At 60.5% G+C, this 56,634-nt stretch carries 53 protein-coding genes and 2 pseudogenes (1 of these 55 only partly in view); 26 read left to right on the forward strand and 29 right to left on the reverse strand.

Annotated elements, in window-relative coordinates; all coding sequences use genetic code 11:
* The 4 genes and pseudogenes from AD670_RS12520 to AD670_RS12530 all read right to left on the reverse strand — a co-directional run.
* Positions 1-425, reverse strand: a 425-nt coding sequence (locus tag AD670_RS12520; protein ID WP_172681469.1) for a transposase, incomplete at its 3' end; no start/stop codon positions are given.
* A gap of 92 nt (positions 426-517) precedes the next feature.
* Positions 518-733 (reverse strand): hypothetical protein, encoded by a 216-nt coding sequence (locus AD670_RS12525; protein WP_082340965.1) that lies wholly within the window; start codon positions 731-733, stop codon positions 518-520.
* A gap of 321 nt (positions 734-1,054) precedes the next feature.
* Positions 1,055-1,338 (reverse strand): annotated as a pseudogene (locus tag AD670_RS30865) (type II toxin-antitoxin system RelE/ParE family toxin).
* Positions 1,328-1,558, reverse strand: coding sequence for a CopG family ribbon-helix-helix protein (locus AD670_RS12530; RefSeq protein ID WP_053132329.1), 231 nt, complete (start codon positions 1,556-1,558; stop codon positions 1,328-1,330). The pseudogene AD670_RS30865 and the gene AD670_RS12530 overlap by 11 nt, the downstream one beginning before the upstream one ends.
* Before the next feature lie 656 nt (positions 1,559-2,214).
* On the opposite strand from AD670_RS12530, the gene AD670_RS12535 reads away from it, so the two are divergent.
* A complete protein-coding gene (locus AD670_RS12535) occupies positions 2,215-2,505 on the forward strand; it encodes a DUF6124 family protein (protein ID WP_053132332.1) in 291 nt (96 codons plus the stop codon).
* Positions 2,506-2,561: 56 nt separating this feature from the next.
* Here the strand turns inward: AD670_RS12535 and AD670_RS30870 are convergent, their stop codons facing one another.
* Entirely contained in the window at positions 2,562-2,702 is a 141-nt protein-coding gene (locus tag AD670_RS30870; protein WP_082340960.1) for a DUF2256 domain-containing protein, read from the reverse strand.
* A gap of 306 nt (positions 2,703-3,008) precedes the next feature.
* On the opposite strand from AD670_RS30870, the pseudogene AD670_RS32270 reads away from it, so the two are divergent.
* The 3 genes and pseudogenes from AD670_RS32270 to AD670_RS30875 form a co-directional block, all read left to right on the forward strand.
* Positions 3,009-3,518, forward strand: a pseudogene (locus tag AD670_RS32270) (MCP four helix bundle domain-containing protein); the annotation flags it as partial.
* Between the two features lie 423 nt (positions 3,519-3,941).
* The gene (locus AD670_RS32275) at positions 3,942-4,649 is read left to right on the forward strand and encodes a methyl-accepting chemotaxis protein (protein ID WP_371263182.1); all 708 of its coding nucleotides are present in this window, start codon (positions 3,942-3,944) and stop codon (positions 4,647-4,649) included.
* Between the two features lie 336 nt (positions 4,650-4,985).
* The gene (locus AD670_RS30875; protein ID WP_082340961.1) at positions 4,986-5,234 is read left to right on the forward strand and encodes a CsbD family protein; all 249 of its coding nucleotides are present in this window, start codon (positions 4,986-4,988) and stop codon (positions 5,232-5,234) included.
* A 162-nt stretch (positions 5,235-5,396) separates the two neighbouring features.
* On the opposite strand, the gene AD670_RS12545 is transcribed toward AD670_RS30875, so the two are convergent.
* Positions 5,397-6,158, reverse strand: coding sequence for a metallophosphoesterase (locus tag AD670_RS12545; protein WP_053132336.1), 762 nt, complete (start codon positions 6,156-6,158; stop codon positions 5,397-5,399).
* 196 nt (positions 6,159-6,354) lie between these two features.
* Between AD670_RS12545 and AD670_RS31960 the strand changes: the two genes are divergently transcribed.
* Positions 6,355-6,576: a hypothetical protein gene (locus tag AD670_RS31960; RefSeq protein WP_053132338.1), complete on the forward strand. Its 222-nt coding sequence runs from the start codon at positions 6,355-6,357 to the stop codon at positions 6,574-6,576.
* A 12-nt stretch (positions 6,577-6,588) separates the two neighbouring features.
* On the opposite strand, the gene AD670_RS12555 is transcribed toward AD670_RS31960, so the two are convergent.
* Complete coding sequence (locus AD670_RS12555) at positions 6,589-7,776, reverse strand: MFS transporter (RefSeq protein WP_053132341.1); 1,188 nt, start codon at positions 7,774-7,776, stop codon at positions 6,589-6,591.
* A gap of 155 nt (positions 7,777-7,931) precedes the next feature.
* Here AD670_RS12555 and AD670_RS12560 point away from each other — a divergent pair, with 155 nt between their 5' ends.
* The 4 genes from AD670_RS12560 to AD670_RS12575 all read left to right on the forward strand — a co-directional run bounded on the left by AD670_RS12560 (position 7,932) and on the right by AD670_RS12575 (position 15,628).
* The gene (locus tag AD670_RS12560; protein ID WP_053132344.1) at positions 7,932-10,748 is read left to right on the forward strand and encodes an ATP-binding protein; all 2,817 of its coding nucleotides are present in this window, start codon (positions 7,932-7,934) and stop codon (positions 10,746-10,748) included.
* A complete protein-coding gene (locus AD670_RS12565) occupies positions 10,745-11,944 on the forward strand; it encodes an EAL domain-containing protein (RefSeq protein ID WP_053132347.1) in 1,200 nt (399 codons plus the stop codon). The genes AD670_RS12560 and AD670_RS12565 overlap by 4 nt, the downstream gene beginning before the upstream one ends.
* Before the next feature lie 124 nt (positions 11,945-12,068).
* A complete protein-coding gene (locus AD670_RS12570) occupies positions 12,069-14,981 on the forward strand; it encodes an ATP-binding protein (protein ID WP_053132350.1) in 2,913 nt (970 codons plus the stop codon).
* Positions 14,981-15,628 carry a response regulator gene (locus AD670_RS12575; protein WP_053132352.1) on the forward strand — a complete coding sequence of 216 codons (648 nt, stop codon included), beginning with the start codon at positions 14,981-14,983 and terminating at the stop codon, positions 15,626-15,628. The genes AD670_RS12570 and AD670_RS12575 overlap by 1 nt, the downstream gene beginning before the upstream one ends.
* Here AD670_RS12575 and AD670_RS12580 read toward each other — a convergent pair whose 3' ends face one another.
* The 6 genes from AD670_RS12580 to AD670_RS12605 form a co-directional block, all read right to left on the reverse strand.
* Positions 15,629-16,117 carry a fimbrial protein gene (locus AD670_RS12580; RefSeq protein ID WP_053132356.1) on the reverse strand — a complete coding sequence of 163 codons (489 nt, stop codon included), beginning with the start codon at positions 16,115-16,117 and terminating at the stop codon, positions 15,629-15,631. It abuts the gene before it with no gap.
* A complete protein-coding gene (locus tag AD670_RS12585) occupies positions 16,114-16,581 on the reverse strand; it encodes a fimbrial protein (protein ID WP_053132358.1) in 468 nt (155 codons plus the stop codon). The genes AD670_RS12580 and AD670_RS12585 overlap by 4 nt, the downstream gene beginning before the upstream one ends.
* A 10-nt stretch (positions 16,582-16,591) precedes the next feature.
* Positions 16,592-17,494, reverse strand: coding sequence for a fimbrial protein (locus AD670_RS12590; protein ID WP_256243900.1), 903 nt, complete (start codon positions 17,492-17,494; stop codon positions 16,592-16,594).
* Positions 17,494-20,070, reverse strand: coding sequence for a fimbria/pilus outer membrane usher protein (locus AD670_RS12595; RefSeq protein ID WP_053132361.1), 2,577 nt, complete (start codon positions 20,068-20,070; stop codon positions 17,494-17,496). Before AD670_RS12595 ends, AD670_RS12590 begins: the two co-directional genes overlap by 1 nt.
* Positions 20,071-20,099: 29 nt before the next feature.
* Complete coding sequence (locus AD670_RS12600) at positions 20,100-20,798, reverse strand: molecular chaperone (protein ID WP_053132364.1); 699 nt, start codon at positions 20,796-20,798, stop codon at positions 20,100-20,102.
* Positions 20,799-20,863: 65 nt separating this feature from the next.
* A complete protein-coding gene (locus AD670_RS12605; protein ID WP_053132366.1) occupies positions 20,864-21,436 on the reverse strand; it encodes a fimbrial protein in 573 nt (190 codons plus the stop codon).
* Between the two features lie 437 nt (positions 21,437-21,873).
* Between AD670_RS12605 and mqo the strand changes: the two genes are divergently transcribed.
* On the forward strand, positions 21,874-23,520 hold the full coding sequence (gene mqo / locus AD670_RS12610) for a malate dehydrogenase (quinone) (RefSeq protein ID WP_053132370.1): 1,647 nt from the start codon (positions 21,874-21,876) through the stop codon (positions 23,518-23,520).
* 87 nt (positions 23,521-23,607) lie between these two features.
* Here the strand turns inward: mqo and AD670_RS12615 are convergent, their stop codons facing one another.
* The gene (locus tag AD670_RS12615; protein ID WP_053132374.1) at positions 23,608-24,273 is read right to left on the reverse strand and encodes an NADPH-dependent F420 reductase; all 666 of its coding nucleotides are present in this window, start codon (positions 24,271-24,273) and stop codon (positions 23,608-23,610) included.
* Between the two features lie 100 nt (positions 24,274-24,373).
* Between AD670_RS12615 and AD670_RS12620 the strand changes: the two genes are divergently transcribed.
* The gene (locus AD670_RS12620; RefSeq protein ID WP_053132377.1) at positions 24,374-25,270 is read left to right on the forward strand and encodes a LysR family transcriptional regulator; all 897 of its coding nucleotides are present in this window, start codon (positions 24,374-24,376) and stop codon (positions 25,268-25,270) included.
* Positions 25,271-25,401: 131 nt separating this feature from the next.
* Entirely contained in the window at positions 25,402-25,731 is a 330-nt protein-coding gene (locus AD670_RS12625) for a YXWGXW repeat-containing protein (protein ID WP_053132380.1), read from the forward strand.
* Between the two features lie 7 nt (positions 25,732-25,738).
* Here AD670_RS12625 and AD670_RS12630 read toward each other — a convergent pair whose 3' ends face one another.
* The 5 genes from AD670_RS12630 to AD670_RS12650 all read right to left on the reverse strand — a co-directional run bounded on the left by AD670_RS12630 (position 25,739) and on the right by AD670_RS12650 (position 29,385).
* Positions 25,739-26,110: a hypothetical protein gene (locus AD670_RS12630; RefSeq protein WP_053132382.1), complete on the reverse strand. Its 372-nt coding sequence runs from the start codon at positions 26,108-26,110 to the stop codon at positions 25,739-25,741.
* Positions 26,111-26,181: 71 nt separating this feature from the next.
* Positions 26,182-26,577: a PIN domain-containing protein gene (locus tag AD670_RS12635; protein WP_053132385.1), complete on the reverse strand. Its 396-nt coding sequence runs from the start codon at positions 26,575-26,577 to the stop codon at positions 26,182-26,184.
* Positions 26,574-26,831, reverse strand: coding sequence for an AbrB/MazE/SpoVT family DNA-binding domain-containing protein (locus AD670_RS12640; protein ID WP_082340966.1), 258 nt, complete (start codon positions 26,829-26,831; stop codon positions 26,574-26,576). Before AD670_RS12640 ends, AD670_RS12635 begins: the two co-directional genes overlap by 4 nt.
* A gap of 207 nt (positions 26,832-27,038) precedes the next feature.
* Complete coding sequence (ppnN, locus tag AD670_RS12645; protein ID WP_053132389.1) at positions 27,039-28,412, reverse strand: nucleotide 5'-monophosphate nucleosidase PpnN; 1,374 nt, start codon at positions 28,410-28,412, stop codon at positions 27,039-27,041.
* 148 nt (positions 28,413-28,560) lie between these two features.
* Positions 28,561-29,385 carry an aspartyl/asparaginyl beta-hydroxylase domain-containing protein gene (locus AD670_RS12650; protein WP_053132392.1) on the reverse strand — a complete coding sequence of 275 codons (825 nt, stop codon included), beginning with the start codon at positions 29,383-29,385 and terminating at the stop codon, positions 28,561-28,563.
* A 309-nt stretch (positions 29,386-29,694) separates the two neighbouring features.
* Here AD670_RS12650 and fabV point away from each other — a divergent pair, with 309 nt between their 5' ends.
* Positions 29,695-30,891 carry an enoyl-ACP reductase FabV gene (gene fabV / locus AD670_RS12655; RefSeq protein ID WP_053132395.1) on the forward strand — a complete coding sequence of 399 codons (1,197 nt, stop codon included), beginning with the start codon at positions 29,695-29,697 and terminating at the stop codon, positions 30,889-30,891.
* Between the two features lie 62 nt (positions 30,892-30,953).
* On the opposite strand, the gene AD670_RS12660 is transcribed toward fabV, so the two are convergent.
* Positions 30,954-32,123 carry an anthrax toxin-like adenylyl cyclase domain-containing protein gene (locus AD670_RS12660; RefSeq protein ID WP_082340962.1) on the reverse strand — a complete coding sequence of 390 codons (1,170 nt, stop codon included), beginning with the start codon at positions 32,121-32,123 and terminating at the stop codon, positions 30,954-30,956.
* Between the two features lie 303 nt (positions 32,124-32,426).
* Here AD670_RS12660 and AD670_RS12665 point away from each other — a divergent pair, with 303 nt between their 5' ends.
* Positions 32,427-33,050: an HAD family phosphatase gene (locus AD670_RS12665; protein WP_053132398.1), complete on the forward strand. Its 624-nt coding sequence runs from the start codon at positions 32,427-32,429 to the stop codon at positions 33,048-33,050.
* Here the strand turns inward: AD670_RS12665 and AD670_RS12670 are convergent.
* A complete protein-coding gene (locus AD670_RS12670) occupies positions 33,047-33,952 on the reverse strand; it encodes a LysR family transcriptional regulator (protein WP_053132400.1) in 906 nt (301 codons plus the stop codon). The genes AD670_RS12665 and AD670_RS12670 overlap by 4 nt on opposite strands.
* A gap of 104 nt (positions 33,953-34,056) precedes the next feature.
* Here AD670_RS12670 and AD670_RS12675 point away from each other — a divergent pair, with 104 nt between their 5' ends.
* Positions 34,057-35,226: an aspartate aminotransferase family protein gene (locus tag AD670_RS12675; RefSeq protein ID WP_053132403.1), complete on the forward strand. Its 1,170-nt coding sequence runs from the start codon at positions 34,057-34,059 to the stop codon at positions 35,224-35,226.
* Here the strand turns inward: AD670_RS12675 and punR are convergent.
* Positions 35,215-36,135, reverse strand: a complete 921-nt coding sequence (gene punR / locus AD670_RS12680; protein ID WP_053132406.1) for a DNA-binding transcriptional activator PunR — start codon at positions 36,133-36,135, stop codon at positions 35,215-35,217. The two genes, AD670_RS12675 and punR, sit on opposite strands and share 12 nt — an antisense overlap.
* 122 nt (positions 36,136-36,257) lie before the next feature.
* Here punR and punC point away from each other — a divergent pair, with 122 nt between their 5' ends.
* Positions 36,258-37,442 carry a purine nucleoside transporter PunC gene (gene punC / locus AD670_RS12685; protein ID WP_053132410.1) on the forward strand — a complete coding sequence of 395 codons (1,185 nt, stop codon included), beginning with the start codon at positions 36,258-36,260 and terminating at the stop codon, positions 37,440-37,442.
* On the opposite strand, the gene AD670_RS12690 is transcribed toward punC, so the two are convergent.
* Complete coding sequence (locus AD670_RS12690; protein ID WP_053132413.1) at positions 37,439-38,272, reverse strand: nucleoside-binding protein; 834 nt, start codon at positions 38,270-38,272, stop codon at positions 37,439-37,441. The genes punC and AD670_RS12690 overlap by 4 nt on opposite strands.
* 159 nt (positions 38,273-38,431) lie before the next feature.
* Between AD670_RS12690 and AD670_RS12695 the strand changes: the two genes are divergently transcribed.
* Positions 38,432-39,934 (forward strand): nucleobase:cation symporter-2 family protein, encoded by a 1,503-nt coding sequence (locus AD670_RS12695; protein WP_053132416.1) that lies wholly within the window; start codon positions 38,432-38,434, stop codon positions 39,932-39,934.
* A 53-nt stretch (positions 39,935-39,987) separates the two neighbouring features.
* Here AD670_RS12695 and AD670_RS12700 read toward each other — a convergent pair whose 3' ends face one another.
* Positions 39,988-40,920 carry a proline iminopeptidase-family hydrolase gene (locus tag AD670_RS12700; RefSeq protein WP_053132419.1) on the reverse strand — a complete coding sequence of 311 codons (933 nt, stop codon included), beginning with the start codon at positions 40,918-40,920 and terminating at the stop codon, positions 39,988-39,990.
* A gap of 92 nt (positions 40,921-41,012) precedes the next feature.
* Positions 41,013-41,777 (reverse strand): LuxR family transcriptional regulator, encoded by a 765-nt coding sequence (locus AD670_RS12705; protein ID WP_053132422.1) that lies wholly within the window; start codon positions 41,775-41,777, stop codon positions 41,013-41,015.
* A 183-nt stretch (positions 41,778-41,960) separates the two neighbouring features.
* Between AD670_RS12705 and AD670_RS12710 the strand changes: the two genes are divergently transcribed.
* From AD670_RS12710 to AD670_RS12735, 6 genes are read left to right on the forward strand one after another with little or no spacing between them, the layout of a single operon-like run.
* Positions 41,961-42,848: a proline iminopeptidase-family hydrolase gene (locus AD670_RS12710; RefSeq protein ID WP_053132425.1), complete on the forward strand. Its 888-nt coding sequence runs from the start codon at positions 41,961-41,963 to the stop codon at positions 42,846-42,848.
* A 3-nt stretch (positions 42,849-42,851) separates the two neighbouring features.
* Entirely contained in the window at positions 42,852-43,799 is a 948-nt protein-coding gene (locus AD670_RS12715; protein WP_053132428.1) for an ABC transporter permease, read from the forward strand.
* Positions 43,796-44,653 carry an ABC transporter permease gene (locus AD670_RS12720; RefSeq protein WP_053132431.1) on the forward strand — a complete coding sequence of 286 codons (858 nt, stop codon included), beginning with the start codon at positions 43,796-43,798 and terminating at the stop codon, positions 44,651-44,653. Before AD670_RS12715 ends, AD670_RS12720 begins: the two co-directional genes overlap by 4 nt.
* Complete coding sequence (locus AD670_RS12725; protein WP_053132434.1) at positions 44,650-45,606, forward strand: ABC transporter ATP-binding protein; 957 nt, start codon at positions 44,650-44,652, stop codon at positions 45,604-45,606. The genes AD670_RS12720 and AD670_RS12725 overlap by 4 nt, the downstream gene beginning before the upstream one ends.
* Positions 45,603-46,622, forward strand: coding sequence for an ABC transporter ATP-binding protein (locus AD670_RS12730; protein WP_053132436.1), 1,020 nt, complete (start codon positions 45,603-45,605; stop codon positions 46,620-46,622). Before AD670_RS12725 ends, AD670_RS12730 begins: the two co-directional genes overlap by 4 nt.
* Positions 46,604-48,118 (forward strand): ABC transporter substrate-binding protein, encoded by a 1,515-nt coding sequence (locus AD670_RS12735; RefSeq protein WP_053132438.1) that lies wholly within the window; start codon positions 46,604-46,606, stop codon positions 48,116-48,118. The genes AD670_RS12730 and AD670_RS12735 overlap by 19 nt, the downstream gene beginning before the upstream one ends.
* A gap of 76 nt (positions 48,119-48,194) precedes the next feature.
* Here the strand turns inward: AD670_RS12735 and AD670_RS12740 are convergent, their stop codons facing one another.
* The 4 genes from AD670_RS12740 to AD670_RS12755 all read right to left on the reverse strand — a co-directional run bounded on the left by AD670_RS12740 (position 48,195) and on the right by AD670_RS12755 (position 51,831).
* Positions 48,195-48,935 carry a YciK family oxidoreductase gene (locus tag AD670_RS12740; RefSeq protein ID WP_053132440.1) on the reverse strand — a complete coding sequence of 247 codons (741 nt, stop codon included), beginning with the start codon at positions 48,933-48,935 and terminating at the stop codon, positions 48,195-48,197.
* Positions 48,936-49,060: 125 nt separating this feature from the next.
* Positions 49,061-49,732, reverse strand: coding sequence for an N-acetylmuramic acid 6-phosphate phosphatase MupP (gene mupP / locus AD670_RS12745; protein WP_053132442.1), 672 nt, complete (start codon positions 49,730-49,732; stop codon positions 49,061-49,063).
* A gap of 4 nt (positions 49,733-49,736) precedes the next feature.
* A complete protein-coding gene (ubiG, locus tag AD670_RS12750; RefSeq protein ID WP_053132444.1) occupies positions 49,737-50,435 on the reverse strand; it encodes a bifunctional 2-polyprenyl-6-hydroxyphenol methylase/3-demethylubiquinol 3-O-methyltransferase UbiG in 699 nt (232 codons plus the stop codon).
* 64 nt (positions 50,436-50,499) lie between these two features.
* A complete protein-coding gene (locus tag AD670_RS12755) occupies positions 50,500-51,831 on the reverse strand; it encodes a TRZ/ATZ family hydrolase (protein ID WP_053132447.1) in 1,332 nt (443 codons plus the stop codon).
* 109 nt (positions 51,832-51,940) lie between these two features.
* Here AD670_RS12755 and mtnA point away from each other — a divergent pair, with 109 nt between their 5' ends.
* The 3 genes from mtnA to serC form a co-directional block, all read left to right on the forward strand.
* Positions 51,941-53,017 carry an S-methyl-5-thioribose-1-phosphate isomerase gene (gene mtnA, locus AD670_RS12760; protein WP_053132449.1) on the forward strand — a complete coding sequence of 359 codons (1,077 nt, stop codon included), beginning with the start codon at positions 51,941-51,943 and terminating at the stop codon, positions 53,015-53,017.
* 422 nt (positions 53,018-53,439) lie between these two features.
* Positions 53,440-56,094: a DNA gyrase subunit A gene (gyrA, locus tag AD670_RS12765; RefSeq protein WP_053132452.1), complete on the forward strand. Its 2,655-nt coding sequence runs from the start codon at positions 53,440-53,442 to the stop codon at positions 56,092-56,094.
* A 110-nt stretch (positions 56,095-56,204) separates the two neighbouring features.
* A protein-coding gene (gene serC, locus AD670_RS12770; protein WP_053132455.1) for a 3-phosphoserine/phosphohydroxythreonine transaminase crosses the window boundary here: on the forward strand, positions 56,205-56,634 show its beginning. 656 nt of this gene lie beyond the right edge of the window; the window shows 430 of its 1,086 coding nt (coding positions 1-430); its start codon is at positions 56,205-56,207; the stop codon falls past the right edge of the window.

Raw genomic sequence — 56,634 nt, forward strand, 5'->3', positions numbered from 1 at the left:
CCTTCACCTTTGACCAAGCCTTCGTCCATGCAACGACGCAGCMCTTCATTGAACAGCCAGCGAAAGAGCTCGCTGTCCCGAAAACGGCCGTGTCTATTTTTGGAAAAGGTCGAGTGATTGGGGACTTCATCTTCAAGGCTTAACCGGCAGAACCAGCGATACGCCAGGTTCAAATGGGTCTCTTCGCACAGCCGCCGCTCGGAGCGAATACCGTAGCAATAGCCCACGATCAGCATGCGGATCATCAACTCTGGGTCAATCGAAGGACGCCCAATTGGGCTGTAAAAATCGGCGAGGTGATGGCGCAGGTCGCTCAGATCGAGACACTGATCAATGCTGCGCAGAAGGTGATTGGAGGGGATGTGATCTTCAAGGTTGAACGAGTAAAACAGCCGCTCCTGCCCACTCGATAACTGTCCCATCATGCTGCGTGCTTCCCTGCTGGCCGATGCGGAGATTTTGCCGCAGGCCAGACAGGGGAGCTACTTTTTCAACAGAATCGGCCGATAGTTGACATTTAGGTGAGGTCTGCCCTTCCCAATCGAGCCAGGCCTTGTTTGATATGGCCCGCGTTTTCACCAATCGTGTGGAGTGCCCCCCGAACATTTTCACCCACTTCCAAAGCGCTTTGCTGCTCAGCCAAAAGAGTCAGCTCCATCACAGCCGCTTCCAGGGCCAGTTGATTTTGATAAAGCCGTTCCAGCACGTCCGTCAGTGAGTACTCGCTTGCCAGGGTTTTCGGCTCGTTTTGAAAGAAATCAAGCATAGCAGTGGTGACTCTCGGATTTGCGAAAGCCAGCGAAAAAAGGTAGGGGATAAGTACGTGGGAATAGTGCTGGTACGAAAGTGGTACAGGTTGGCGGCGAAGGCGCTGTAGTGCGCGTTCTGTAAGGTCTGTGGGATTAGTCGTTCCAGTCCTTCATCGGGGCGACAGAAAAGCGGCGGGAGAGGGGAGCGGTTTGTGGGGGCATTGGGAATCTGAGTCAACGAGGCGAATGGTGGGCAGTTTATCAGGGATGGATCCAGGGTGTGGGAGAGGCTTGTTTTGTGCCATTCACCACTTCGAGCGCGGACGTTGCCGTGTGTGGAACATGCCGAGGATTTGCAGACGATCTCCGCGAACCCGATACGGGATCAGGTAGGGCCAGTTGGGTACTGCCCATTCACGGGTGTGTTTGACCCGGCCTTCACGACCCATGGTAGGGAACAGAGCCAGTTTGTCGATGCTGGCGAAAATGGCATCGGAGAAGTCATCAGCGGCCTTTGGGTTTTAAGGGCAATGTAATTGGCTTCGTCTTCAAGATTTTTGAGTGCTTTTTCAAGCCGCTCAACCCGCATTCCTACTCCAGCGCCTAGCGCGCATGGCTGACACTTGGTCATCAGTGGCGAATTTGCCTTGGTCGGCTTCTTTTACTGCCAGCTCGATTTGAGCGGTCAGCATTTTTTCGTGTTCGATGTAGTCGCGAAGAACGTCCATAACCAGGTAGCTCGCCGTTTGGCCGTTGGTTTTGGCCAGGTCGGCTAGGTCTTCCGGCGGGTTTAGGGATATTCCAGTCATGGCGGCCTCGATGTGGAAGGTTGATCGTAGAGTGCGGGCTTGAATCGTCAGGTCGTCGGCGTAGCTGATTTGGGCTATTTGTTGACTCAGTCTGTAAAAGCCTTCGGTCTACTCGCCGATCTGGCAGGGGGGTAATGGAAATTAAATATAAATAAGTCCGTCCCCTTTGTGGTCGGAGACCTATTACCAGGTGCGCGGCTGGAAGGATGAACACGAATTCGCCCCTGGATCGATCTGCCACCTGCGCGAAGCCGTTATCAATCAGTAGATCTAGGGCACTGCGCTGAAGAACTCCAAATTGCCTGGCAACTTCCCAAATAGCGGGGTCAGACCACGATACCCTTCTCTCAGTCCACTATGCTTTCCGGGAAATTTCCCACACTTTTCTCGGCTTGCCCCTCAGACCTCCCCTAGCTAACCTCCTCAAGTCGCTGCCAACCCAGCGGCCGGATGTGGAAGTCCGTACCAAGCTAAGACGCAATCGCCCATAAACCGCTACCGGCGTTTTTTTACGCCTGTATTATGTGTTTCGGCGGCTGTGCGCGGGGCACTTCGGTGCGCCGGGTCCTTAGCCCTGGTCTTCCACACCTGCGTACAGCTGCCACCCTCATGTGGAAGTGAGTTTGGCAGTTCCTGAATAGTTAAGGAGCTTCGCCATGTACAAAGTCACACCTAACCCGCCTCACGCTTCAAACGCTGCACCAGTCGAACAATCCACTGCCAATGTCTTCCTCGTCAGCCCCAACGTCGACACCGAAACCCTACTAGCCAACGCCGCCGAAAACCTCGCATCCGCCAATCAAATGACGGCAACCCTGGCGTTCGACCTCGACGAATCCCAGCGCTCCATCGCTTTGGGCATTCAGCAACTGATCGAGTTGAGCTCTCTGCTTGTCGACCGAGCTCAAGAGCAAGTCGAAGCGACGTCCAGCACGGCCACAGCCTGACACCCGACCCTGCCGCCTTACCCCAAGAAGGCGGCAACCTGACCCCCCCTTTTGGCTCAGCAGTTAGCAGGCTTACTGCGTCGGCAGCGCTCAGAGCAATAACGAACCTCCTCCCAGCAGCGCGCCCATTTCTTCCTCCAAGTGAAGGGAAGGCCGCAGGTAAGGCAGGTTTTTACTGGAAGCTCACTCTTTTTCAAAACTGTTCACCTTCAACTGGCTTGCGGGAACCCACGTGGCGATCTAATGACCGGTGGCTTTGCGACCTCCCTCATTAGCGCCTACTGCCATAGCCGCGCAAAAACGCTCTAGGTAAATCGCGAGGCCCACTGCAGAACATACGCATCATGATGATAGCTATACGCTATCATGGCGGTGCGTATTGCTAACTGGAGGACCTTTCTGCGTCGACGTATCGTCAAGGCATCAAGCGTAATGGGCTGGTAGTACCGTTCGCGTCTTCCACATCAACAAAGGCCTGTACAGGTCATATTTTCGAGCTAGCCATGAAGAAAACGCTGTCGTTGGCCACACGCATAGGGCTTAGTTTCGCAGCCATCCTGGCGCTGCTCATGTTGATAACCGCCATCGGCATTCACCGCGTTGCGTTCATTGACTCCACCTTGGAAGACGTCAGCGAAAATGCCGCCAAGGTGCAGCGCTATGCAATCAATTTTCGAGGCAGTGTCCATAACCGAGCCATCGCTATTCGGGATGCTGTGCTGGTGACGACTGATACGGATTTGGCAAAACACTTATCGGAGGTCACAGCCTTGGAAAAGGCCTACTCCGACTCGGCGGCTCCAATGGATCAGTTGTTCAAGGGCGCAAGCGTAACAGGCGAGGAGGTTCGATTACTGAGCGCTATCAAGGACATCGAACAACAAACCCTTAACTCCACCAGGGCGGTAATCTCCCTGCGCCAAGCGGGTGACATACCTGGAGCTCAGGCGCTGCTGATGCGTCAAACGTCTTTGGATTACAGTGAGTGGCTGAAACGCGTCAATGCACTGATCGACTACGAGGAAGCATCAATCAAGGCAAAGCTGGGCGCAGTGCAGGCAACCGCCAGTCAGTTCAGTACGCTGATGCTTATTGCGACAGGTATTGCTTTGCTGCTGAGCATCACGTTGTCGGCTGTAATTATTCGCTTCGTTAAATCCACGCTGGGTGCTGAGCCCACAGACGTTGCATTGGCCATCGAGCGACTGGCAGCTGGTGATCTGAATCAGACGATTTCCACAGATTATCCCGGCAGTGTGATGGGCGTCCTGAAAGACGCGCTAGGCCATCTCGGAGAGACTATTCAGCAAGTACGTAAGGCGGCCCAAGAGGTCAATCACTCGTCCACCCAGTTGTCTGCCGCATCATCGGCTAACAATGAGCAGACCAGCTTACAAACCCGCGAAGCCGAGCAGGTGGCCGCAGCCATAATGCAAATGGCCGCGACGGTTAATGAAGTATCTGGATATGCCGCTCAGGCAGCTGACGCCTCCCGGTTGGCTGATACTGAAGTGGGAAGTGGGAACAAGCTGGTTGCAAGTACCACGCTTGCCATTGAACAGTTGGCAGTAACGCTTGAGCAAACCACTGCTACCGTGAACCAGGTGTCCAAACACAGTGAAAATATCGCGTCAGTGATCGACGTCATCAACGCTATCGCCTCGCAAACCAATTTGCTTGCCTTGAACGCTGCCATTGAGGCAGCGAGAGCTGGGGAGCACGGGCGTGGGTTTGCGGTGGTAGCTGACGAAGTACGTTCTTTGGCCAATCGTACACAGCAGTCGACCGAGGAAATTCGGGAGATGATCAGTACGCTGCAATCGGGTACCGAAACGGCATCCCAAACTATGCGCGATAGTTGCGAGCTAGCGAGCCAAACGGTCACACAAACCCGCAGTGCGCAGCATGCATTGGCAAGGATCAGCGAGCAGGTTGCCGCAATCAGTCATATGAACGCCCAGATCGCGAGCGCCTCCGTGCAGCAGAGTAGCGTGACCGATGAGGTCGCTGAAAATATCAACCGCATTCATGGTTCGACTGTTGAGTCTGCCAACGGCGCGCGCCAAGTGGCGGCAGCTAGCATCGAGCTATCAGGTTTGGCGGATCGTCTTACCGCTAAAGTGGCGTTCTTCTCTGCGGCTTAGTGGATTCAGGACAGCTTTTCACTGCCGCACTGACGTCTATGCGCGACTGCTGGGCTACTCAGAAGTTTAACTGGCCACGCAGGATTCTCGGTCGAAGTAAGACAGAACATGCCAACTTATCTTAATGGGGCTGCTACATGGAGTCTTGCTGAGGGCGTCTGCATGCCGTCAGCGGGGGCTGTTTCCTTCACGTTTTCGAGTGAATGATAGCTGGCTACCTGTGAGCCTCATCCACTTTGAACTAATCATTACCAGCGTCCCCCTAATGCCGTGAAGGTTGCCTCAAGCCCAGATTTATTCTGGGTTACTCAATCACACACGAAGGTTTGATTAATCATGAAGAGCGAACAGGTAGAAGGTGTTGTTGAAAAGGTTGCCGGCAAAGCGCAGAGCGCAGTTGGGAAACTGTTTGGTGATTCGAAGCTGGAAGCTGAAGGTGCTGGTCGGCAAGCCGCTGGACAGCTGACACAAACCTATGGCGACGCACTGGACAGCGTATCTACATTCGTTAAAGAAAAACCAGTTGCGGCAATCGCGATTGGTGCAGTTGCCCTGTTGGTTCTAGACCGTCTTTTTCGTCGCTGAGTGAGGGAGAAGGGACGTTCCGACAGGGGCGTTCCCTTTTGCGTTTATTCACCCCCGCCCCCTGGATTTTTCCATCAGTGGGCTTCTGGGGCGCGGGCAGGTATGCACGACTCAATTCCATCCGCGCACCGCGTCTGAATTACTACGAGGCTATTGGGCCACTTAGCTCGTGGAATGGACACTGGAGGGGCTGTCCCCCAGCAATGAATGCATGCTCACATGCGCAACCTCTCCACTTTCTATCTCTATCAAACTCAACGCACCGTCCGAAAAAGAACAACCCGTATCGATATAAACGACATTGCCCAATGCATGCACATGAGGGACTGTCGAGTGGCCCACATATAACCTATCCAAACCTATGATCGCTGCCTGGTTTTGCTGCTCTATCTTTTCCCTGGCATAGAGGGCGGTTTTCAACGCTTGTTGTTGGGCGGACTCTCCTCGCATTCCACTGATAGCGTCTTTGGCGTCTTGCCAACTATGGGTAGCACAGGAAAGAAACGCTTCAGCATGGACGATGCCGACTTTTCGACCATCCGCTAAGCCGATCTCAATCATTACTGGGAGCGTTTGCAGTGCGTTGTAAATCTCGCTCTGGACACTGGGCGACAGCGCGTAAAGCCACGCTCCGCCGTTTCGCGTGTGCCTGTTGATGTCGCCGCGACCGGAGAGGCAATCCATCAGCATCTGTTCGTGGTTGCCGCGTACGCCGTGAAACCAGGGTTCGCTGAGCCACTTCAATACGTCAATAGAGTCAGGGCCTCTATCAATAAGATCGCCCACACAAAACAGGCGATCCTGTTGGGTGTTGAAGTTTACTTTTTCCATGAGTGAAGCAAGTAGCTTGAAGTGCCCGTGAATATCACCCACTACAAAGTCGCGGCCCTTTGCGTTGGATTCAAATACTTCGATGGTGTACATGTTCAGGGCTTCGATGGGGTGGGCACGGGTGAACTATATCATTGCCAACGTCTGCGAAAACCTGGCATTACCCTCAAATCAGGCAACCTGAACCCTCCCTGTCACCCAGCAAAGTTTCATCATTCCCTTCGCCGTTGAGGTCTACGATCTTGCTCAAGAGAGGACCCTCGCGCCTCCAGTCCACAGGGAACTGCAAATGATCTCGAAACTCGTCAAAGTCGTGATGATTGCTGGCACGTTGCTGTTGGGCGCTTGTTCTTCGGGGGCGTCCGGTGTGAGCAGTGACCCTTGCTTTTCAGGCGGATGCCAGGCGTTTGGTGACCACAGCCCCAGCAAGGCCGCGAAGATGAATTTTGGCGGCAGTGGGCTGGGGAGCAGTTATGGGGAGTACGGGTCGGGGTTGTTGCATGATGATTGATTGGGGGGGCAGTCAGTGGCCGCCCTTCATCCGGCGGGCGATCAGGTAGATACCCAGGCCGACCAGCGCCGTGGCCGCGCCGATATAGCCGGTGCTGGTCCAGCCAAACCCCGCCGTAATCGCCATCCCGCCAAACCACGGCCCCAGCGCGTTGGCCAGGTTGAACGCGGCATGGTTGGACGCTGCTGCAAGGCTCGGTGCTTCGTGGGCGATGTCCATCAGGCGGATCTGCAGCGGCGCGGCCAACGATACCATGGTGCCGACCAGGCCCATGCTCAGCAGCACGCCCCATAGCGAGGACGCCGCGAGGGGGAAGAACAGCAACACGGCCATCGACCACACCAGAATCCAACCCACCGCGCGAAACTGCATGCGATCAAACAGCTTGCCGCCGGCGATGTTGCCGATGATCCCACCTACCCCAAACGCCGCCAGGCCGAAGGGAATCCACTGCGGCGACACCTTGGTCACTTCCAGCATGGTCGGCGCCAGGTAGCTGAACACGCAGAACATCCCGGCAAAGCCAATGGCACCAATCGACAGGGCCATCCACACCTGGGGTTTGGTAAACGCCCGCAGTTCCTTGCGCGGGTCGCTGCGTTGTTCGTCGTGGCGATGGGGCACGAATTGCCAGACCAGGGCGATGGTGCACAGGGCGATCACGCTCACCAGTGCAAACGCCGAGCGCCAACCCAGGTGCTGGCCGAGGAACGTGGCAATCGGATTGCCCAGCAACATGGCCAGGGTCAGCCCCATCATGACCCGCGCCACGGCGCCGGCGCGTTTGTCGTTGGGCACCATGCTGGAGGCGACGACGGCGGCAATGCCGAAGTAGGCGCCGTGGGGCAGGCCGCTGATAAAGCGGAACGCCACCAGTGAGCCGAAGGTCGGGGTGAACGCGGTGGCGAGGTTGCCCAGGGCGTACAGCCCCATCAGCAACAGCAGCATATGTTTGCGCAGCAGCTTGGCACCGAGGATGGCCAGCAGTGGGGCGCCGACCATCACGCCGAGGGCGTAGGCGCTGATGGCATGGCCAACTTGGGGTTCGCTTAAGCCCAGGTTTTGGGCGATGTCGGGCATCAAGCCCATGATGGCGAATTCGCCGGTACCGATAGCGAAAGCGCCCACGGCCATGGCCGCTTCCATTTTGGCGGCGCTGCGCGCGGGCAGCACATGCCCGGGAGTTTGCTGGATAGACATGGATCGCCCTGTTGGGAGGAATGGCACGAAGGACAGCCGCCGATGCTACGCACGCTGCGGCGAACCTGTCTAGAACAGCCGTTTACAGCAGAGTTCAATCGCCCTTTGAGATCCGTCTTATTCACCCGTGCCGTTTCGCCCTTTAGGCTGCGGCGATGAAACTCAAACACTTCCTGCAACCCCTCGACTCCACCTTCTCCACGCCCAAGGCCGCCCGCAAGCTGCTGCGTCTGTTCGCCCTGGCGCTGGTGCTGGGGGTGTATGCGGGCGCCTACAGCTACCTGCGTGCGGCGTTCAGCGAGGAGATCTCGTTGCGGCGCAGCTATATGAATGAGGCGATTTCCGACGCGCAGAGTTTTTTTGTCAGCCGCCAGACGCTGCTCAAAAGCCTCGGCCTGTCGACGGTGCGGCATGTGACGGCGCCCGTAGGCAACCTCAATAACGTGCCCGCCGAAGAGGTGCATATCACCCTCGGCGAAGCGGGCAATATCTGGAGCCTGTGGCTCACCCGACGCCTGCTCGATTACCTGGAGACGAACCAAGTCAACCTGATCTACGTGGCCCAGCGCGCCGAGCCGGCGGTGGAGCGCCTGTTTACCGTGCGCGCCGCGCCAGAGGCGGTGCCGGAGCCAGTATTGCAACGGCTGATGGCGGTGGATACCGGCAAGGTCTCGGTCAGCGATGAACTGTGGCTGACCGAGCAGAGTCGCCTGGATTCGCCGCTGTATATCTTCACGCGGCTGGACGACCGTAGCCCCGACTCGGGCTGGCTTGGCCTGGAAGTGGACGGGCCGGACCTGATCAATGCCCTGCAACATGAAAAGGCGGGCGACTTCATGTTGCTCGACGGCGCAGGGCAATTGATTTTCAGCAGTGCGCCCCATCAACCGACGGCGGCGCAAGTGTTACGCCAGTATCACTCTACGGCGAGCTTCGGTTGGGAGGGCAGCCGCTGGTTGCCGGACCGTCTGGCCATCCGCAAGCACCTGGGCTATTCGCAATGGCAGATCGTCTACAGCCTGGAGTTGCGTTCGCTGTTGCCCAGCCTGGCCATGCCACTGCTGGTGTGCCTGCTGGTGTGTGCGCTGGCGAGCGTGTTGATGCTGCGCCTGGTACGACGCATCGACCAGCGGCTGATTATCCCGGCGGCCAACCGCATTGAGGCGCTGGTGGAAAGCGAGGCGTTCAGCAGCGCCGTGATCCGCATCGCGCCGGTGGCCCTTTGCGTGCTGCGCCGCAGTGATGGCGGCGTGGTGCTGGAGAACCCCTTGTCACGCCAGTGGTTGGGCAACGGCCAGGAGCGTCAGCAGCTGTGCCACGATTGGATTCGCCGCGCCTTTGAGGAGGCCGAACAAATCAGCACCGATGAGCTGCAAATGGCCGATGGTCGCCACCTGTTCCTGAGTTTTGCGCCGACCCGGTATCAGCGTGAGGAGGTATTGATCTGCGCGTTCAGCGATATAAGCGAGCGCAAGCAGGTGGAACTGGCCTTGCAGCAGGCGCGCACCCTGGCGGACGCGGCCAATGAGGCCAAGACGCTGTTCCTGGCGACCATGAGCCATGAAATCCGCACGCCGCTGTACGGGGTGCTGGGCACCCTGGAATTGCTTGCCCGCACCGACCTCAACAGCCAGCAGCGCGGCTATCTGAATGCCATCGAAGGCTCCTCGGCGAACCTGCTGCAACTGATCTGCGACGTGCTGGATGTCTCGAAGATCGAGGCCGGGCAACTGTCTCTCGAACTCACGGTATTTTCGCCACTGGAGTTGGTGCAGGAGGTGATCCAAGGCTACGCGGGGGCTGCGCAGAGCAAGGGGCTGCAACTGTTCGCCTGCCTGGATCCGCAACTGCCGGACCGCGTGCGCGGTGATGTCACGCGCATTCGCCAGATCCTGAATAACCTGCTTAACAATGCGCTGAAGTTCACCGAGAGTGGGCGGATCGTGCTGCGCCTGCGCCTGGAAAGCCGCGAGGGCGAGCGCGCAATGCTGCAATGGCAAGTGGTCGATACCGGCAAGGGCATTGCGGCGCAAGACCAGCAGTACCTGTTCGAACCGTTCTTTCAGGCTAGTGGCAATGCCAATGTGGTGGCGGGCACCGGGCTGGGGCTGTCGATCTGCAAGCGCCTGGTGCATTTGATGAACGGTACGCTGCGGGTGGTCAGCGAGCCGGGCCTGGGCAGCAGTTTTACCTTTACCTTACCGCTGGAGCAGGTGAGTGAGCAGGCCCATGAGCCATGGGCGCTGCCGCTGCTGGGCGAACGGGTCTACGTGGTGTCGCCGGTGCGTGAGCTGGCCGAAAGCGTCGGCGGCTGGTTGCGCCGCTGGGGCGCGCGGGCGCAATTGGGCATGCCCGAATCCACCGACCCCGGCGCGGTGCTGGTGGAGCTCTACCCTGGCCCGACCGAACCCGATCAGCGGCCGCGATGGCCGGGCCCGCGCGTGACGGCGGCGGTCGATGAGCATGGTGGCTACCAAGCGCCGGGCGCCTGCTGGCAGATCGGCTTGAATAATCTGCACGCGCTCAACCGTGCGGTCAGTCGTGCACAGGGCATCGAAGAAAGCTTGTCGCCCAGCCTCGGTGAGGCGCCGGTCGCGTTCAACCTGAACCTGCGCCTGCTGGTGGCCGAAGACAACCTGATCAACCAACTGATCCTGCGCGACCAGTTGGAAGAGCTCGGTTGCACCGTCGTGCTGGCTGGCGATGGGATCGAAGCGTTGTCGCGGTGGGGGGAAAGTGCATTCGACATGATCCTCACCGACGTCAACATGCCCCGCATGAACGGCTACGAACTCACCGAGCAACTGCGCCGCCTGGGCTGCTCGCTGCCGATCATTGGGGCCACCGCCAACGCCATGCTCGATGAGGCCGAGCGCTGCCTCAGCGCTGGCATGGACCACTGCCTGGTCAAGCCCTTTACCCTGCGAGCCCTTTATCAGTGCCTTCAACGCTATCAGAGGAGCGTGCTTTGAGTGGTTATCGCGTGCTCATTGTGGAGGATCATCCTTTTCAACATGAGTACCTGATCAACGTCTTCCAGGGCATCGGCGGGTTTGACGTCGACGTGGTCTGGGACGGTGCCAGCGCGTTGCAACGCCTGGCCCGCCAGCGGTATGACCTGCTGCTCAGCGACTTGATGATGCCGGGCATGGACGGTGTGCAATTGATCCAGCAACTGGCGCGGCTGCCAGCGCCGCCGGCCCTGGCGCTGATGAGCGTGGCCTCCCGGCGCATGCTGGTGGGGGCCGGGCAGGTGGCGGGTAACCTGGGCCTTACGGTCGCCGGGCTGATTTCCAAGCCGGTGTGTGAGCCGCAGGTACGCACCCTGCGCGATTGCCTCGACAAACTGGCCGAGCAGGCTCGCGCACCTTGCTGTCGTCGCGGCATCAGCCTGGCGCGAGATAGCCTGGTGCGCGCCTTGGCCAATGGCGAAATCCAGGCCTGGTTCCAGCCCAAGAAGTCCCTGCATGACGGGCGCATCGTCGGCGCCGAAGCGCTGGCCCGCTGGGTTCACCCGGTGGAAGGGCTGTTGATGCCCGCCGAGTTCCTCGGTGAAATTGAGCGCCAAGGCCTGGAAACCCAACTGTTGACCAGCGTCCTCACACAGACGCTGGCCGCCCAGGCCCAGTGGGCGCAACTCGGTTACCGGTTGCCGGTGTCGATCAATTTGCCCACCCACTTGCTCGACCAAAGCGACCTGGTCGACCGCCTGCTCGCCCAAGTGCAGCACAACGACGCCGAGCCCCGGCAAATCACCTTCGAATTGATGGAAAGCTCCACCACACAGCTGGCCAGTAACTACTACGCTGGAGCATGCCGCTTGCGCATGATGGGCTTTGGCCTGGCGCAGGATGATTTTGGCAAGGGCTTCAGCTCCTACTTCAACCTGGTCTCCACGCCGTTCAATGAGGTGAAGATCGACCGCTCGCTGGTGCACGGCTGTGCGCAGAACGAGAACCTGGCGTCAGCGTTGCAAAGCATCGTCGAACTGGGTCGCAAGCTGGGGTTGACCACCGTTGCCGAAGGCGCCGAGAGCCAGGCAGAGCTGGCGGTACTGCGGCGTATCCGCTGTGACCAGGTGCAAGGCTTCCTGATTTCACAAGGGGTGGCGGCGGATAAATTCAGCGCGTTGTTGATAGAGGATGGCCCTGCGCCAGCACTTATCTGAGCGCCCAGGGTCACACAGTCAAGAAGCCCAGAGGAAGGGTCGCCCGGCCAGCCGGGTGTTATTGGCCAATGCCGGGATCATGCGTAGGCCCCACCTCCTGACTCAGGCTTCAGCGGTATTGACGATGAAACATGCAAGTCTGCGCCTGGACAAACTGGCGCAAAGTTCCCAGCGCCTGAACACAGCCCTGCTGCTACTGACAGGGTTGGCGTTGTTGCTGTCCAGCAGCTGCTACTGGGCGGTATCGCGGTTGCTCGATGCCGAACAGGAAAAAGTCGAGTTTCACTTCGCTCGTGTCGTGGAAATTATCCATGAACATGAGACGTTCCTGCGCAATGTGGTCACCGGTTACAGCCGCAGCAATGCGCCGCCGCTGCCGGCCGTGCAGTCGACCTCAGTGGTGGAGTTGCAGCGCGATGCCGGGCAGGTGGTGCTGCAGGCCAAGGGCTTTGCGTTGTCGTTGCCCTTCACCTTGTCCCACGACGCAGGGTTTTCGGCGGATGACACGCGCCGGGCGCTGGCCTTTGGGGTGCAGTTGACCGATTACTACGGCGGCTTCTGGTCCAGCTCGTTCTACGCCTCGCCGCAGCTGTTCGTGTTTACTCCCCATGACGTCGCCAGTCTGGCTGTGCCCGGCATTGGCGGTCTGCGCCAGCACCAGCCGTTGTTGCGCGAGCAGTACCGCGACGTGGTGACCCGCTTGCAGCAGTTGCAACAGAGCCAAAGCCAGTTGCTCAACGACACTCGCGTGCGCTGGATGCGCGCACCGTTGCAGCTGTATCAAAACAGCCGCAACGTGGTCGCGATGATCGGCCTCGATGCGCCCGCTGCCGTGCTCCCGGTCAATCAATCCCAGGGGCTGCTGACCTTGGCAGCCGTAGTGGATACCTCCCAGGTGGATGAATTCGAGCGGGTGCTGCAGCTGTCGGTGTACAACCAGTTCACCCTGATCTCGCCCCAGGGTGATGTGTTGCTCGGCAGTCTTGGTGATGAACACCTGGCCCCCCTGGGCCTGAGCTTCAACAGCCAAGGCTTGCGCTTCAAGCTGATCAGCGAGGGCGGCGAGCACTGGACCGGTTTGTATGCCATCAGCTATCAGGACTTCCTGCGCTACGCCAAGTGGCCGCTGCTCGGGCTGGGCCTGACGTTCCTCGCCGCCGTGCTGCTGGGCTGGTGGATCAACCACTGGTACAGGACCCGCATCGTCAGCCCCGCCCAGCGCGCCCAGGAGCGACTCTTCGAGAGCGAAGCGTTCAACCGCATCATGTTGCACAACGCCCCGGCGGGCTTGTGCGTGGTCCGCCGCCACGATCGCCAGTTGCTGCTGGAAAACCAGCGTGCCCTGCAACTGGGCGGTACCGCGCCCTTGTTGGAAGTCCTCAAGGCCAACGATGGCCCGGACACCCCTGGCGAGATGTGCCTGGCGGTGGAGGGGCGCTACCTGCAGGTCGTGCTGGTGGCGGCGCGCTACGAGGGCGAGGACGTGTTTCTCTGCGGCTGCAATGACATCACCCGGCACGTGGACGAAACCCTGCTGTTGAACCAGGCCCGCCGGGAAGCCACCGCTGCCAATGAGGCCAAGACCGTGTTCCTGGCAACCATGAGCCACGAGATCCGCACGCCGTTGTATGGCGTGCTCGGCAACCTGGAACTGATGGCCATGACCGCCATGAGCGAGCGCCAGCGCCAGTACCTGGAAATTATCCAAAGCTCCTCCACAGTGCTGTTCCAACTGATCAGCAACATTCTGGACGTGTCGAAAATCGAGTCCGGGCAAATGGCGGTGGAAGCTGCGCCGTTCAACCCCGGCCAACTGGTCGAGGAATCGGTGCTCGGCTTCAGCGCCACGGCGCGCAACAAGGGGTTGCAGATCGACGCGGAGATCGACCCGCAAGTGCCCCGGCAACTGCTCGGTGATGCAGGACGGATCCGTCAGATCCTGCATAACCTGCTGGGCAATGCGATCAAGTTCACCGAGTCGGGACGCGTGCGTCTGCGCCTGACCGTGCAGGAACTGCAGGAGGATCACGTTGCTTTGCAATGGCAGGTCACCGACACCGGCGTGGGCATTCCAGAAAAGGCCCTGGACCAGTTGTTCAAGCCGTTCTATCAAGTGGCCGGCGGTCAGGACGGCAATGGTGCAGGGCTGGGGTTGTCGATCTGTTCGCGCTTGAGCGAGTTGATGGGCGGCCACATGCGCGTAGTCAGTGAACCGGGGCTGGGCAGCAGTTTCTCGTTGTTCATCACCTTGCCGATCCTCAGCAATGCGCCTTCAACCGCTCACCCGGCCCTGGCCGAGCCGTGCCTGGATGCACCGTGCCTGAACGTGCGCGTGCTGGTGGCCGAAGACAACCCGGTCAGCCAGGCCGTGCTGCGCGAACAGCTCGAAGCCCTCGGCGCCCAGGCCACGGTGGCGCGGGACGGCGAGCACGCCCTGCAAATCTGGGGTTCGCAGCCCTTTGACCTGGTGATCACCGACATCAACATGCCGCGCCTCAACGGCTACGACCTCGCCCGCGCCCTGCGCGAACAGGGCGTGCAGGTGCCGATTATCGGCGTCACCGCCAATGCCTTGCGCGAGGAGGGCGAACGCTGCCTGGCGGTGGGCATGAACGCCTGGGTGGTCAAGCCGCTGAGCATGGGCATGCTGCGCCAGGCCTTGATGGCGCACTGTCGCCGCGCCACGGCCCTGGCGATACCGTCGGTGGATCGGGATCGTGAAGGCTGGATCGAATTGTCTGCATCCATGCGCCAATTGATGGGCGACACCTTGCTGGCCGACGTGCAGCACATCGAACAGGCCCTCGCCGCCGGCGATGCCGAGCGAGTGCGCCAGCGCCTGCACAGCCTTAACGGCGCATTGGCCAGTGTGCGTGCCGGGGCTTTATCCACGGCGTGTCAGACCTGGGAAAACACGTTGTACGACAGCCCCCTGGATAGCCGCGCCACCCAGCAGATCGGCGTGTTGTGTGCACGTTTGACGGCGGTGGCGCAGTGCCTGTTGGCAGAGTCAACCGCTCACAAGGAAGATAAATAATGCGAGAAATGAACGTCGTGATCGCCGATGACCACCCGATCGTGCTGGTGGGCGTGCGTGAGATTGTGCAGCGTGATTCACGTTATACGTTGGTGGGCGAGGCGGTTAGTTCCAGCGAACTGATCGAGCAGTTGCGCACCCATCGACCGCAAGTGTTGATCACCGATTTCAACATGCCCGGCGATGACACCTATGGCGATGGCTTGAAGCTCATCGAGTACATCCTGCGCCACTTCCCGCAGACCCAGGTGCTGGTGCTGACCATGATTTCCAACAGCTTGATCCTCACTCGCCTGCAGGAGCTGGGCGTCGCCGGGGTGATCCAGAAGAACCACCTGCACGGCGAGATCGAAAAGGCCCTGGGCGCGATCAGTGCCCAGCGCAGCTACCAGGCGCCGATGCCGGTGGCGACGTCCGTGGTGGGCAACGGGTTTCAGGTGCAGGAGCGGTTCCAGAGCTTGTCGCCGCGAGAGATGGAGGTGCTGCGTTTGTTTGTGACCGGGATGAGCGTCAGCGATATTGCGCGGCAGTTGAGCCGCAGCAACAAGACCGTCAGCGCGCAGAAGATCTCGGCCATGCGCAAGCTGGATGTCGACAGCGACCAGGCGTTGCTGACGTATTGCATCGAGGCGCGGCAGTTTCAGTAGTCAGCGATACGTCATCTGCATCAGCAGCGTGGCGTTATAGCTGCCCGCTTCGGGCAGTTCTCCCACGGACACGGGCTTGACGCGCAGGGTCAGTTGCAGTGACCCGTCTTCGACCGGCCAGGTGCCGGTTTCACCCAGGCTGACATCAGCCTTTGCGCCTTTATTCAGCAGACCCAGATGCAATCCCAGGGCTTTGCGGCTGGTGAGCAGGGTGTGGCTATCGACGCTGCCCAGGCCTGCCGAGAGGGTAAGGCTCACCTGGCTGTTGGCCTGGCAATCGAACACCAGCGGCACGTCGGTAACGCTGGCACTGTTATCGGCCAACTGGTTGATGTTGACGTTGCCCAACTCCACCTGTTGCGTAGTGGGAAAACGCGCCGCGCAAGGCGGGGCGATGAGCTTGCCGGTGACGTCGATCTGCGCTTCATCCGCCGATTGCGCAAGGGCGGTGCCGGCCACGGCCAGTAGCATCCAGATGAGCGTTTTCATAGGTAATTAATGGTCATGACCATGGCCGAGGTGAACGCGCCCGGTGTCAGCGCCCCGCGTGCCACCAGTTGCGCCTTGAGGCTGATATCCACGCTGCCGCTGAGGTTGCTGTAGGCCTTGGTCGTGCCGGTGAGGTTCGCCGCTGTATTGTCGGCCCATAGCAACGACACCCCGAGGTTGTCGGCGGTGGTCTTGGCCACGGTGCTGGTATAGGTGCCGTTGTTGGCGCTGAAGCTGACGTTCAGCGATGAGCCCGCCGGGCAGGTCATACGCACCGGCACCGCGACGGTTTCGGTGGTCGCCACCTGGTCGGTGCGCACATTGCCAAACGCCGCGGTGAGGGTGGTGCCGGTGCTCAGCACACAGGGTGGGCGGGTGAGCGTGCCGCTGACGGTGATATTCACCGTGTCGGCGGCTTGGGCGGTGGCGCTGAGCAGCACCAGGGCGAACAGCGAAGTTTTCATGGCAAGGGCCTCAGCGATAGTTGATGGTCAGGGTGTACTGGCTCTGGAAGGCGCCGGTGGGTGATTGGCCGGCCACCAGTTGCGGTTTGAAGCTGAGATTCACGTTGTTGCTGCCGGTCTTCAATTGCAGGTTGCGCACGCCGCTGAGGTCCACCGGGTTGGAGGAGTCGGTCCAGATCGCCTGCATGTTCAGGCCGGCCAGCGTGGTGCGCGACACCCCGGTCGTGGCGCTGACCACTGCCTGGCTCGCCCTGAGCGTGGCGGTGGCTTGCACGTTGGCAGCGCAGGTGACCGAGACCGTGGTGGATTGCACCTGGCGGCTGAGGTCGGCGTTGCTGATGTTGCCGAAGCGCAGGTTGACGGCACTGGGCGAACTCAACGTGCAGGCTGGTGTGTAGACGGTGTACGTAAAAGGCATATCCAGGAACCACTCGGCCCACGCCAGGTAGTTAAGGGAGGTCACGCCGATTCGTACCTGGACATTGCGCGTGCCGGTGGTTCTGGGCGCGGTGCCCACCAGGTTGTAGCGGTAGCGCAGCACGGTGTTGAGGGGCAATCGCTGGCATGGGCCGCCCAGGCAAATCCCACTGAACTGGCCAAGATCAAGGAGTGGCATGTAGGTCCAGCTGGAGGGGTCTACAAACTGCAGCGCAGCATGGTTGTAGCCGGTTCCGTAGGTGATGCTGGTGTTCACGCCTGCGGCATAGGGAAAGGCACGACGAATCGTGCACGTACCGCTGTACTCGACATTGATCGCTTCACCCGGCTGGAAGCGGTAGCCAAAGGTGGGGTAGCCCGGCGTTCCGCATTCGACGTTGCCGCCGATCAGTGCCTGTGCCTGAAACGACAGGCCGCAAAGCACGCCAGCCAACAACGCCAGCATCCGCCAGCTACGTAGGTTCAGAGCCATCATCACGAATCTCCGGCACCCGACCCACTGGCCGCGCGCTCACATTGAATAGTCAGTTGCGTAATCCCGCCCTCGGCAGGTCCGTCGTCTTGCAGGTTCAAATCGCGGCTGCACCACGGTTGCCCGTCCACGCTGATCAACAATCGCGCCTCGGGCGGCACGCCGGTCAGGAACGCGCGGCCTTTGTCCGCCACCAATGTGTTGCCGAGGGCGCGACCGTCCGGTGCGAACAGCTCGGCGCGGGCGGCAAAGGGGGCGGGTTCACCGCGTGTGTCGCTGATGCGAAACAGAATGCGTTTGCCGCGCCGGGTGTCGAAGTCGGCCAGGACGAAGGCCCCACGATTGGGCGTGACCTCCTGCACCGGTTCGGCGATGTCGACGTCGGCGGACATCGACTGGGTGTCCAGCGACACACGGTTCTTGCGGTAGGGCAGGGCCGACGGCACCACCGTGTAGCCGTTGGCATTGGTGCGCACCCCGCGCTTGTTGGTGATCGCCACATCGGCGGCACCCGGTGTGGCCACAATCACATTGGTTTCGCCCAACGGTTGGCTGAACATCAGGTTGCTGCCATACGCCACCACCGCGCCTTCCACGCCCACGTCCAGCTGGCGGTTGCCGGTGGACTCGTTATAGGCGCCGCGCACAATCGCGCTCGGGGCGTCGTACTGGGCGGCGAGGGTGCCGCCGCTTTGGCGTTGGTTGCCGTTGACCTGCTGCGACACCCCCGCGCTGTAGGCCAGGGTGTCGTCTTCAAACGCGTTGCCACTGAGGGTTGCCGTGCGTGACGCGGCGCCACGTGCACTCTGGTTCAGGTTGGCCGTGACACGCTGGTTGCGCGTACCGCCCAGGGGCATGCTGATGCTCAGGGACAGGCTGCGATCATCGGTATTGGCGCCTTTGTTCACGCTCAGCCCTAGGGAATAGGAAATGCTCCCGGAACTCACGGTGTAGCCCAGCTGGATCGAGGTGTCGGCCTTGCTCTTATTCCAGAAGTCGGTTTTCGACACGTTGGCGTAGACGCCGCCGTAGCCGCCCAGTTGCTGGGACACGTTGGCGATGAAGTTGCTTTTCATATGGCCACTGCGATACGTGTCCAGGGTCTGCTCGGCATTGCGGCTGTTGAGCGCTTCGTTGAACGAGTAGTAGCCGCCGGTGGAGTAGCGGTAGCCGATCAGGCTGAAGTTGGTGTCGGTGGCCGCCAGGGATTTGGAATAGCGAAAGCGAAACGACTGGCCGCTGGCGCGGGTCTGGTCATGGCCCATGGCCTCGCTGCGGGCGTGGGTCACGTCCACCGAAATCGCGCCAAAGCCGGCAAAGTCGTGGGCAAAACCCAGCAGCCCGGCGTTGTATTGATCGCTGAGCAGGCTACCGCCGAACAGCGTGGTGCTGCCGCTCAAGCCCCGCCGCAGAGACGCCTGGATAAAGGCCGGGGTGTCCTGCTGGAAGGCCGATTGCGCTGGGCGGTACTGGCCGGCGAACACCGAATAACTTTGCTGCCCCTCGCGCAGCATGTAGGGCACCGACGAGAACGACTGCGTATACACCTGGCGCTGGCCATCCGGGCCTTCGACCGTGACTTCGATATCGCCGTTGCTGGCGGTGGGGTACAGGTCGGTCAAGGCAAACGGCCCCGACGGCACCCACTGCTCATGGATCACGTAGCCGCGCTGGCGGATGATCACCCGCGAGCGGCCATTGGCAATGCCGCGAATCACCGGCGCAAATTCGCGGGCCTGGTCGGGCAACATATCCAGGTCCGAGGCGATGCCCAGCCCGCGATAGGGGATGGCGTCGAACAGGTCGCCTTCGGTGGTGGAATCGCCCACCGTGGCGATTGCCATCATGTTGCCCATGTCGCGCTGGGCGTAGGTTTCCAGGGATTCCCAGCGCCCGGTGTCGCCCGTGCCTTTCTGCCAGGTCGAGAAATTGCGCAGGCGCCAGGCCCCGGCATTGATGCCGCTGCGCAGGCTGCCGAACTGGTTCTGGCGGCGCCCGGTGTCCGACTCTGCACGACTGCCGGTAAAGCTGTAGTTGGTAAACGCCACGTGCTCGCCGTCGCTCCACTGGCGGCGGCGTACCTCAAACGGGATGCTGCCCAGGTAAGCCTGGGGGATTTCGATGGACAGCAACTGGCGGTTGAAGTCGTAGTCGTAGGTCAACCCGACCAGCCCCTGGTCGAATGCGATGCAGCTGGCATCGGCGTCACTGCGGTTGTGCAGGGCGCTGTCGGCCACCCCCTGGGCGCGGAAAAACTCGGCATCCAGGCAGGGGAACAGGCCGGTGGCCGAGCGATCCGCCGAGCCGTTGACGCGTACGAAGCGCACATCGCGCTGATCGACCGAGCGCTGGTTGATCAACACATCCACCCGGTAGATCCCCGGCAACTGGCCTTCGCTCATGGCGCTGACCTGTTGTTTCACCGCCGCCGAACTCTGCCCCCCGCCGATCTCAAGGAACGACGGATCGAACTCGTAGCCAGCCTGTGCGGGGGCGAGGTGCAAGGCCACGGCCGCCGCAAACGGGCAGCCGAAGGCCTTCACGGCGCGACGGCGCGCGAATGGTAGTGAACGAGGCATGGGCGTTCCTGAAGAGGTAGGCGCGGGTGTCAGTGAATGCGGATTACGGCGGCGTCCACGGTGCTGCCGTAGTCATCGATGTAGCTGAGCGACACGTCATCACCCGCTTTGGCCTGGATCGGCAGGTCGCGCTGTTCGCCCGGGCGCAGCACATCCGGTGCCTGGGTGATCGGCAGACCGTTGAGCTTCAGCTCGCTGACTACCACGTGGAGCTTGGAGGCATTGTTGAACTGCAAGGCGCCCGCGTTGGCCTTCCAGGTCACCTGCGCCACCGCGTCCTTGAGCGACCCCTTAACGCCGGCCGGGCGGTAGAACAGCTTGATGGTGGTCTTGAGCGCGATCTGCAATACATTCTTGCCTTTCTGCTCGTCGCTCATGGCCGGGATCGCCTTGACGTTCATCAGGAACAGGCTTTCGCGGTCCTGGGGCACATCGGCGCCACCGGTGAAGATGATGCGCAGGATGTTTTCCTTGTTGGCATCGAGCCTGAACAGGGGTGGGGTGACGATAAAGCTATCGACGCTTTCATCGTTGCCGCTGCCGAAACGGCTCACCCAGGACTGCACCAGGTAGGGCGAGGTGTCTTCGCGATTGCTCACGGTCAGGTTGGCTTCGTTGGACGCGCCGTCGTAGATCAGCCGCGTGGCGCCGACAGTGACGGCGGCATTCGCTGGCGCGCTATGCCAGAGCGGCAACAGGGCGAGGAAAAAGTACAGTTTCAAACGCATGACAGGGGACCTTTGGAATCCATGGGCCAGCGCACAGGCGCGTGGCCCACGGTGTTGACGAGCAATTACTTGTAGGTGACGTCGAAGCTGGCCAGCGCGTGCACCTGACCGGTACCGATACCGGACGTGGTCACGGCAGCGTCGCCTTCGCCGGTTGTCACGTCGGCAACGGTGCGAACGTAGGCGGCGGTGAAGTCGAAGGTGTTGGACTGTGGGCGCAGGTCGTAATCGGCGGTTGGCTCATTCAGCGCCAGCTTGTTACCGGTACGGGCGTCGGCGATCTGGATGGCGATGCCGCGCACCTGGTTTTCACCGGTCAGGCCCAGCAGCGTGGAGTCACTGGCGTCTTGTTGGCCGCTGAACGTGATCGCCGCGTTTTTGCGGGTGGCGGTGCTGCAGTTGTCCAGGCTGATGGAGAAAGCTTTGGCTTTGGCGGTGGAGCCCACGGTCGGCGCAAAGTCAGCGATACGTACAGGGTCCAGGGTCACGGACTTGTTCACGTCACCGGTGGTGATGGTGCAGGCGTTATCGGTCACGGAACCGGTGAATTCGATCTGCCCATCCGCCGCCTGTGCAGTCCCGGTCAGAAACCAGCAAGCGCCGCACGCGAGGGTGAGTTGGCTCAGTTTGTTCAGCATTGCAATGCCTCGTTAGAGAGATGGAAGGTTGTGTGCTCATCCCGTGGGGGAGCCAATCCATAGTGCATTGCGGCGATTTAGAGGCACATGAGACAGATCTTAAAAACTGGCGAACTGATGGCCGTCCGACTGGCGAGTCCATATCCGGCGCCGGGCATGATATTCTGCGCGCCATCTTGGTCTGGTCTCTCTCTGGTACGTACATCCGTATACGTCCCGGTGGGTCGCTGTCGCCCAGGTAGCTGAAGCCAATAATGATAAGAAGTCAGCGCAGAAGGGACATAAAAGTGAGGTCGATACGTCGGCCTTGTGTGCCCACCCTGCGGTCCCCGAGTGAATGTGCAAACCCCGCGGTGCGTTGCCTGGCGCAGCGTGATTGAGGGTTGCCCATGACCAGGGGCGGTGGGGCGGATGGCGTTTTATCATAGGTGCTACTGATGTTTAAAAAAGTAAACACTGCCCTGCTGGGGCTGGCTTTGTCGCTGGGGATCACGTCCGTTCACGCGGAAGAGGCAAAGAAAGTCGATGTGCTGCTGATCGGCGGCGGCATCATGAGTGCAACCCTGGGTGTCTGGCTTAACGAGCTGGAGCCGGGTTGGTCGATGGAAATGGTCGAGCGCCTCGACGGCGTCGCCGAAGAAAGCTCCAACGGCTGGAACAACGCCGGTACCGGTCACTCGGCCCTGGCTGAGCTGAACTACACCCCGGAAAACAAGGACGGTGTGGTTGAGATCCCGAAAGCGGTCGAAATCAACGAAGCCTTCCAGATTTCCCGTCAGTTCTGGTCCTGGCAGGTCCGCCAGGGCGTGCTGAAGAACCCACGTTCGTTCATCAACACCACACCGCACATGAGCTTCGTGTGGGGCGATGACAACATCAAGTTCCTCAAGAAGCGCTACGAAGCCTTGAAAGCGAGCCCACTGTTCGCTGGCATGCAGTACTCCGAAGATCCGGCGCAGATCGCCAAGTGGGTTCCGCTGATGATGGAAGGGCGTGACCCGAACCAGAAAATCGCGGCCACCTGGAGCCCGCTGGGGACCGACATGAACTTCGGCGAGATCACCCGCCAGTTCGTCGCTCACCTGCAAACCACACCTAAGTTCGACCTGAAACTGTCGAGCGAAGTGCAGGACATCACCAAGAACGCCGACGGTTCGTGGCGTGTCAGCTACAAAAACCTGAAAGACGGCACCAAGACTGAAACCGACGCCAAGTTCGTGTTCATCGGCGCTGGCGGCGGTGCACTGCACCTGCTGCAAAAGTCGGGCATTCCTGAAGCCAAGGAATACGCTGGCTTCCCGGTGGGCGGCTCGTTCCTGGTGACCGATAACCCAACCGTCGCCGAGCAGCACCTGGCCAAGGCTTACGGTAAGGCTTCGGTTGGCGCGCCACCGATGTCGGTTCCGCACCTGGACACCCGCGTGCTGGATGGCAAACGCGTGATTCTGTTTGGCCCATTCGCGACCTTCTCGACCAAGTTCCTGAAAGAAGGCTCGTACCTGGACCTGCTGACCAGCACCACCACTCACAACATCTGGCCAATGACCAAAGTCGGTATTCGTGAATACCCACTGGTCGAGTACCTCGCCGGCCAACTGATGCTGTCGGATGACGACCGCTTCAAGGCGCTGCAGGAGTACTTCCCGAACGCCAAGCAATCCGACTGGCGCCTGTGGCAAGCCGGTCAGCGCGTGCAGATCATCAAGCGTGACGAAGAGCAGGGCGGCGTCCTGAAACTCGGTACCGAAGTGGTCAGCTCCGCCGACAACACCATTGCAGGCCTGTTGGGTGCATCGCCAGGCGCTTCCACTGCGGCTCCGATCATGCTGACCGTGCTGCAGAAAGTGTTCAAGGACAAGGTTGCGACCCCTGAGTGGCAGGCAAAACTGCACCAGATCGTACCGAGCTACGGCACCAAGCTGAACGACAGTCCTGAGGCTGTTGCCAAGGAATGGGCCTACACCGCCAATATCCTGCAACTGCCTACACCGCCTGCGATTCCACAACAGGCTGCTCCTACCGCCACCGAGGCTGCCAAGCCTGCGGCTGAGCCGAGCAAGCCGGCGTCTGATCTGGCGCTGTAAACCGCTGGGGAGGTCCTGGGTCAGGACCTTGCCGGTAACAAAAAGCCCGCTGAACCGGTAACGGTCAGCGGGCTTTTTTGTGCGTGTCTAACGGCGGGTCCGTTCGACAGGCGGTAGTTCAACCGTACGCTCGGCGGCGGCCAGCGCTGCCTTCAAGCCATCCTGGTCCAGCGGGACACAATAGGCCGGCTTGCCGCGTTCCAGCCGCCAGCTGTCATCCAGGCTGCCGGCATCCACGGCGTCGAACCCCAGTTCGTCGAGTAGCGTGATGACGCGTGCCTTCGCTGCGGCGTCATCCGCTGCCACCGGCAACGCCCGGCGGTCGGGGGCACCGTGGGGGCGGGCATCCTGCGTCAGGTCGGGAGCGAAGATCGCGTTGAACACTTTGACTACATGTGAATGGGGCAAATGCTCGGCGAGCAACCGGCTGGTGGTGGTTTCGAAGCGATCCAGTACCGGTATATGGCCGTCGCGGTTCGGGTAGTAATTATTCGCGTCCATCACGGTCTTGCCCTCCAGCCATTGCGTCGGGACGCTGCGGTAATGCTCCAGGGGAATCGCCACGAGCACCACATCGCCGAATTTGGCGGCGTCGTCGGCACTGCCCACCTGCACGCCGAGTATGCCGCTCACGACGCTGCTCATGGTGTGGGGGCCACGGGAGTTGCTCAACATCACTTCATGCCCGGCCGCCAGTGCCAGTTGGGCCACGGCGCGCCCGATAAAGCCTGCTCCAATAACACCAATCTTCATGGTCTTGCTCCAATGCATGGGGGGGAGCGGTTATGATGATTGGCAACCAATTGGCGATAAATCGTCGTTTTGGTGTGGATGTTGTTACTGGGAGTAGGGAATGATGGATCGCCTGTCGAGCATGAATGCCTTTGTGATGGCTGCTGAGTTGGGCTCGTACGCGAGGGCTGCCGAGCGCTTGGGGATGTCGCCGCAGATGGTGGCCAAACATGTCACCGCGCTGGAGCAGCGCCTGGGCGCTCGCTTGCTTAACCGCACCACACGCAGGCAAAGCCTGACGGAGTTGGGGAGCGCGTACTACAAGCGTTGCAAACATATCCTGGTAGAAGCCGAGGCTGCTGATTCACTGGCGCAGATCATGAACGACACGCCGCGCGGCAAGCTGAAAATCACCGCGCCCGTCACCTTCGGCTCCTACAGCCTGATGCCGTTGATTACCGGGTTCCTGCGCGACAACCCGGATGTGGAAATCGACCTGCACCTGACCGACCGTTTCGTGGACCTGGTGGAGGAGGGCTATGAAGCCGCTTTTCGTATCGGCCCCCTGGCGATCACCGGCCTGACAGCCAGGCCACTGGCACTTTACCGCCTGGTGGTCTGCGCTTCGCCGGAGTACCTGGCGGCACGCGGTACCCCACAGGTCCCGGCGGACCTTGAGCGTCATGAATGCCTCGGCTACGCCTTCTGGTCGCGGCCGGCGGATCGCGAGTGGGTGTTCTACCAGGCTTCGACGCCTTATAAGGTGCAAGTTGCCAGTCGCTTGCAGATCAATGAAAGCAGGGCCTTGATGTCCGCCGCGCTGGATGGTTTTGGCATCGTGCTCGGTCCGGAAGACTTCTTGCGCCGGGCATTGGCCAGGGGCGAATTGGTGAGAGTGCTGCCGGACTTTGAAGCCCCGAGCCGGCCGATGCACCTTGTCTACACGGCGAACCGCCAGCGTACGGCCAAGCTGAGACGCTTCGTCGAAGCGGTGTTGGGACGCTTCGGTCACCCTTGATGCGTGCTGCTTCAGCAATCCGACAGACACAACCTGTTAAAAAAGTACCCAGGCCTGAGCAGGAGCACGGCTGAAACACGGGGGCATTTTTACCGGTGCAGGTGTTGGGCGATAACGCCCGAGGGGGTTGTATGTTGTTACGTTACGCGGCATTAGCGGCAGTTGTGGTCGCGGCGTCTGGGTGTGTGCAGGAGCGCGTGGTGCATGAGCGCCGGCCTGTACAACGTGAATATGTCGAGGTGGTCGCGCCACAACCGCCGCCGGCCCAGGTCATCGAAGTCGAGCCTGCCGTACGTGAAGGTTACATATGGTCACGTGGTTACTGGCGCTGGGAGGGCGGGCGCTACGTTGCCGTACACGGCCATTGGGAGCCGGTGCGCGAAGGCTATCGTTATGTGCATCCGCATTGGGTGCAGCGCAATGATGGTTACCACTGGCAGGTGGGTGGCTGGGTTCGTTGAACCCCGACTAGGACGGCTTCTTTGTACCCAGGAGCCGTACTTCCCGCAGCAGCGCGGCACCGAGTTGATCGGTGCCCAGTTCCTTGTATCCCACGGCCTTGACCTCTCCGTTCTCTTCGGCCTGGATGATGATCACCGGTGTCTCTTTGCCGCTGGCTTCGTCGATGTGAAAAGCGTATTGGGGAATATCCACCTTGATCGGCGTACCGGCGGCCTTGCCTTGCACATTGATCAGGAACGCTGCGCAGCCGTTGTCCACATCCACACTGGTGGCAGAACGCCCGCTGACGAAGCAGCTCTTTGGCAGGTCGGGCCAGATGATCTCGGCCAGGGCGAGGGACGGCGTCAGGGCCAGGGCAGCAAGAAGAAGCGTGCGCACGTGGGGCGTTCTCTCGATTAGGGATTGACGCGATTTTTACCAAAGCCTGCCCCTTGCCGCAATGTTGCCGCTCAGCCCAGACGCTTCATACCCGCTGCCTTGGCCGCACCGAGGTCAAAGGTAGCGGTGTATTCGCACCCGGCGGCGTGGGCGCAGCGCTCTATCAGGCAATCGGCAAAATCGGCGTTGTTGGCCGTGAACCGTCGAAGCGCCTGCCAGATGACCTCGGCATGTTCGACGGTCAATTCACGGGTGCGCAGCAGTGTTTCCAGAACGACGACAATGTCATTTTTGGCACATTGGTAGCAGCTCTGTAATACCCATACCAGCTCCACCACGGACACCAGGCTGACAAACCCTGGCGAAAGCGTGGTGAGGGATTCGATCAATTCGCAGGCCTTGGGGGATTGAACGGGATCATCCTGGGTGACGTAGCGCACCAGCACATTGGTATCCAGCCCGATCATCCAGCCTTGGCTCCCTGTGCTGCGATGGCGCGGTTCATGTCGTCAATGGACACGGCCCTGGCAGGCTTCCGGATCAGCCCCTTGAGATCATGGACAGTCTTGCTCGCTGCAATGATGGAAAACTTGCCATCTTCCGTTTCGACGAACTCGACGCGGTCGCCTGTTTCCAGGCCAAGTGCGGTCCTGACTTGGACGGGGATGGTGATTTGCCCTTTTGAGGTAAGTGTGGCGGTCGCCATGGTAAAGATCTCCAACATGATGCTCCTTACCTTAGGGTAAGGAATGGTGGAGGACAATATCCGTTGGTCCATAGGTCGCTCTTCAGGTGGAGGATGAGTCGGGGTCATGAAAACCTAGTCTGAACTCAGCCCTCCCGCACGCTTAACCATGCTGCAAAGAAATACAAACTATGACCGACCGCCAGTAAAGCCTGGCGGCTGTAAGCAAATTACCTGACGAGATCACTGTACTACGCGATAACACGGCACATACGCCGCGCCACCCGGCAACTTCATGCGATGCTGGGCAACGAACGCCTGCAACAGCTCATCCAGTGGCTTCATGATGGCCGGGTCGCCGTGGATCTCGTACGGGCCGTGTTCTTCGATCAGGCGAATGCCCTTGTCCTTGACGTTACCCGCCACGATCCCCGAGAACGCACGGCGCAGGTTGGCCGCCAGTTCATGGGGGGGCAGTGCGTGGCTCAGTTGCAGGCTGGCCATGTTGTCGTGGGTCGGGTCGAACGGGCGCTGGAAGCCTTCGTCGATCTTGAGCAGCCAGTTGAAGTGGAACGCGTCGTTGCGCTCGCGGCGGAACTGTTTCACCGCCTTGAGGCCGGCAGTCATCTGGCGGGCCACTTCGGCCGGGTCGTCGATGATGATCTGGTAGTGCGCCTGCGCGGCTTCGCCGAGGGTGGCGCCGACGAAGGCGTGCAGTTGTTGCAGGTACGGTGCGGCTTGTTTCGGCCCGGTGAGAATGACCGGGAAGGGCACGTCGCGGTTGTCCGGGTGCATCAGGATGCCCAGCAGGTATAGGAACTCTTCGGCCGTGCCGGCGCCGCCGGGGAAGATGATGATGCCGTGGCCGACACGCACGAAGGCTTCCAGGCGCTTTTCGATGTCCGGCAGGATCACCAGTTCGTTGACGATCGGGTTCGGCGCCTCGGCGGCGATGATGCCCGGCTCGGTCAGGCCCAGGTAGCGGCCGCCGGTGATGCGTTGCTTGGCGTGGGAAATGGTCGCGCCCTTCATCGGGCCTTTCATCACGCCCGGACCGCAACCGGTGCACACGTCGAGGCTGCGCAGGCCGAGTTCGTGGCCGACTTTCTTGGTGTATTTGTATTCTTCGGTATTAATCGAGTGCCCGCCCCAGCACACCACGATCTTCGGCTCGACACCCGGGCGCAGCGTGCGGGCGTTGCGCAGCAGGTGGAACACGTAGTCGGTGATGCCCTGGGAGTTGCTCAGGTCGATGCGCTGGCTGTCCAGCTCGTTCTCGGTGTAGACGATGTCGCGCAGGGCGCTGAACAGCATCTCACGGGTACTGGCGATCATTTCGCCATCCACGAACGCGTCGGCGGGCGCGTTCAGCAGTTCCAGGCGCACGCCACGGTCCTGCTGGTGGATGCGCACTTCAAAGTCTTTGTAGGCGTCGAGGATGGTCTTGGCGTTATCGATATGCGCGCCGGTGTTGAGGATCGCCAGGGCACATTGGCGGAACAGGGTGTAAATGCTGCCGGTACCGGCTTCGCTCAGTTGCTGGACTTCACGCTGGGACAGGGTTTCGAGGCTGCCCTTGGGGCTGACGGAGGCGTTGATGACTTGGCGTTGGGGCATTCTGATTCCTTGAAAGCACAGCCACCGCGCTGCTCAGGAGGCGATGGCTTGAGAAGGGTGGGCGCCGAATTCGGTCGCACGAGACGGATATTTACCTCAGGCGCAAGGCTGAGTGCAAACACCGCCCACCACCATCATGCCGCAGAACTTACTCAATCAGCTTCCAGTTTTTGTAGAAAACCCGACGCAGGGTAAAGACCAGCCCGGCAAAACCCGCGATCACGGCGTTAAGCACGGACGGCAGCGGCGTCGGCCTCACGATATCGATAAACAGGCAGTAGCGCTTGGCATCGTTCTTGTTGAAGGACGCGTGCATCAGCGTGTCATCAAAGATAAACAGCGGGTCGTCATGCCAGTAATGCTTGTGCTTGCCGACCTGGATGTACACGCCGTCGTGATGGGGCGCCGGGGCCATGTTGTAGAGCACGCGGAACATCATGCGCAGCGGGCCGAAGTGAAAGGACGTCGAGCGGTTTTCGTTGAATACCGACACGCCGATGGTCTTCACGAATGGCAGCTTTTTGCGCAGCTCAGGAATATCCAGGGTGGTTTCGATCGGCCGTCCGTACCATTGGAAAAACAACATGCCGCGTTTTTTCTCGGCCATGCGCACATCCAGGTAGCCGATGATTTCTTCCTTGTGGGCCATGGCATCGTCGATGACCTGTTGCAGGTCTTCGCGCCAGGCGGGTGGCAGGTCGCGCATCGTATAGATGTGGCGATTGCGCGAGCTCAACAGGTCGAACAGCGTGTTGAACGGCGCCAGCAGCCAGGTGTTGCGGCCACTGCCGATAAAGTATTTGCTCAGGGTCGGCCGGTCATACAGACCGTTACGCAGGAAGTCGTAGACGCCGCACACCCCTACCAGGCAGAGGAACACCAGCGTGGTTTCGGGGAACACATCGATTATCAGCAGTACGCCGAGCACCCAGGCGACCGATAACGCTTTCTTGCGCAAAGCAGACTTGTTCATGCACTCAGCTCCAGAAGGATGCCATTCGACAGGTCCGGATCCCTGGCTGCGAGTGGTGGGGTTTTGAAATATATAGAAACAACTCCGTCATAATAAGGCGTTCGCCGCCGAATAGGCGTTTTAAATACGGTGAAATCGTGAAGGCTCTACACGCTCGTCAACCCTGGCCGGGCGTGTGTGGATTGGATTTTGTAAACAGAAGATTTGCGACTATCGTGACGCTTCGGTTTTTCGGACGTCATAGACCGGTACGATTGAAGTTGAATGGCCACCACTGGCCTTCGGCACCTTGGAAGAGGCAGAAATTTTATGATCATCAAACCGCGGGTTCGTGGCTTTATCTGTGTGACCGCTCACCCTGTTGGCTGTGAAGCGAACGTCAAGGAACAGATCGACTACGTAACTGAGCACGGCGCCATTGCAGACGGCCCGAAGAAGGTGCTGGTCCTCGGCGCTTCCACCGGCTACGGCCTGGCCGCGCGCATCAGTGCAGCGTTTGGCTGCGGCGCCGACACCCTGGGCGTGTTTTTTGAGAAAGAAGGCGAAGAAGGCAAGCTGAGCTCCGCCGGCTGGTACAACAGCGCCGCGTTCGAGAAGTTTGCCGTCGAAAAAGGCCTGTACGCCAAGAGCATCAATGGCGACGCGTTCTCCGATGAGATCAAGCGGCTGACCATCGAAACCATCAAGAAAGACCTGGGCAAGATCGACCTGGTGGTCTACAGCCTGGCCGCGCCACGCCGTACCGATCCCAAGACCGGTGAAGTCTACAACTCCACCCTCAAGCCAATCGGCAAGGCCGTGACCCTGCGCGGTATCAATACCGACAAAGGCGTTGTGGTCGACACCACCCTCGAGCCTGCCACCCAGGAAGAAATCGACGGCACCGTGAATGTCATGGGGGGCGCCGACTGGCAGCTGTGGATCGATGCCCTGCGTGATGCGGACGTACTGGCCGAAGGCGCCAAGACCACCGCGTTCACCTACCTCGGCGAGAAGCTGACCCAGGATATCTACTGGAACGGTTCCATCGGCGAAGCCAAGAAAGACCTGGACAAGAAAGTCCTGACCCTGCGCGACAACCTCGCAGCACTCAAGGGTGATGCCCGCGTATCGGTGCTCAAGGCAGTGGTCACCCAGGCCAGCTCCGCGATCCCGATCATGCCGCTGTACTTGTCGTTGCTGTTCAAAGTGATGAAAGAGCAGGGTACCCACGAAGGCTGCATCGAGCAGGTCTACGGCCTGTTCAAGGACAGCCTGTACGGCAGCGAACCGAAGCTCGACGCCGACGGCCGCCTGCGTGCCGACCTGGCCGAACTGGAACCCAAGGTCCAGGACGCCGTGGCGGCCTTGTGGAACCAGGTCACTGACGAGAACGTCAACGAAATCAGCGATTTCGCCGGCTACAAGGCTGAGTTCCTGCGCTTGTTCGGCTTTGAAGTCGATGGCGTGGACTACGACGCTGACGTCAATCCGACCGTGAAGATCAATGGCTTGATCCAAGCGTAAGTGATGTGACTGATAGCGGCCTGATCATCGGGTTATCAGGCCGCTGTCTTCCCTGTCATGATTCAAGCAAGACTATTTTTTGCCAGAGTGAAGGCGGACCGCCTCACGTTGGTCACTTCTTTTTCCCACAAGGGATTCAACGGTACGTGATAACCGCAGTCCTTGGCGGTCTTGATGAGTTCTGCCATTTCCCTGTGGTCGTGGATGATGCTGATTTGATCGAATTGACCCAGTTTTGCCGGTAGGAAAAACGTCGCTGGGTAATTGGCGGCCACTTCCGTAGCCGGGCTGCCCGAGTCTGCATTGTGATGAACCACTCTCTCTCCCTCGCCGACCAATTTTTTATTGATCAGCCCTATCATCTGCTCTATCCGTGGTGTTGCGTTGCCAAGGTGGGCATCCTCTTTCCGGTAGAAGTGGGCGGGTCTGTCAAAGTCTGCGCGTAGCGCCTCAGGAACTTGCTTATAGCGTTCAACTCGACCCTTGAAGACACTGTGGGCTACGTCCGGTATGGGGAGTTTGTCCTGGGGGCCGAAGTCGCTGATGTGGGGCGCGATCAGGTGCAGGTCGTAATCGGCGGTCAACGGTTTGCCTTCTGCATGCTTGGCCAGCACTTCAAGGGGCTTGGCCTGATGGGTGATGAAGTAGCTGTCGCTTGAAGGTGACGTGCGATGGCCTTCAAATGTATAGGTTTGTTGACTGGGCCCGCGGGCGCTTAATTGCAATGTTCCGTCAGCGCCTTGAACGGCCAGTTGGGTTATGTGGCCGAGCTTGACCAATACATCAAGGCGTTGGCTCGACAGCTTCAGGGGAGTTGCAACTGCATGGCCTTCTTGGATGCACACCTGGATTTGCTCATTGGCCTTGGTCACTTTGGCCGGTGTTTTTTCGGCAACTTGTTCAAGTTTGCTGAACGCCTGGTCTATACAGATCAACCCTGCCTGAGGGCCCCAGTTGGCGCTCTTCCCTTTGATATGGAAGTCCTTGGTGGGGTGCCCGGCTTCTATAAGGCCTGTTGCGACGGTTTCGACCGGGCGTATGCCTATGATGGAATTGGTGGTCATTGCGATGTCTTGCAAGGCGGCAAGATGGCTTGGCACGATACCTGTTTCGTCCTTGACCCGGTCGACCAGCACGTCTGTGGGAATTTTTGCGCCCTGGGCAATATAGTTTTGCAGCGCAGCAAGGCTGTATGCGGAAGGGGAGGTCACTGAAGAGGTCATGCTGTTCATTGAAGTTCTCCAAGTCATATCAACAGCGAAGTTCGTTGATTCCCTCCAGACGCTGGCTCCCTGAGTTGTACGCCCGAGATTAAAGTGAGGGCGCCTTCAAAGGGGAAGAACAAATGTGACTATCAATGTGAGATAGAATCCGCGCATTAAAGCTAAAGGCCCGTATTAGCAAGGGAAGCGGCTGTTTCCCCGCGCACGCCTTGTTTGAATCCAAGAAAGATCCTACTCGTGCTTACTTGCTGCTAAGGGCCGGATACATGCCAAACTGTCCTGACTCTGGCGTTGCACCAACGGGAGGAACCCATGACGATCCGCGCAGTAGTGTTTGACTTTGGCGGTGTACTGTTCGACTGGAACCCGCAGCACCTGTACCGCAAGCTGATTGCCGACGATCAAGAGCGGCAGTGGTTCCTCGATAACATCTGTACCCAGGCCTGGAACACCGAGCAGGATGCGGGGCGGCCGCTGGCCGAAGCCACGCAAAGCCTGATCGATCAATACCCCCACCATGAACCCTTGATCGCGGCCTACTACGACCGCTGGCACGAAATGCTGCGTGGCGCTTTGCCCGAAGGCGTGGCGATTCTCAACGCGCTGCATCAGGCCGACATGCCACTGTTTGGGCTCACAAACTGGTCGGCGGAGACCTTTCCCTATGCGCTTGCCAATTACCCCTTCCTGCGGAAATTTCGCAACATCGTGGTGTCGGGCGAGTTGAAGTTGATCAAGCCCGACGCGGCGATCTACCACGCCAGCCTCAGCCAGATCCGGGTGTACCTGCCGGATATCCGGCCGGGGGAAGTGGTGTTTATCGATGATGTCGCCGGCAACGTCGAAGCGGCCATCGCCCTCGGCTGGCAAGGCATTCACCATGTGTCTGCCGAGCAGACGGCTGCGCGATTGCGCGAGTTGGGCGTGGGCTTCTAGCGCGCCCACTTTTCCATGGCGAAATCCACAAAGGCGCGCAGCTTCGGCAAGCGATAACGATCCTGGCCGTACAGCAAATGCATGGGCCGGCTGGGCAGTTGATAGGTGGTCAGCAAGGCCACCAGCTTGCCGGTTTGCAGGTCCGGCTGCACCAGGGCATCCGGCAGCATGACGATCCCCATGCCTTGCACGGCTGCCTGGCGCAAGGCCTGGGAGCTATTGATAGTCAGCGAGCCGGACACCGGAATTTCCACTTCGCCTTCTGCACCGCTCATGCGCCACAGCTTGTCGGCGTTGCGCCAGTCGTCGGTCGACGGATAGGCGAACGCCAGGCAGTCGTGCCGTTGCAGATCCTCGGGCGTTTGTGGCGTACCGCGTCGGGCCAGGTAATCCGGTGAGGCGCACAGGGTGATGGTGTAGTCCTGCATCGGTCGGGCGATCAGGCTTGAGGCTTCCAGTTCGCCCAGGCGGATAGCCACGTCAAAGCCGCTGTCGACCATGTCCACGCGCTGGTTGCTGAGCACCACGTACAGCTTGATCAGCGGGTAGCGTTGGGAAAACTCGCTCAAGGCCGGCGCCAGGCGTTCGGTGCCAAAGGCGGGTGGGGCGGTGATGCGCAGGGTGCCTTTGGGGATGTCACTGTGGGCCTGTTCGGCCCATTGCTCGGAGTCGGCCACCAGCCCCAGCACTTCCAGGCAGCGCTGGTAATACTGGCCGCCGAACTCCGTCAGGCTTTGCTTGCGGGTGGTGCGCTTGAGCAGGCTGACGCCCAGGCGCTGTTCGAGGGCGCGCAAGTGGTTGCCGACCATGGTGGTCGACATCCCGCAGGCTTGGGCTGCGGCGGTCATGCTGCCGGTCTCGACTACTTTTACGTACACCGACATCGCCTGGAATAAATCCATTATCAAGTCCTGATTTAAAGTCATTGCAGGAAAGTGCAGTTTATCCAGCTCTGGTGGCTAACGATACTTCAACCCATCACAACGATGCACTGGAGCCCGCCACTATGACCGCCGCCTGCCTGATGACCACCTATCAACCCTTGGCCTTGAGTTTTACCCGTGGCCTCGGCACACGCCTGTGGGATCAGCAGGGGCGCGAATACCTGGACGCGGTGGCGGGCGTGGCGGTGACCAATGTCGGGCATTCCCACCCGAAACTGGTGGCGGCGATCAGCGAGCAGGCTGGCCTGTTGTTGCATACTTCCAACCTCTACAGCATCGACTGGCAGCAACGCCTCGCCCAGCGCCTGACCCAGCTGTCCGGCCTGGACCGTGCCTTCTTCAACAATTCCGGCGCCGAAGCCAACGAGACGGCGCTGAAACTGGCGCGGTTGCATGGTTGGAAAAAAGGCATCGAGGAACCGTTGGTGGTGGTGATGGAGAATGCCTTTCACGGCCGCACGCTGGGCACCATGGCGGCGAGCGATGGCCCCTCGGTGCGCTTGGGGTTTCAACGCTTGCCGGGGGATTTTCTCAAGGTCAGGTTTGGTGATCTGGCGGCGATCGAGGCAATCACCCAAACGTTCGGCACGCGAATCGCGGCAGTTTTGCTGGAGCCCATCCAGGGCGAAAGTGGCGTACTGCCAGCGCCACCGGGTTATCTGCAAGCCCTGCGCGATCACTGCACACGCCATGGTTGGTTGATGATGCTGGATGAAATCCAGACCGGCATCGGCCGTACCGGCGCGTGGTTTGCCTTCCAGCATGAAGGCATCGTTCCCGATGTCATGACCCTGGCCAAAGGCCTTGGCAACGGCGTGCCCATCGGCGCCTGCCTGGCCCGTGCTGCGGTAGCCCAGTTGTTCACACCCGGCAGCCATGGCAGTACCTTCGGCGGCAACCCGCTGGCATGCCGGGTGGGCTGCACCGTGTTGGACATTATCGAAGAACAAGGCTTGTTGCAGAACGCTGCGCAACAGGGCGAACGCTTGCTGGCGCGGTTACGCATGGAGTTGGAAGAGCACCCGCAGGTGCTGGCGATTCGCGGGCAGGGCCTGATGATCGGTATTGAGTTGGCCAGCCCCTATCGCGATCTGGCCCAGCGCGCCGCCCAGGAACATGGGCTGCTGATCAACGTGACGCGGGGTAGGGTCATTCGCCTGTTGCCGCCGCTGACCCTGGAGACCAAGGAGGTCGAGATGATCGTGCGGGCCATCACTCGGCTATTGAGCTAGGTCTTTTCCGTTGAGCCACTCCTGGTTCATGGTTTCGGTATCCCCCAGGTATTCCAATAACCACGCCATGGCCGGCGACAGTTTGTTCTGTGCCCAGGCCACGCATGAGGGGCTGGCGGGGAAGGGGCGCGTCAGTTGCAGTGCCACCAATTCACCGCGTTCGATCCACGGCAATACCTGATGCGCCGGTGCCATGCCGACGCACAGGCCATCGCGCAGGCAATCGATGGCGGAGGCCCAGTTCGGCACCACCAGGCGCCGCTGGTTATCCAGGGTCCAGGTGTCGCGCTTGGGCAGGTTGCGCGAGGTGTCGGTCATGCACAGCGAGGCGAAGGGGCGCAGTTGGTCGTCATTGAGTAACCCTTCCACCGCCGCCAACGGGTGCCGGGCGCTGACCACGCACAGCCAATTCAATAAGCCCATGTCGCGAAAGGTGAAGTGACTGGCCACCGGCACGGCGCTGGTGGCACCGATGACTATATCGGTGCGCTCATCTGCCAAGGCATCCCACACACCGTTGTACACCTCGTATTCCAGCAGCAATTCCACTTCGGGAAACTGCCGATAGAAATCCAGCACCAACTGACGGCAGCGTTGGGGTTTGACGATGGAGTCCACGGCCACCTTCAACTGACCGCTCCAACCGTTCGCCACCTGCTGGCACAGGCGCCGTGTGCCGAGCATCTTTTTCATCACGCTGCGGGCTTCGTCTATAAATAGGCGACCAGCCGGGGTGAGCTCCACGTCGCGATGCCGACGCACAAACAGCGGCACCGCCAGCCACTCTTCGAGCTGGCGCACCGTATAGCTGACGGCCGACGGCACGCGGTGCAGTTCCTGGGCGGCGGCGCTGAAGCTGCCATGACGCGCTACCGCATCGACGACATCCAGGGAGTATTCGGACCACATGAGGGTTGCCTTCAAAATTATTGATAACAGTCGCCAATTATTATCGCTTCACACAGAAACTGTCAGCTTCATAATGGGCGGCAGTCAGCAAATAGTTTGATGGCAAGATTAACAAGGCTTCAATGAAAAATTCTTTTGGTTTCACTTGGTATCTGGCGGGGCTGAGCATGCTCGGTTATCTCGCCATGGACATGTATTTACCGGCGTTCGGCGCCATGGGCGAGCAGCTGCAGATTGGCGCGGGTGCGGTGGGCGCCAGCTTGAGTATCTTTCTCGCCGGTTTTGCCGTGGGGCAGTTGCTGTGGGGGCCGTTGTCCGACCGTCTGGGACGCAAGCCAATCCTGCTCGCAGGCTTGAGCCTGTTTGTCGTGGGGTGCGCGGGGATGTTTTGGGTCGAGACCGCGCCGCAGTTGCTGGCCTTGCGCTTTATGCAGGCGATTGGCGTGTGTTCCGCCGCTGTGAGCTGGCAGGCGCTGGTGATCGACCGCTACCCGGCCGATAAGGCCCACCGTGTGTTCGCCAGCATCATGCCGTTGATGTCGTTATCGCCGGCGCTGGCGCCGCTGCTGGGCGCGATGGTGCTCAACCACTTCGGTTGGCAAGCCATCTTCGGCGTATTGCTGGGCGTGTCGTTGCTGTTGTTGTTGCCGACGTTGTTCCTGCGCTCCGTGCCGAAACCTCAGACGCGGGAAGGCCAATCTTCGCGCCTTGGCTATTGGCAATTGCTCACCTCCCGGGTGTTTACCGGCAACGTGATGATCTTCGCCGCCTGCTCGGCCAGTTTCTTCGCCTGGCTGACCGCTTCGCCCTTCATCCTGGGCGACATGGGCTATAGCCCGAATGACATCGGCCTGAGCTACGTGCTGCCGACATTGGCGTTTCTGGTGGGGGGCTACAGTTGTCGCAGCGCCCTGCAGCGTTTCCAGGGCAAGACGCTGTTGCCGTGGTTACTGCTGGCCTATTGCATCAGCATGGTGGCGTTGTACCTGGTCGCGACCTTGAGCGTGCCGACGCTCACCACCTTGCTGATTCCGTTCTGCCTGATGGCATTGGTCAACGGCGCCAGTTACCCGATTGTGGTGGCGAATGCGCTGATGCCGTTTGCAGAAAATTCCGGCAAGGCGGCGGCACTGCAAAACACCCTGCAATTGGGCCTGTGCTTTCTCTGCAGCCTGCTGGTGTCATCGATGATCGAGCAGCCGTTGCTGATCACCGTGATCGTGATGCTGGCAACCGCGCCCTTGGCCGTGTTGGGCTATTGGCTGGCGCGGCGCAAGGCAGACGATTCGGAACTGGCCGCTGCCTAGAACGTCACTTCCACGTTCACCGTCGGCGTTGACGTGCGGCTGCCCCGGCCGCCGTCCACGCCGAACTTGTTATGCCAGTACTCGTAACCCACGCCGAGGTACAGGTTCGGCTTCACGCCCTTGCCCGGTCGCACCGCGACCATCAGCGCGCTGCGCATCAAGGCTTCCGGTGCCGTGTCACGGCCATGGTAGTCCTCGCCTTTTTCCCCGACGTAATTGATAAACCCCTGGAATTTCGCCGCATGGTTGCCGATCTCGAAAGGGCGCATCCACGTCAGGTTGAGCATGTAGGTGTCGTCAAACGTGTGGTTCGACTCGTGTGCGCCGGGGATCCCGGTGTGGTTGCGTTCCTTGTAGTACATCAGGCTCAGGTCCAGCACGCCCACGCTGTTTAACTTCAAGGTAGGGCCGATCACCAATGCGCGTTTTTTCGCCGAAGCGAAATTGTTGTTGCGGTTGGCATCAAAGCCCAGGGTCAGTGCGTAATCCTTGATCAGCCCGGTGCCCAGCGGCACATCCAGCACCCGTGACGCATACAGTTGATGCCGGTACACCGCGTACACCTCACTGCCGCCGTGGTCCGTGCCCTTGCGTGGGTCGCGGCTGTCGGAGAGGAACACATCCAGGTTGAGGAAGTTGCTGCCATATCGGTGGCCGCTGGCGTGGGTAAAGCTGTAGATGCGCTTGCTGAATTCGTCGGGGTTATTCGGATTGGTGAACTGCTGGCCGTAGCGAAAACCGACGCTGTTGTTCATCCATTCCACCGCGACGGCCTCCCCGCCGCCGAGGAGGGTAAGTGCGACGGTTGCTCCCTGTAATGCCTTTTTCATTGTTTTAGCTTCCTGTGGCGTCCTGGCTCATCACGGCCGAATTGTTTTTGTAACGCCGATGGAGGGTATCTTGTTCGATTGATTGTATACAACTCTATGGACATCCAGTCTAAAGATTGCATACAGTGACTGCACAACAAAAACAGAGACCCCCTCACCATGACTATCCCGAAGGCGTCACCGCAGCGGCCAGAAGATGAGAATCTCGGCGTCGCCGCCAACATGGCTTACGGCCTGCAGCATGTGCTCACCATGTACGGCGGCATTGTCGCGGTACCCTTGATCGTCGGCCAGGCGGCCGGGATGTCACCGGCAGATATCGGCCTGTTGATCGCCGCGTCGTTGTTTGCCGGTGGCCTCGCCACCCTGTTGCAAACCCTTGGCCTGCCGTTCTTTGGCTGTCAGTTGCCGCTGGTGCAGGGGGTGTCGTTTGCCGGTGTGGCAACCATGGTGGCGATTGTCGGCAGCGATGGCGCCGGTGGGGTGCCAGCGATTCTCGGAGCGGTGATGGCCGCTTCGTTAATCGGGCTGCTGATCACACCGGTGTTCTCGCGGATCACCCAGTTTTTCCCGCCGTTGGTGACCGGTATTGTGATCACCACCATCGGCCTGACCCTGATGCCCGTGGCAGCGCGCTGGGCCATGGGCGGTAACAGCCGCGCGGCGGATTTCGGCAGCATGCCCAATATCGGCCTCGCGGCGTTGACCCTGGTGCTGGTGCTGCTATTGAGCAAGATCGGCAGCGCGAGTATCTCGCGCCTGTCGATCCTGCTGGCGATGGTGATCGGCACGGTGATTGCGGTGTTCCTCGGTATGGCGGACTTTTCCGGCGTCACCCAAGGACCCATGTTCGGTTTCCCTGCGCCATTCCATTTCGGCATGCCAACTTTCCACATTGCGGCGATCATTTCCATGTGCATCGTGGTGATGGTGACCCTGGTGGAAACCTCAGCCGACATCCTGGCGGTGGGCGAAATCATCGACACCAAGGTCGACTCCAAGCGCCTGGGCAACGGCCTGCGCGCCGATATGCTGTCGAGCATGTTCGCGCCGATCTTCGGTTCGTTCACCCAGAGTGCCTTCGCCCAGAACGTTGGCCTGGTGGCGGTGACCGGGGTGAAGAGTCGCTTTGTGGTGGCAACGGGTGGGGTGTTCCTGGTGATCCTCGGCTTGCTGCCATTCATGGGGCGGGTGATTGCGGCGGTGCCGACGTCGGTGTTGGGCGGTGCCGGGATTGTGCTGTTTGGCACCGTGGCGGCCAGTGGTATTCGCACCTTGTCCAAGGTGGACTACCGCAACAACATGAACCTGATCATCGTCGCCACCTCCATCGGTTTTGGCATGATCCCGATTGCTGCGCCGAGTTTCTACGACCAATTCCCCGGCTGGTTCGCAACCATTTTTCACTCGGGTATCAGTTCGTCCGCGATCATGGCGATCCTGTTGAACCTGGCGTTCAACCATTTCACCGCGGGTAATTCGGACCAGCAATCGGTGTTTGTGGCGGGGACTGAGCGCAGTTTGTGTTTCCACGACGTAGCGGCGTTGCGTGATGGGGACTATTTCAGGGGTGGCAAGTTGTTTGATGCCGAGGGCAAGGAAATTCCATTGGTGGCGGAGGTGCCAAGGAAAGCTGCGCACGCTGAAACCACAGAGGTCTAAAAATGCGGGAGGGGCGGTGCGAATCGTCGCACCGCCCCTCCCACATTTGGAACTCAACCGGCCTTGCGGACGGGGTGCGGCACAGAACACGCCTCATCCAGAAACTTCACCACGGTGCCCATGCACGCCTGGCGCTCTTCGACGTGGGGCATGTGGCTGGAGTCTTCAAACAGCGCCCAGCGTACGTCCGCGATCTCATCCAGGAACGGCTTGACCACCAGTGGCGTGGCCTCATCATGCCGGCCGGAGATCACCAGGGTCGGCACCTTGATCGCCGACAGGCGGCCAATGGATTTCCAGTCCTTCAGGCTGCCGATCACGTGGAACTCGGTCGGGCCGCTCATGGCGTGGTACACCGTGGGGTCCGAGTCGACCTGGGCGAAGGTACGCGCCACTTCTTCCGGCCACGGGTTAACGCGGCACACGTGCTGGTCATAGAACACCCGCGAGGCGGCGAGGTATTCCGGGTCGTTATACGTGCCGGCGGCTTCATGTTTGAGCAGGGTTTCATGCACGCCTTGGGGCAGCAGTTTGCGCAGGCGGTTGGCCTCGCTGACCCAGGTGCGCATGCAGGTCGGCGAGTTCGCCGGGATAAACGCGCGCAGGCCTTTGGGTTGCAGGATCGCGTGTTCACTGCCGAGCATGCCGCCCCAGGACTGGCCGAGGATCGCGTAGTTTTGGCTGATCTGCAGGTGATCCAGCAGGTTATCCAGTTCTTTAAGGAACAGATCGACGGTCCAGAAGGACGGGTCTTTCTCAGGCAAGTGCGTGGAGCGGCCATTGCCCAGTTGGTCATAGTGGATGACGGCATGGCCGCTGGCCGCGACATCCTTGAAGGCGTCGACATAATCATGGGTGCAGCCGGGGCCTCCGTGGATGATCACCAGCGGCGTACGACCGCTTGCCAGGTCGCCAGTGACGCGGTACCAGGTCTGGTAGTCGCCAAACGCGGCATACCCTTCGCGGATTTTTTCGATGAAGTCCATTTCGTACCCTGCTTTGAAAAAAGGATCAGGGACACGATAGTCTGCGCGCGAAATTTAGGTAACTAGCAAAACAGCTAGGTTTTGCCGGGGGATCAGTCGTCCAGCAGGCGGTAATGGGTGGCGCGGACCACCGCTTGTACGCGGTTCTTGGCGCCCAGTTTGTGCATCGCCGAAGCCAGGTGCAGGGTGACAACTGCCAGTGAACGGCTCAATTGTGTGGCGATTTCGGCCGCAGTCAGGCCGTCGGCGGCCCATTTGAGGCATTCGCGTTCACGTTTGGTCAGGTGAATGTGCGGGTAGGTGCGCAGCTCCTTGCTGAATAGCGGGTAGGCCGCTTCCTGCAATGCATGGGAAATCAGGCTGAAGTCCGACAAGGTCTGCTGCGCATCCGGCAATACGGTGTGAGCTTTGCCGATTCGCAGGCCCGTCAGCGAAGCGAAACCGCCCCGGGGCAGGTGGATCGGTACGCTGACGCCACAGGTCAGTTGCTGGTCGTGCAGGTAGGACGACACGGGGGCGTGGCACGGGTCGATGATTTTTTGCAGGGGAGTGTTGGCCTTGGCTTCGTAGGACCAGACAAACGGTGACACCGTGCTCAGGGACAGGTGTTGCACCGGGTCTATCTGGTAAAACCCCTCGCTGCACCACAAGGCATGCCAATCGGGCGGCGTGTTGCGCAGTTCCAGCACCGAAGGGGTGATCAATGCGCCATCCTGGTCCATCGGCACCGGGGTGTAGTCGTACACCAGTGCATCGAAGCCCAACTGCTGGGCGAGGATGAATGTGTTGTCCATCTGCTCATCCAGGCTCCTGCCCGGCATCAGACGTTGATTGAAGGCAGTCAGCTTGGTCAGCATCCGTTCTGCTCCCGAATTCATTTGAATCTCGACTTGCTGCAAGTAGAATGCCACGCCCCGGCGAAGGACTGCCAGGCCAAACCTATAAGAAATACTAGGTTATGGACGCACGGCATCCTCGGTAGTGTTGGCCTGATAAGCGGCCGCTACCCGCCAGGCCGATACAACACAAGGAATGTATGCATGTGGCGTGAAATTGCCCCCGACCAGCAGTACAACGTGCAAGTCGACGGCTATAACCTCGTGGTCTACAGCTTTGGCGAAGGCGATGAGGTGCTGTTTTGCCTCAACGGCGGACCGGGCCTGCCGTGTGACTACTTGCGCGACGCCCATGGCTGGCTCAAGGACCATAACCTGCGAGTGGTTGCATTCGACCAGCTTGGCACGGGCGCATCAGCCAGACCGACCGATGTTTCCCTGTGGGAAATCCGCCGTTATGTCGAAGAAGTCGAAACCGTCCGCCAAGCCTTGGACCTCGGCCGCGTGCACCTGCTTGGGCATTCCTGGGGCGGCTGGCTGGGCATCGAATACGCCATCCATTACCCCGACACGCTGAAAAGCCTGATCCTGGAAAACACCGTCGGCGACATTCCGCACCTGTCCCAGGAGCTGCAACGCCTGCGCGGCGCCCTGGGCAGTGAAACCGTGGCCATGATGCAGCGTCATGAAGCCATGGGTACCCTCGACCACCCGCAGTACCAGGCCGCGATCACCTTGCTCAACTATCGTCACGTCTGCCGTCTGGACGAATGGCCCGAGCCGGTCAAGCGCTCCCTCGGCGACTGGAACATGGGCCCCTACGAAACCATGCAGGGCCCCAACGAATTCCTCTACATCGGCAATCTCAAGGACTGGAACCGCATCCCCGAGATGGGCGATTTCAAGATGCCGATCCTGATCACCACCGGCCAGCACGACGAACTCACCCCGGCCTGCGCCCTGCGCATGAAGATGGCCGCCAGACACGCCGAACTGCATGTATTTCCCAACAGCAGCCATATGCCGTTCTACGAGGAACCCCACGCGTATTTCCCGGTACTGTTGGACTTTCTCGCCCGCCACCGAGGCTGACAGATGAACTTGGCGCGCTACCGTTTTGTCCTGTCCCGGCCGCTGCAATTGCTGCCGGTACTGTTTGGCATCAGCCTGATCACGTTTGTGCTGGTGCGCTCGATTCCGGGCGATCCGGCGCGTGCCTTGCTGGGCTCGCGCAGCACCCCAGATGCCTTGCTGAAAATCCGCGCCCAGTACGGCCTCGACCAGCCTCTGTGGCAGCAGTATTTCTACTTCCTGAAGAACCTGCTCAAGGGCGACCTCGGCCAATCGCTGTTGTACAAAGTCGATGCCTTGAAGTTGATCGTCACTCGCATCGAGCCCACCCTGGTGCTGGTGCTCGGCAGCGTGGTGCTGGCGCTGCTGATTGCGGTGCCGCTGGCGACGTTGGCCGCGCGCAATAAAGGCGGGTGGGCGGACAACCTGATTCGCGTGTTCACCACCGTGGGCCTGGGCATGCCGGCGTTCTGGCTGGGCCTGATGCTGATCCTGCTGTTCAGTGTGCAATGGGGCTTGTTCCCGGTGTCCGGCTACGGCCGTACCTGGCTGGACAAGGCGCACCATATGGTCTTGCCGTGCCTGACCATCGCCCTGGCGCTGTCGGCGGTGCTGGTGCGCAACCTGCGGGCGAGCATGTTGATGGAACTGCAGGCCGACCACGTCACTGCCGCGCGGGCGCGTGGGCTGTCGGAAGCGGCGGTGTTCCGACGCCATGTGCTGCCCAATTCCCTGGTGCCGGCGGTCAACCTGCTGGCGGTGAATATCGGCTGGCTGATCAGCGGCACCGTCGTGATCGAAAGCCTGTTCGCCATTCCCGGCATCGGCCAATTGCTGGTGCGCGGTATTTTTACCCGCGATTACATGGTGGTGCAGGGCGTTGCCATGGTGCTGGCGTGCGCGACGGTGGTGGTCAACTTTATCGCGGACGTGGCCACGGTGGCCCTCGACCCACGGGTGAAGATGCAATGAGCAGCCGTCCACTGATTACCCCGTGGCGCCTGCGCCTGCGTTTTGGTTTTCGCAATGGCCGACTCACGGCCGCGTGGGGGCTGTTGATTCTGTCGGTGTGGTTGGTCCTGGCCGTGTTTGCGCCGTGGATCGCGCCCTATGACCCGATTGCGCAAAACACCGAGATGGCCTTGCTCGCCCCCGGACTGATCCATCCATTCGGTACCGATAACTACGGTCGAGACATCCTTTCGAGGGTGATCTGGGGCGCGCGCGTCGACCTGCAGCTTGCCGTCATCGGGGTGATTTTCCCGTTTATGATCGGCACGTTTATAGGCGCCGTTTCTGGTTATATCGGCGGGCGCTTCGACAGTTTCTGCATGCGCGTGATTGATGTGGTCCTGGCGTTCCCGTTCCTGGTGTTGATGCTGGCGATCATGGCCATCCTCGGTCCGGGCCTGAAGAGTTTCTATATCGCCATGGCGCTGGTCGGCTGGGTGTCGTATGCGCGGCTGATCCGCTCGCAAATCCTGGTGCTCAAGGAAAGCGACTTCGCCCTGGCCGCCAAGAGCCTGGGGTTTGGCCATGGGCGCATCCTGTTCCGGCATTTGCTGCCGAATGCGATGTTTGGCTCGATCGTGTTTTCCATGTCTGACGCGGTGCTGGTGCTGCTCAACGGTGCTGCCGTGAGCTACCTGGGCCTGGGGGTGCAACCGCCGACAGCGGAGTGGGGGACGATGATTGCCGAAGGGCAGGCGTTTATCACCACGGCCTGGTGGATCTGCACCTTTCCGGGGTTGGCCATCGTGACCCTGGCCATGGGCTTCAGCCTGCTGGCCGATGGCGTGGCGCAAGTGTTGGGGGATCGCTCATGAGCCTGTTGCAGGTGCAAGACCTCAGCGTGATCGCCAATAACGCCGGGCGCGATGTGACCTTGGTCGACCGCGTGTCCTTTGACCTGGCCGAAGGCGAAATCCTCGGCCTGGTGGGCGAAAGCGGCTCGGGCAAGACCATGGCCTGCCGTGGCCTGATGCGCCTGTTGCCGTCGCCCAATCTACGCGTTCAGGGCGGTGCGGTACGCCTGGCCGGCCAGGACCTGCTGCCACTGGATGACGCCGGCATGCGCGCGGTGCGTGGCGGGCAGTTGGGCATGATCTTCCAGAACCCCAGCAGCCACCTCGACCCCTTGATGCGCATCGGTGATCAGATCGCCGAAGGCATCCGCCTGCATCAGGGCGCGTCGAAAAAAGACGCGCGCCGACAAGCCATCGAGGTGTTGCGCCAGGTGGGCATTCCCGATCCCCAGGCACGGGTCGACAACTATCCCCATGAGTTTTCCGGTGGCATGCGCCAACGCGCGATGATCGCCGTGGCCCTGGGCTGCAACCCGAAAGTACTGATTGCCGACGAGCCGACCACGGCCCTCGATGTGACCGTGCAGGCGCAAATCCTGCGCCTGCTGCTGGACCTGCGTGACCAGCGCGGCCTGTCGATCATCATGATCACCCACGACCTCGGCGTGGTTGCGCAAACCTGTGATTCCATCGCCGTGATGTACGCCGGGCGCCTGTGCGAACACGGCAGCAAGTACGACTTGCTCGCCCATCCGCAACACCCGTACACCGCTGGCCTGATTGATTGCCAGCCGGCCCACAGCAGTGGCCATGCGTTGCTGCGCACCATCCCTGGCCAGCCGCCGTTGCTCGATACGTTACCCGACGGCTGCCGCTTCAACCCGCGTTGTCCGCAGGTTGGCGCGTTGTGCACCGAACTGTTGCCCGAAGGCGCGCGCGTGGCGTGTCACTACCCGTTGGGAGCACGCCCATGAGCCTGTTGCAGATCAAGGACCTGGAGGTGCGATTCGCCGCGTCCGGCACCGGTGTGTTCGGCCTGAACAAGCAGTGGGTGAGGGCGGTGAACGGTGTGTCGCTGAACCTGGCCGCCGGTGAAACCCTGGGGTTGGTGGGAGAGTCCGGCAGCGGCAAAAGCACATTGGGGCGGGCGATCCTGCACCTCAACCCGATCAGTGCCGGGCAGGTGCTGTTCGATGGCATCGACATGGCCCATGGCAGTGCCATCGACATCGCCCGCTTGCGCCACGAGACCGCGATGATCTTCCAGGACCCCTACGCCGCGTTGAACCCGCGCCACACCATCGGCGAAACCATCGCCGAGGTGCTGCGGGTGCAGCGCAAAGTCCCGGCAGAGCGTATCCCCGTTCGCGTCAACGAGCTGCTTGACCTGGTCGGCCTGCGCCCCGAACTGGCCAGTCGCAAACCCGGTTCACTCAGTGGCGGCCAGTGCCAGCGCGTGGGAATCGCCCGGGCGCTGGCGGTGGAGCCACGCCTGATCATCGCGGATGAATGCGTGGCGGCCTTGGATGTATCGATCCAGGGCCAGATCATCAACCTGTTGCTAGAACTGCAACAGCGCATGAACCTGGCGATCCTGTTTATCGCCCATGACCTGGCCATCGTGCGGCGCCTGTGTGACCGCGTCGCGGTGATGTACCTGGGCAAAATCGTCGAGGAAGGTCCGGTGGAAGCGGTCTTCACCTCGCCGCGCCATCCGTATACCGCGGCGTTGATCGAGGCGATTCCGGAGATTGATCCGCATCGGCCTTTGCCTGCAGAACCGTTGCCTGGCGAGCCGCCGAGCCCCCTGAATTTGCCTACGGGCTGTGCCTTCCACCCGCGTTGCCGGTATGCCCGGACGATGTGTTCCGTGGTATTGCCGCCTACCCATTTCCTGCACGAGCATCGGTACAGTTGCGTGCTTGAAGAACCGTTGACCCTTCCTGCCCATCATGAACAAGGAGTTATGACATGCAATCGCGCCACTTGAAGTTGCTCGCCGCTGCTACGTTAACCGCGTGGTCCCTCACTGCCGGGCTGGCACAAGCCGCCGGCGTCCTGACCATCGGCTGCCGTGAAGACAGCACCACGTTTGACCCGATCAAAAGCGCGCAGAACCGCGACACCTGGGTCTTCGCCAACGTCTACGACACCCTGGTCCGCGTGAATAACCTGGGCACCAAGATGGAGCCGGGCCTGGCAGAAAGCTGGGAGATTTCCAAGGACGGCCTGACCTACACCTTCAAACTGCGCGATGCGAAGTTCTCCGATGGTTCGGCGATCACCGCCGAGGATGCGGCGTTCAGCCTGTTGCGCATCCGTGATAACAAGGCCTCGCTGTGGGCTGACCCCTTCAACCTGATCAATACGGCCAAGGCGGCAGACGCGAAAACCCTGGTCGTCACGTTGAAGACCCCGGCGGTTGCCTTCCTTTCGCAACTGGCTTCGCCAACGGTCTCGATCCTGTCGGAAAAAGCCATGACCAAGATGGGCGAAGACGCCTACTCGGAAAATCCGGTGACCTCCGGTGCGTTTACCGTGGACGAATGGCGCAAGGGCGACCGGGTCATCCTGAAGAAGAACCCGAACTTCTGGCAGGCCAAGAACGTCAGCCTGGATGGCGTGGAGTGGGTCTCCGTGACCGACGACAACACGCGCATGCGCATGGTGCAGAACAACGAGTTGGACACGGCGATCTTCGTACCGTTTTCCCGGGTTGAAGAACTGAAGAAAGACCAGAACGTGGTGATCCACTCCGACCCGTCCACCCGTGAAGATCACCTGCTGATCAACCACGCCCACGGTCTGCTGGCCAAGCAGGAAGTGCGCGAGGCGCTGGACATGGCGATCGATAAACAGTCGCTGGTGAAAACCGCCACTTACGGTCAAGGCACGGTGGCCTATTCCTACATCCCGAAAGGCTCGTTGTTCCACTACGCCAACAACCTGCAACGTCCGTATGACCCGACCGCCGCCAAGAAGCTGTTGGAAAAGGCTGGTGCGAAGGACTTGAAGCTCAACTATGTGGTCAACGCCGGCAACGAAGCCGACGAGCAGATCGCGGTGATCATCAAGGACCAGTTGGCCAAGGTCGGTGTGACCGCCAACCTGCAGAAAGTCGACCCGACCCAAAGCTGGCAGATGCTGGTGGACGGTGAGTACGATATTTCGGTGATGTACTGGACCAACGACATCCTCGACCCGGACCAGAAGACCACCTTCGTGCTCGGCCACGACACCAACCAGAACTACATGACCCGCTACAAGAACGACAAGGTCAAGGAACTGGTGGCGGCGGCGCGCATCGAGGCTGACCCGGTCAAGCGTGAGCAGATGTATGTCGAGTTGCAGAAACTGGCGAAACAGGATGTGAACTGGATCGACCTGTACTACAGCCCGTACATCAACATCTCACGCAAGAATGTGAGCAACTTCCTGCAAAACCCGCTGGGGCGCTTCACCCTTGAGGAAGTGGTGAAGAACTAAGAGCCAGAGAACACCGCAATACAAATGTGGGAGGGTTCTACACCCCTCTCACATTTGGTTCCGGTTGGGTCAGTTGTTACTGGGCGTCAAACGCCTGCCCATTGATGCCGGTACTGTCCGGCCCCATCAGGTACAGGTACACCGGCATGATCTCTTCCGGTGCCGGCCTTTCCATCGGGTTCTCCCCTGGATACGCCTGGGCCCGCATGCTGGTGCGCGTACCGCCCGGGTTGATGCTGTTGGCTCTTACTGCAGCCACGTCTTCGAGCTCATCCGCCAGGGTCTGCATCAAGCCTTCAGTGGCAAATTTCGACACACCATAAGCCCCCCAATACGCCCGGCCCTTGCGCCCGACGCTACTGGAGGTGAACACCACCGACGCGTCCTGGGACAGCTTGAGCAGCGGCAACAACGTGCTGGTGAGCATGAACATCGCGTTGACGTTGATGTGCATCACCCGCATGAAGTTCTCGCCGGACAACTGCTCGATCGGCGTACGCGGGCCGATGATCGAGGCGTTGTGCAGCAGGCCGTCGAGGTGGCCGAATTCTTTTTCGATCATCGCGGCCAGCTCATCGTATTGATGGGGCAGGGCGGTCTCCAGGTTGAACGGGATCACCACCGGCTGCGGGTGGCCGGCCGCTTCGATTTCGTCATACACCTGGGCCAGGTTGGCTTCGGTCTTGCCCAACAACAGCACGGTCGCGCCATGAGCCGCGTAGGTTTTCGCCGCCGCCGCGCCAATGCCGCGACCGGCGCCGGTCACCAGGATGACCCGGTCTTTGAGCAGTTCTGGACGTGCAGAGTAATCAAACATAAAAAGCCTCGACAGAGTTCAGCGGGTTACAAACACCCATCTTGAGCGCAGTGGAGATCCAAATGTGGGGGGGGCAAGCCCACTCCCACATTGGATCCTCCTTAGTCAGTAGAGCGAGTGAGCCATCAGCAACTGCACAGCGCGTTATCCAACACCTTGCGCAGTTCCAGCGGGTGATCCACCACCACATCCGCGCCCCAGTGACGCGGGTTGTCGTCCGGGTGGATATAGCCGTAGGTCACCGCCGCCGTGCGGGTGCCGGCGTCGCGGCCAGACTCGATGTCACGCAGGTCGTCGCCCACGAACAGCACGCTGGCCGGGTCCAGGCCGAGCATCTTGCACGCCAGGATCATCGGCTCCGGGTCCGGCTTGCTGTTTTTCACGTGGTCCGGGCAGATCAGCAGGGCCGAACGCTCGGCCAGGCCCAACTGCTGCATGATCGGCTCGGCGAAGCGCAGTGGCTTGTTGGTGACCACGCCCCAGATCAGCTTGGCCTTCTCGATGTCTTCGAGAAGCTCGGCCATGCCGTCGAACAATTTGCTGTGGACGGCGCAACCCTTCAGGTAACGCTCGAGGAATTCCAGGCGCAGTGCTTCAAAGCCAGGCGTTTCCGGGTCCATCGAGAAGGTCACGGCGACCATCGCCCGTGCACCGCCGGAGATTTCATCGCGGATGTGCTGGGGATTGATCGGTGGCAGGCCACGGTCGGCACGCATGGCCTGGCAGATGGCGATAAAGTCCGGCGCGGTGTCCAGCAGGGTACCGTCCATGTCGAAGAGAACCGCTCGCAACTTCACAGGCTCATTCCTCGCGCAGGGTCTGGATCATGTAGTTGACGTCAACGTCGCTGGCCAGCTTGTAGTGCTTGGTCAGTGGGTTGTAGGTCAGGCCGATGATGTCCTTGACGGTCAGCCCGGCCTGGCGGCTCCACGCGCCCAGTTCGGACGGGCGGATGAATTTCTTGAAGTCATGGGTGCCGCGCGGCAGCAGCTTCATGATGTATTCGGCGCCGATGATCGCGAACAGATAGGCCTTGGGGTTGCGGTTGATGGTGGAGAAGAACACCTGGCCGCCCGGCTTGACCATGCGGAAGCAGGCGCGGATCACCGAGGAGGGGTCTGGCACGTGCTCCAGCATTTCCAGGCAGGTGACCACGTCGAACTGCTCCGGCATTTCTTCGGCCAGGGCCTCGGCGGTGATCTGGCGGTATTCCACGCTCACACCGGATTCCAACTGGTGCAGCCGGGCCACGGCCAGCGGCGCTTCGCCCATGTCGATTCCCATCACGGTGGCGCCGCGCTGGGCCATGGCTTCGCTGAGGATGCCGCCGCCGCAACCCACGTCGAGCACCTTTTTGCCGGCCAGGTTGACGCGTTCGTCAATCCAGTTGACCCGCAGCGGGTTGATGTCGTGCAGGGGTTTGAACTCGCTTTCGCGGTCCCACCAGCGGTGGGCCAGGGCTTCAAACTTGGCGATTTCGGCGTGGTCGACGTTGCTCATGGTGAATCCTCTAAATCTGATAAATCGGTTTGTCGGTGCCGAACACGCAGGCTCAGCACCTTCGTTATTCGCTGTGCCCGCTGATGCGTTGGCCCCAGGCAATGGCCGTGGCGGTCAACTGTTGTTCGTCCATGCGGGTGAGTTGCCGGTCGTCGAGCAACTGCTTGCCGGCGACCCAAAGGTGTTTCACGCAATCGCGTCCGGTGGCATATATAAGCTGTGAGACCGGATCGTAGATCGGTTGTTGCGCCAGCCCGGTCAGATCGAAAGCGACCATATCCGCCGCCTTGCCCACTTCCAGGGAGCCGATTTCGCTTTCCAGGCCCATGGCGCGCGCACCGTTGAGCGTAGCCATGCGCAGCGCACGGTGCGCGTCCAGGGCGGTGGCCGAACCGGCGACGGCCTTGGCCAGCATCGCTGCGGTACGGGTTTCGCCCAGCAGGTCCAGGTCGTTGTTGCTGGCGGCGCCGTCGGTGCCAATGGCCACATTCACCCCAGCCTGCCACAGGCGCTCCACCGGGCAAAAGCCGCTGGCCAGTTTCAGGTTGGATTCCGGGCAATGGATGACACTGGTGTTGCTTTCTACCAGCAAAGCCAGGTCGTCCTCGCTGATTTGGGTCATATGAACGGCCTGGAAGCGCGGGCCCAGCAGTCCGAGGCGACCCAGGCGTGCCAATGGCCGTTCACCGGTCTGTTCGACGGCCTGTTGTACCTCGAAGGCGGTTTCGTGCACATGCATATGGATCGCGGCGTCCAGCTCTTCGGCGATTACCCGGATTTTTTCCAGGTTGGCATCGCACACGGTGTAGGGCGCGTGGGGGCCGAAGGTGATCTTGATGCGCGGGTGGTGCTTGAGGTCGCCGAACAGCTCGATACCCTGGCGGATAGCCTCGTCAGCGGTGCTGGCGCCGGGAATCGGGAAGTCGAGGATCGGAATCGCGATCTGCGCACGCATGCCGCTGTTGTGTACGCAATCGCTGGCGACCTTGGGGTAGAAATACATGTCCGAGAAGCAGGTAATGCCGCCCTTGAGCTGCTCGGCAATGGCCAGGTCGGTGCCGTCACGTACGAAGGCCTCGTCGACCCACTTGGCTTCGGCAGGCCAGATGTGTTTTTCCAGCCAGGTCATCAAGGGCAGATCATCAGCCAGGCCGCGAAACAGGCTCATCGCTGCATGCCCGTGGGCGTTGATCAGGCCGGGACTGAGCAGCATGCCCGGCAGTTCGCGTACTTCAGTGGCGCAAAGCTTCAGCGCCGCAGCCCGTGGCCCGATAAAGGCAATCCGCCCATCGCGGATGCCCACGCCATGGTCCTTGAGTACCACGCCAGCAGGTTCGACAGGTACCAGCCAGGTTGGCAGTAGCAGTAAGTCGAGCGGGGCGGCAGTGGAGGTCATCGCAGGCTTCTTCCTGGGCAGCTATAAAAGAAGCGCGAAGTATACCCGAGCGTCCTGGCTGGCGGATCGCTATAATCGGCGGCTTTTGTTGATGAGTACGGGGTGAGGGATGCGCGATCGACTGTTGGCAGCGGAGAAAGTGAAGGCCATCGATTGGCGTGATGGCACGCTGCACCTGCTCGATCAACGTGCCTTGCCGTCCCAGGAAAACTGGGTGGCCTGTTCCACGGTGGATGAAGTGGCAGCGGCCATTCGCGCCATGGTGGTGCGTGGCGCGCCGGCCATCGGCATCAGCGCGGCCTATGGCCTGGTGCTCGCCGCTCGCGAACGTATCGCCGAGGGCGGTGACTGGCAGGCCGCATGGGAAGAGGACTATGCGCTACTGGCCGATACCCGTCCGACCGCCTCGAACCTGTTCTGGGCGCTCAAGCGCATGCGCGATCGCCTGGACCGCGTCAAGAAGCACGCCGATCCGCTGGCGGTGCTGGAGGCCGAAGCGATTGCGATCCATGAAAGCGACCGGGAAGCCAACCTCGTCATGGCCCAGTTGGGCGTTGAGCGGATTCGCAAGCATCAGGGCAACGCCCAGGCGATTTTGACCCATGGCAACGCCGGCGCCTTGGCGACGGGCGGTGTCGGCACGGCCCTTGGGGTGATTCGCGCCGCCTTCCTGGAAGGCTTGGTCGAGCACGTCTACGCCAATGAAACCCGTCCGTGGCTGCAAGGCTCGCGGCTGACCGCCTGGGAGCTGGCGGGCGAGGGTATCCCGGTCACAGTGAATGCCGACTCGGCGGGCGCACATATCCTCAAGACCAAGGGCATCACCTGGGTGATCGTCGGCGCTGATTGCATTGCCGCCAATGGCGATGTGATCGGCAAGATCGGCACCTATCAATTGGCGGTGTGCGCCATGCACCACGGCGTGCGTTTCATGGTGGTGGCGTCGAGTTCGACCCTGGACCTGATGATGGCCACCGGCGACGATGTTGCCTTGGAAGAGCGTGACGCCGACGAGTTGCTGGAAGTCTCCGGCCAACGCTTTGCCGCCGATGTGAGTGCGTTCAACCCTGTGTTCGATGTGACCCCGGCCGACCTGATCGATGTGATCGTGACTGAGAAGGGCGTGGTTGAGCGGCCGGATACGGCTAAATTGGCCAAGTTGATGTGCCGTAAGCGGCTGCATTGAGGGCTGTGGTAGGTGTGAAATGGCTATCGGGGCAAGCTCCCTCACACACTTGAATGGTGAACACCGTCAAACTGTGGGAGGGGCTTGCCCCCGATTGGCCCTTAAAGTCAATAAAACCCTCAGATCTACCCTCAAAAAAAAGCACCACCCCATCTCTGAGCCCCTCTCGTCGCCCTCAAGCCTGTCATCCGTCAAATTACTAGTCTCCATGCGCATCAGGGGGATAGGTGCGTGGCGGCGATTGTGATAACATCCGGCGGTTTCCAGGGCCGCCCCCAGGGGGTGCCCATAACGTGCAGATCCGTGTCATAACTCGTTGATTTGTCGTAAGTCGTTGTCAGGCGCTGTGCCGGCAGCGGCGAGCTTCGTTCGTCCCATATGGATGCGACGAGGTTTCACCCGAAAAAGGAATCAGGCTTCTCATGGGCGAACTGGCCAAAGAAATCCTCCCGGTCAATATCGAAGACGAGCTGAAACAGTCCTACCTCGACTACGCGATGAGCGTAATTGTCGGTCGGGCACTGCCTGATGCGCGCGACGGCTTGAAGCCCGTGCACCGGCGTGTGCTGTTCGCAATGAGCGAGCTGGGTAACGACTGGAACAAGCCGTACAAGAAATCTGCCCGTGTTGTCGGTGACGTGATCGGTAAGTATCACCCTCACGGCGACACTGCGGTGTACGACACCATCGTTCGGATGGCCCAGCCGTTTTCCCTGCGCTACCTGTTGGTAGACGGCCAGGGCAACTTCGGTTCGGTCGACGGCGACAACGCCGCGGCCATGCGATACACCGAAGTGCGCATGACCAAGCTGGCGCACGAGCTGCTGGCTGACCTGCACAAAGAAACCGTGGACTGGGTGCCGAACTACGACGGCACCGAAATGATCCCGGCTGTCATGCCTACCCGGATCCCCAACCTGCTGGTCAACGGTTCCAGCGGTATCGCCGTGGGCATGGCCACCAACATCCCGCCACACAACCTTGGTGAAGTCATCGACGGTTGCCTGGCGCTTATCGACAACCCTGAGCTGACCGTCGATGAGCTGATGCAATACATCCCCGGTCCGGACTTCCCGACCGCCGCGATCATCAACGGTCGCGCCGGCATCATCGAAGCCTACCGCACCGGTCGCGGCCGCATTTACATGCGCGCCCGCTCGATGATCGAAGACATCGACAAGGTCGGTGGTCGCCAGCAGATCGTCATCACCGAGCTCCCTTACCAGTTGAACAAGGCGCGTCTGATCGAGAAGATCGCCGAGCTGGTTAAAGAGAAGAAGCTCGAAGGCATCACCGAACTGCGCGACGAGTCCGACAAAGACGGTATGCGCGTGGTGATCGAGCTGCGTCGTGGCGAAGTGCCTGAGGTGATCCTCAACAACCTCTACGCCCAGACCCAGCTGCAAAGCGTGTTTGGTATCAACGTGGTTGCACTGATCGACGGCCGTCCGCGCATCCTGAACCTCAAGGATCTGCTGGAAGCCTTCGTACGTCACCGTCGCGAAGTCGTTACCCGCCGTACCGTGTTCGAATTGCGTAAGGCCCGCGAGCGCGGTCACATCCTGGAAGGCCAGGCTGTGGCGCTGTCGAACATCGACCCGGTCATCGCCCTGATCAAGGCTTCGCCGACGCCGTCGGAAGCCAAGGAAGCGCTGATCAAGATGCCATGGGAATCCAGCGCCGTCGTGGCGATGGTTGAACGTGCCGGCGCCGACTCGTGCCGCCCGGAGACACTGGACCCGCAATACGGTCTGCGTGACGGCAAGTACTTCCTGTCGCCGGAACAGGCCCAGGCTATCCTGGAACTGCGCCTGCACCGCCTGACCGGCCTGGAGCACGAGAAGCTGCTGGCCGAGTACCAGGAGATCCTCAACCAGATCGGCGAGCTGATCCGCATCCTCAACAGCGCCGTGCGCCTGATGGAAGTGATCCGCGAAGAACTGGAAGTTATCCGCGCCGAATACGGCGACGTGCGCCGTACCGAAATCCTCGATGCCCGCCTCGACCTGACCCTGGGTGACATGATCCCGGAAGAAGAGCGCGTGGTGACCATCTCCCACGGTGGCTATGCCAAGACCCAGCCATTGGCTGCTTACCAGGCCCAGCGTCGTGGCGGTAAAGGTAAATCGGCTACCGGCGTGAAGGATGAGGACTACATCGCTCACCTGCTGGTCGCCAACAGCCACACCACGCTGTTGCTGTTCTCCAGCAAGGGCAAGGTGTACTGGCTCAAGACCTACGAAATCCCGGAAGCCTCCCGTGCTGCCCGTGGTCGTCCGTTGGTCAACCTGCTGCCGCTGGACAGTGATGAATACATCACCACCATGCTGCCAGTCGATGAATACACCGAAGGTCACTTCATCTTCATGGCCACCGCCAAAGGCACCGTGAAGAAGACCCCGCTGGAATCCTTCAGTCGCCAACGCAGCGTGGGCCTGATCGCCCTGGAGCTGGACGAAGGCGACGTACTGATCAGTGCAGCCATTACCGATGGCGAGCGTGAAGTCATGCTGTTCTCCGACGGCGGCAAAGTGACACGCTTCAAGGAATCCGACGTTCGCGCCATGGGCCGTACCGCCCGCGGTGTGCGCGGCATGCGCCTGCCGGAAGGGCAGAAGCTGATTTCGATGCTGATCCCCGAAGAAGGCAGCCAGATCCTCACTGCTTCCGAGCGTGGCTATGGCAAGCGTACCGCCATCAGCGAGTTCCCGGAGTACAAGCGTGGCGGCCAAGGCGTTATCGCCATGGTCAGCAACGACCGCAATGGCCGTCTGGTCGGCGCGGTCCAGGTGCTCGATGGCGAGGAAATCATGCTGATTTCCGACCAGGGCACCCTGGTACGTACCCGTGTGGCTGAAGTGTCGAGCCTGGGCCGTAACACCCAGGGTGTGACCTTGATCAAGCTGGCCAAGGACGAAAAACTGGTCGGCCTGGAGCGTGTCCAGGAGCCGTCGGAAGTCGAAGGCGAAGAGCTGGAAGGTGAGGAGTTTGAAGGCGAGGTGATCGCAACAGGCGATGACAACGTCGACGAGCCAACCCTCGATGCTGCCGCAGACGAAGAAGAACCGCAGGAATAAGCGGACACACAGGGGGCGGATGAAGATTCGCCCCCTTGTTGTTTGTCCCCTTTGAAAGTATTGAAACCCGATTTATTGCACCACCCCACCAGATCAGAGTGAGATTGGATGTGAGCAAGAGAGCCTATAACTTCTGTGCCGGTCCCGCGGCGCTTCCTGAAGCAGTCCTGCAGCGTGCGCAGGGTGAACTCCTCGACTGGCATGGAAAAGGCCTCTCCGTGATGGAAATGAGCCATCGCAGCGATGAGTTCGTGTCCATTGCCACCAAGGCCGAGCAGGATCTGCGCGACTTGCTCGATATTCCATCCAATTACAAAGTGCTGTTCCTGCAGGGCGGTGCGAGCCAGCAGTTCGCCCAGATCCCGCTGAACCTGCTGCCGGAAGACGGCACTGCCGACTACATCGACACCGGTATCTGGGGGCAGAAGGCTATTGAAGAGGCCTCGCGCTACGGTCACGTCAACGTGGCCGGCACCGCCAAGCCCTACGACTACTTCGCCATTCCAGGTCAGAACGAATGGAAGCTGTCGAAGGATGCGG

The organism is Pseudomonas sp. MIACH, from assembly GCF_001269925.1.
Taxonomy (GTDB): domain Bacteria; phylum Pseudomonadota; class Gammaproteobacteria; order Pseudomonadales; family Pseudomonadaceae; genus Aquipseudomonas.

Bases quoted from the DNA above. Each gene is read 5' to 3' on its own strand.
- AD670_RS12530 (WP_053132329.1), bottom strand. From the start codon at position 1,558: ATGACTGGAATATCCCTAAACCCGCCGGAAGACCTAGCCGACCTGGCC.
- AD670_RS12535 (WP_053132332.1), top strand. From the start codon at position 2,215: ATGTACAAAGTCACACCTAACCCGCCTCACGCTTCAAACGCTGCACCA.
- AD670_RS32275 (WP_371263182.1), top strand. From the start codon at position 3,942: ATGGCCGCGACGGTTAATGAAGTATCTGGATATGCCGCTCAGGCAGCT.
- AD670_RS30875 (WP_082340961.1), top strand. From the start codon at position 4,986: ATGAAGAGCGAACAGGTAGAAGGTGTTGTTGAAAAGGTTGCCGGCAAA.
- AD670_RS12545 (WP_053132336.1), bottom strand. From the start codon at position 6,158: ATGTACACCATCGAAGTATTTGAATCCAACGCAAAGGGCCGCGACTTT.
- AD670_RS31960 (WP_053132338.1), top strand. From the start codon at position 6,355: ATGATCTCGAAACTCGTCAAAGTCGTGATGATTGCTGGCACGTTGCTG.
- AD670_RS12555 (WP_053132341.1), bottom strand. From the start codon at position 7,776: ATGTCTATCCAGCAAACTCCCGGGCATGTGCTGCCCGCGCGCAGCGCC.
- AD670_RS12560 (WP_053132344.1), top strand. From the start codon at position 7,932: ATGAAACTCAAACACTTCCTGCAACCCCTCGACTCCACCTTCTCCACG.
- AD670_RS12570 (WP_053132350.1), top strand. From the start codon at position 12,069: ATGAAACATGCAAGTCTGCGCCTGGACAAACTGGCGCAAAGTTCCCAG.
- AD670_RS12575 (WP_053132352.1), top strand. From the start codon at position 14,981: ATGCGAGAAATGAACGTCGTGATCGCCGATGACCACCCGATCGTGCTG.
- AD670_RS12580 (WP_053132356.1), bottom strand. From the start codon at position 16,117: ATGAAAACGCTCATCTGGATGCTACTGGCCGTGGCCGGCACCGCCCTT.
- AD670_RS12585 (WP_053132358.1), bottom strand. From the start codon at position 16,581: ATGAAAACTTCGCTGTTCGCCCTGGTGCTGCTCAGCGCCACCGCCCAA.
- AD670_RS12590 (WP_256243900.1), bottom strand. From the start codon at position 17,494: ATGATGGCTCTGAACCTACGTAGCTGGCGGATGCTGGCGTTGTTGGCT.
- AD670_RS12595 (WP_053132361.1), bottom strand. From the start codon at position 20,070: ATGCCTCGTTCACTACCATTCGCGCGCCGTCGCGCCGTGAAGGCCTTC.
- AD670_RS12600 (WP_053132364.1), bottom strand. From the start codon at position 20,798: ATGCGTTTGAAACTGTACTTTTTCCTCGCCCTGTTGCCGCTCTGGCAT.
- AD670_RS12605 (WP_053132366.1), bottom strand. From the start codon at position 21,436: ATGCTGAACAAACTGAGCCAACTCACCCTCGCGTGCGGCGCTTGCTGG.
- mqo (WP_053132370.1), top strand. From the start codon at position 21,874: ATGTTTAAAAAAGTAAACACTGCCCTGCTGGGGCTGGCTTTGTCGCTG.
- AD670_RS12615 (WP_053132374.1), bottom strand. From the start codon at position 24,273: ATGAAGATTGGTGTTATTGGAGCAGGCTTTATCGGGCGCGCCGTGGCC.
- AD670_RS12620 (WP_053132377.1), top strand. From the start codon at position 24,374: ATGATGGATCGCCTGTCGAGCATGAATGCCTTTGTGATGGCTGCTGAG.
- AD670_RS12625 (WP_053132380.1), top strand. From the start codon at position 25,402: ATGTTGTTACGTTACGCGGCATTAGCGGCAGTTGTGGTCGCGGCGTCT.
- AD670_RS12635 (WP_053132385.1), bottom strand. From the start codon at position 26,577: ATGATCGGGCTGGATACCAATGTGCTGGTGCGCTACGTCACCCAGGAT.
- ppnN (WP_053132389.1), bottom strand. From the start codon at position 28,412: ATGCCCCAACGCCAAGTCATCAACGCCTCCGTCAGCCCCAAGGGCAGC.
- AD670_RS12650 (WP_053132392.1), bottom strand. From the start codon at position 29,385: ATGAACAAGTCTGCTTTGCGCAAGAAAGCGTTATCGGTCGCCTGGGTG.
- fabV (WP_053132395.1), top strand. From the start codon at position 29,695: ATGATCATCAAACCGCGGGTTCGTGGCTTTATCTGTGTGACCGCTCAC.
- AD670_RS12660 (WP_082340962.1), bottom strand. From the start codon at position 32,123: ATGAACAGCATGACCTCTTCAGTGACCTCCCCTTCCGCATACAGCCTT.
- AD670_RS12665 (WP_053132398.1), top strand. From the start codon at position 32,427: ATGACGATCCGCGCAGTAGTGTTTGACTTTGGCGGTGTACTGTTCGAC.
- AD670_RS12670 (WP_053132400.1), bottom strand. From the start codon at position 33,952: ATGGATTTATTCCAGGCGATGTCGGTGTACGTAAAAGTAGTCGAGACC.
- AD670_RS12675 (WP_053132403.1), top strand. From the start codon at position 34,057: ATGACCGCCGCCTGCCTGATGACCACCTATCAACCCTTGGCCTTGAGT.
- punR (WP_053132406.1), bottom strand. From the start codon at position 36,135: ATGTGGTCCGAATACTCCCTGGATGTCGTCGATGCGGTAGCGCGTCAT.
- punC (WP_053132410.1), top strand. From the start codon at position 36,258: ATGAAAAATTCTTTTGGTTTCACTTGGTATCTGGCGGGGCTGAGCATG.
- AD670_RS12690 (WP_053132413.1), bottom strand. From the start codon at position 38,272: ATGAAAAAGGCATTACAGGGAGCAACCGTCGCACTTACCCTCCTCGGC.
- AD670_RS12695 (WP_053132416.1), top strand. From the start codon at position 38,432: ATGACTATCCCGAAGGCGTCACCGCAGCGGCCAGAAGATGAGAATCTC.
- AD670_RS12700 (WP_053132419.1), bottom strand. From the start codon at position 40,920: ATGGACTTCATCGAAAAAATCCGCGAAGGGTATGCCGCGTTTGGCGAC.
- AD670_RS12705 (WP_053132422.1), bottom strand. From the start codon at position 41,777: ATGCTGACCAAGCTGACTGCCTTCAATCAACGTCTGATGCCGGGCAGG.
- AD670_RS12710 (WP_053132425.1), top strand. From the start codon at position 41,961: ATGTGGCGTGAAATTGCCCCCGACCAGCAGTACAACGTGCAAGTCGAC.
- AD670_RS12715 (WP_053132428.1), top strand. From the start codon at position 42,852: ATGAACTTGGCGCGCTACCGTTTTGTCCTGTCCCGGCCGCTGCAATTG.
- AD670_RS12720 (WP_053132431.1), top strand. From the start codon at position 43,796: ATGAGCAGCCGTCCACTGATTACCCCGTGGCGCCTGCGCCTGCGTTTT.
- AD670_RS12725 (WP_053132434.1), top strand. From the start codon at position 44,650: ATGAGCCTGTTGCAGGTGCAAGACCTCAGCGTGATCGCCAATAACGCC.
- AD670_RS12730 (WP_053132436.1), top strand. From the start codon at position 45,603: ATGAGCCTGTTGCAGATCAAGGACCTGGAGGTGCGATTCGCCGCGTCC.
- AD670_RS12735 (WP_053132438.1), top strand. From the start codon at position 46,604: ATGCAATCGCGCCACTTGAAGTTGCTCGCCGCTGCTACGTTAACCGCG.
- AD670_RS12740 (WP_053132440.1), bottom strand. From the start codon at position 48,935: ATGTTTGATTACTCTGCACGTCCAGAACTGCTCAAAGACCGGGTCATC.
- ubiG (WP_053132444.1), bottom strand. From the start codon at position 50,435: ATGAGCAACGTCGACCACGCCGAAATCGCCAAGTTTGAAGCCCTGGCC.
- AD670_RS12755 (WP_053132447.1), bottom strand. From the start codon at position 51,831: ATGACCTCCACTGCCGCCCCGCTCGACTTACTGCTACTGCCAACCTGG.
- mtnA (WP_053132449.1), top strand. From the start codon at position 51,941: ATGCGCGATCGACTGTTGGCAGCGGAGAAAGTGAAGGCCATCGATTGG.
- gyrA (WP_053132452.1), top strand. From the start codon at position 53,440: ATGGGCGAACTGGCCAAAGAAATCCTCCCGGTCAATATCGAAGACGAG.